Here is a 55474-nt window from a genome sequence, read left to right as displayed (position 1 = left end):
GGGCCGCCGAGCCCTGGGGCACGTCCGGCGACGGCTACGTCAACTACCTGTCGGACCCGGAGGGTTCGGACACCGCGCGGGCCGTCCGGACGTACGGGGAGCGGGGGCACCAGCGGCTCGCGGCGCTCAAGCGGCGGCTGGACCCGGACAACGTCTTCCGCCCGGCGTTCGCCATCGCCCCGGCGACGGGGGCGTGAGGGCCGTGACCGGGGCGCGGATCGACTACAACAACCGCTTCTTCTCGGCGGACCCGGGCGGCTCGCCGGAGACCGCGGCCGCCGGGGAGTCCCCCGTCGGCCACTACCACCAGCTCGGCGACCTCGTCTGGGCCGAGTTCCGCGGCGGGAAGGTGCTCACCGGCCGCCTCGTCGGCACCTGCGGCCCCGACGGCGCGCTGCGGCTCGCCTACTGCCAGGTGCTCGCGGACGGCGGCGTGGTCGCCGGGGAGTGCACGAGCAAGCCGGAACGGCTGCCGGACGGGCGGCTGCGCCTCCGCGAGGAGTGGCGGCGGTCCGACGGCAGCAGCGGGGTCTCCCACATCGAGGAGGTCCGCGGCCGGACGGGGGGCTGACCCCGTCCGACTCGGACTCGGGCCCGGACGCGCTCCCCTGCCGCGTCCGGGCCCGTCCGCGTCACCCCTCCGACGGCCTCGCGCTCACTCCGCCTCGGGCAGGCCCGCGAACTTGGTCAGCAGCCGGGCGAAGTCGGAACGTTCCTGCACCGTCCAACCGTCCGTGATGGTGCCGAAGTACTCCTGGCGCACCCGGTGCGAGAGGGCGGCCAGCTCCCGGCCCTCCTCCGTCAGCTCCAGGCAGATGCGCCGGCTGTCGGCCTGGGAGGCGACCCGGCGGACGTAGCCGGCCTCCACGCTCGCCGCCACCAGGCGGCTCGCCCGCGAGGGGTCGACGGCCAGGCGCTCGGCGACGAGGCCGACCGTGACCTCCTGGCCGGGGTGGTCGGGCTCCTCCTCGACCGCGTCCACCACGACGCTGTGCGACAGGTCGACGTCCCGGCCCAGCTGCGCGGTCACCAGCTTGCCCAGGGACCGCCTGGTCTGGTTGCGGCGGATCCGGACCATGGCCCGCTCGATGGCGGTCAGGGCCGGGTCCGGCGCGGCGGTGTCCGGGCGACGGGTGCTGGCGGGGGTCTCGGCGGCTCTGGTCATGGCACAAATATACGCGTTGACACGTGCAGAAGGCAGATCTATGCTCAACGCACATACTTTCTTCTGGCATCTATGTTCATGAGTCACATAGTTGCTAAAAGCATAGGGGTTGCCATGTCAACCGAGCCCGACACCACCAGCACCTCCTCCCCCGCGCCCGGCGAGGGCGCCATGCCCCACCGGCACGTGATGATCGTCTACTTCGGCCTGCTCCTCGCGATGCTGATGGCCACCCTGGACTCCTCGATCGTGGCCACCGCGCTGCCCACGATCGTCGGCGACCTCGGCGGCCTGAGCTCCATCGCCTGGGTCGGCGCGGCCTACATCCTGGCCTCCAGCGCCGTGATGCCGCTGGCCGGCAAGCTCGGCGACCTGCTGGGCCGCAAGCAGGTCTTCGTCGTCTCCACCGTCGTCTTCCTCGCCGGCTCCGCCGCCTGCGGGGCCGCCCAGACGATGGGCCAGCTGATCGCCTTCCGCGTCCTGCAGGGCATCGGCGCGGGCGGCGTGATGGCCGCCATGTTCGCCCTCACCGGGGACCTCTTCGGCCCGCGCGAGCGGGCGAAGTACCAGGGGTACTCGGCCGGCGTCTTCGCGCTGTCCGCGGTCGGCGGGCCGATCGCCGGCGGCTTCTTCGCCGAACACGTCACCTGGCGCTGGGTGTTCTACGTCAACCTGCCGATCGGCGCGGCCGCCCTCGTCCTGGTCGCCCTCTACCTGCGCGGCGCCCGCCGCCAAGAGCGGCCGCGGATCGACTACCTCGGGATGCTGCTGCTCTCCGGCGCGCTGGTGTGCCTCGTCCTGCTCACCAACTGGGCCGGCAGCACCTACGCCTGGGGCTCCCCCACCACCGTCGGCCTCGCGGTGGGCGGCGTGGCGCTGCTGGTCGGCTGGGTCGTCGTGGAGCGCTCGGCCGCCGAACCGGTCATCCCGCTCGGCCTGTTCCGCGACTCCACCTTCGACATCTGCAACGCCGTGGCCTTCGTCGGCGGGCTGACCGGCTTCGGCCTGGTCTTCTTCCTCCCGCTCTACCTGCAGATCTCCGCGGGCGCCGGCGCCACCAACTCCGGCCTCCTGCTGCTCCCGATGATGTTCGGGCTGATGCTCGCGTCCTTCGGCGTCGGCGGCGCGGTCGCCAAGTCCGGCCGCTACAAGTGGTACCCGGCCGCCAGCATGCTGGTCTCCGCCGTCGCGGCCTTCCTGATGTCCACCATGACGGCCGACACCAGCCGCTTCCTGTCCGGGCTCTACATGTTCCTGCTCGGCGTCGGGGCGGGCCTGTCCCAGCAGGTCGTCGTGGTCGCGGTGCAGAACGCCGCGCCCCGCGCGGACCTGGGCGCCGCCACCTCCACCGTCACCTTCAGCCGGATGCTCGGCACCTCCTTCGGCGTCTCGATCTTCGCGACCGTCCTCACGAGCCGCCTCACCCACGAGATCCCGACGTACGTCCCGGACGGCGCCGCGAACGGCATCGCCGCCAACGGCGGCATCTCGCCCGAGGCGCTGCGCCGGCTGCCCGACACCGTCCGGCACGGCCTGGCGCAGGCCTACGCCCACGCGCTCAGCCCGGTCTTCCTGATCGCCGGGTTCATCCTCCTCGCCGGGCTCGCCGCGGCGGTCTTCCTCAAGGACATCACGCTCGAACAGCGCGGCTGGGGCGTCGAGGAGCCGCCCGAGGCCCCCAGCGCCCCCGCCCACGCCGCCCCGCAGAGCAGCTGAGGAGCCCCGCCATGCCCCTGCTCAAAAGCTCAGCCCCGGTCAAAGGCTCAGCCCTGCTCAAGAGCTCAGCCCCGCTCAAGAAGCTCGCCCTCCTGCCGGCCGGCGCCCGCTCCAAGTGGCTGGTCCTGGTCCTGTGGCTGCTGCTCGCCGGCGTGGCCGCACCCCTCGGCGCCCAGCTGATCGGCGCCCAGAGCAACGACATCACCCAGTGGCTCCCCAGGGGCGCGGAGTCGACCAAGGCCCTGGAGACGGGGCGGGACCACTTCGGCATCGGCGACGTGCTGCCGGCCAGCATCGTCTACTCCCGCCCCGGCGGCATCACCGCCGACGACACCGGCAAGGCCGAACGCGACCGCGCCGCCTTCGCCCGCTACGGCGGCACGCCGCCCCCGCTCTCCCCGTCCGGGGACGGCCGGGCCCTGCTGCTCACCGTCCCGCTCACCATGCAGGGCGCGGACGGGTTCACCCGGCTCGTCGACGACGTCAAGGCCATCCGGCACGACGCCCACGCCGATGCCCCGGCCGGGCTCGACGTCCAGGTGACCGGCCCGGCCGGCGCCGCCGCCGACCAGTCCGCCGTGTTCGGCGGCGTCGACGGCCCGCTGCTGCTCACCACGGTCGCGGTGGTGGCGATCCTGCTGATCGTCACCTACCGCAGCCCGGTGCTCTGGCTGGTGCCGCTGCTGACCGTGGGCATCAGCTCGTCGCTGGCCAACGCCGTGGTGTACCTGCTGGTCAAGCACGCCGGCCTGGTGGTCACCGGGCAGAGCACCAGCGTCCTGACCGTCCTGGTCTTCGGCGCGGGCACCGACTACGCCCTGCTGCTGATCGCCCGCTACCGCGAGGAGCTGCGCCGCCACGAGGACCGGCACGAGGCCATGCGCAGCGCGCTGCGGCGGACGCTCCCGGCCGTCGTCGCCTCCGCGACCACCGTGACACTGGGTCTGCTCTGCCTACTGGCCGCGCGGATGAACTCGACCCGCGGGCTCGGCCCGGTGGCGGCGATCGGCATCGTGGTGGCCCTCGTGTCGATCACCGTGCTGCTGCCCGCGCTGCTGGTGATCCTCGGCCGCGGGCTCTTCTGGCCATTCGTCCCGCGCCGGGTGTGGACGGGCCCGGGCGAGCCGGAGTCCGGCCCGTGGGGCCGGGTCGGCGCCGCCGTCGCCCGCCGGCCCCGCCCGGTCTGGCTGGCCAGCGCGGTGGCCCTCGCCGCGTGCGCGATCGGTGCGCTCGGCCTGCACTCCGGGCTCTCCCCGAGCGAGGCCTTCACCGGCAAGCCCGAGTCGGTGACCGGCCAGACCGTCCTCGCCGCGCACTACCCGGCCGGCTCCTCCGCGCCGCTGGACATCTACGCCGACGCGGCCAGGGCCGAGCAGGTGACGGCCGCCGTCCACGGCCTGCCCGGGGTGGCCGCGGTCTCGCCCGCCCAGACCTCCGGCGACCGGCTGCGCATCCAGGCCCTGCTCAGCGATCCGCCCGGCAGCAAGGCCGCCGAGGCCACCGTCGGGCACATCCGCACCGCCGTGCACGACACGGCGGACCCCGGGGCGCTGATCGGCGGCAGCACGGCCCAGAGCCTGGACGTCGCCGACACCACCACGCACGACGAGCGGCTGGTGATGCCGCTGGTGCTCGCCGTCGTCCTGCTCGTCCTGATGGTGCTCCTGCGCTCCCTGGTGGCGCCGGTGCTGCTCCTGGCGAGCGTGGTGCTGTCCTTCGGCGCGGCGCTCGGCGCCTCCGTCCTGCTCTTCCGCGCCCTCGGGCACCCGCACTCGGACGAGTCGCTGCCGCTGATGGGCTTCCTCTTCCTCGTCGCGCTGGGGGTCGACTACACGATCTTCATGATGACCAGGGCCCGCGAGGAGACCGCCCGGATCGGCCACTCCCGCGGCGTGGTGCGCGCGCTCGCCGTGACGGGCGGGGTCATCACCAGCGCCGGCCTCGTCCTGGCCGCGACGTTCGCGGCACTCGGGGTCCTTCCGTCGGTCGGCATGCTGCAACTGGGCGTCCTGGTCGCGGTGGGCGTGCTGCTGGACACCCTCGTGGTGCGCACCCTCCTGGTGCCGGCCCTCGCGCTGGACATCGGCCCGCGGCTGTGGTGGCCGGGCCGCCCGGGCCCGGCCCGGATCCCCGGCCCCCGCAACACCGCCGCGGCGAGCACACCCGAGCCCGACGGCGTCCGCTGACGACACGGACCCGACGGAACGGCGCCGACAGCACGTCCACGCAACACCCGCCCACGCAGAACCCGTCCACTGAACGAGCGGAGAGCGAGGGAACATGACGACCGGATCCCGCCGCGACTGGATCTCCGAGGCCGAACGCGAGGCGGTGGCAGCCCAGTTGTGCGAGCAGTTCAGCCGGAGCCTGCTGACCAAGGCCGAGTTGGAGACGCGCCTGGACGACACCTTCGCGGCCGAGACCCACGAGGCGCTGCGCCACGTCACGGCCGACCTCCCGGCGGTGCGGCGCTCCGCGCCGGCCGGGGCCGCCCCACCGGCCCGGATGCGGGCGGCCCGGGGCACCCGGCGCCCGCTGCGGCTCCGCGAGCGCCACGGCACGCGGGCGCTGGTGTACTCGATCGGCCTCTGGGCCGCCGGCGGACTCCTGTTCGGCGCCGGCTGGCTGGGCTCCGGGCCGGCGCGGCTGCTGATCCTGCTGGGGCTGGCGGCGATCCTGGTCGGCGGCCGGCCGCGCAGGTCACGCCGGTGGCGGCTGGCCGACGATCCCGGGCGACGCCTCGGGGCGTTCGGCCCGAGGGAGTGGCGCACGCGCTGGTGACCGCGCTGGTGACCGCGATGGCGACCACGGTCGTGGCCGCGCTGGTGACCGCGCTGGTGACCGCGATGGCGACCACGGTCGTGGCCGCGCTGGTGACCACGGTGGTGGCTGCGGCGTGACCGGGCGATGAGCGGAGTGGTGGTGGACGGGCCGAGCCGGCCGGTCCACCACCACCGTCGTTCCGGGGCCACGGGCGCCACGGGCCCCAGGTGTCCCGGGCCCAGGGCGTCCTGGCCCCAAGGCCTCCCGCGGCGGCTCAGCCCGCGGGTGGCACGTCCGCCGAGAGCATCTGCAGTCGCCGCATGGTTGCGGCGCCGAAGAGCCCCTGACCCGCGTCCCGCGCACCCGCCAGGAACGGGCGCAGCGCGCCCTCCGTCCGCGGGGCGAGCCCGTCCGCGTGCAGCCGACGGACCACGGCGTCGAACTCCCCGTCGTACTGCACCGCCCACACGAGGTGCTCGTCCTTGACGAAGGCCGCCGAGGCGATCAAGGGATCCCCGTCCTCGGCCGGCTTGCGCAGCACCTCGCCCTGCACCCGCTCGAAGACGGCGCCGATCTCGTCCTCGTCGGCGCCCGGCGCGATCCGCTGGGTCCACGCCGCCAGCTGCGCCGAGCGCTCCTCGCGGAACTCCTGGAACACGCAGGTCATCAGCGCGTTCTGGAAGTACTGCTGGAAGCCCTCCACGGTCTCGGTGTCGCGCGGCACCTGGAGGTACGGGCCGAGCTTGCGCTCCGCCTCCTTGACCCCCTGCTGGCCGCCCATGTGCCGGCCGATCTGCCGCAGGTCCCCCTCGAACTGGACCACGCGGGTCATGAGTTCGCCCTCGATGAAGAGCCCGGTCGAGACGTTGCGACCGGCCGACCGCCCCTCCTCGTCCCGGTACTCCGCCGAGTCGGCCCGGCGGAAGCTCCCCTCGGCGAAGATCTCCGCGATCTCCTCCTCGTGTCCGAGCCGAACCTTGTAACCGATCGCGATGAATGCCATGGCCGCGCCTCCGGGTTGCTGGGATGGTCCGGGCCGCATGATGCCCGCGCGCGGTCCACGCCGGATCGAGGACCGCTGGGAGGGCCCGGCGGCGGCACGCATCGGCCGGTCACGAACTCCGCCGAGCTGACTTACCGTCAAGAATCTTCAGTGATCCTCCAGTTGTCCCGGAGGTCCGATCGCCACGATGGGGCGTCGATCCACCTCGAAGGCCCACGGATGGAGAAGGCATGCCCAACCCGGACCGCACGCTGATCGTCGCGCGGATGGACCCCGCCGACGCGCCGGAGGTCGCCCGGATCTTCGCCGAGTCGGACGCCACCGAGCTGCCGCACCTGATCGGCGCCACCCGGCGCACCCTGTTCCGCTTCCACGACCTGTACTTCCACCTCGTCGAGTCGCAGGCGGACATCACCCCCGACCTCTACAAGGCCCGCAGCCACCCGCTGTACCAGGAGATCCACGACCGGCTGGCGGAGTACATGCGGCCGTACGACCCGGCGTGGGCCGAGCCCAAGGACGCGATGGCCCAGCCGTTCTACACCTGGCAGCGCGGCTGAGATGGAGGCCCTGCGCATCCTGCTGCCGGTCGCCCTGCTGGGCAACGGGCTCGCCGCGGGCGGGCTGATGATCGCCGTGCTGGGCGGCGCCCCGCTGCTGCTGTCGCTCCCGACCGAGCGGTACGTCGTCACCCACCAGTTCATGGTCACCCGGTTCGATCCGTTCATGCCGGCCTGCATGGTGGCCGCGCTGATCTGCGACGTCGGACTCGCCCTCGTGACCGGCACCGCCCTGACCGCGGCGCTCTTCGGGCTCTGCGCGCTGCTGCTGGTGGGCGCCATGGTGGTCTCGCTCGCCAAGAACGTCCCGATCAACCGGTGGATCGCCACCGTGGACCCGCAGGCGCTGCCGGACAACTGGACGGAGATCGACCCGAGGGTCCGGTGGAGCAACTGGAACCGGGTCCGTACCGCGCTGGTCCTGGCCGCGCTCGCGGTGCTCGTCCTGAACACCGGCCTGCTCCTGCACGCCAACTGACGCATGATCGATTCGAAGAGGATCCCCATGAGCGTTGACACGGTGACCGGCGGCCCGCCCGACGCGCGGTCGCTGCCCGCCCCGGTCCGGCTGATCCTGCTCACCAACGGCCGGCGGATCAGCGAAGTCCTGCACGTGGTCGCCGAGTTGCGGATCGCCGACCTGCTGGCCGACCACCCGCGGACGGTGGCCGAGCTGGCCGGGCTCACCGACAGCCACGAGGAGTCGCTCTACCGCGTACTGCGCTGCGCCGCCGCCTTCGGGCTGGTGACGGAGGAGGAGGACCGCCGCTTCGCGGAGAACGAGCTCACCGTCGGCCTGCGCAGCGACATCCCGTTCGGGGTGCGCGACCTGGTGCTCTACAACGGCTCCGAGTCGGTGCGCCGCCCGTACGGCGAGATCCTGCACACCGTGCGCACGGGCCGCCCGGCGTTCGAGCACGTCTTCGGGCGCCCGTTCTTCGCCGGGGACGGCGCCGCGGACACCGGCACCACGGACACCGGCGCTACCCAGGACACCGGCGCCGCCCAGGACGACGTTGCCTCCCAGGACGACGTTGCCTCCCAGGACGACGTTGCCGCCGGGGAAGACACCGAACCCGTCGGCACCGGCGCCCTGTTCGACCGTGCGATGACGCAGATGAGCCGGTCCACCACGCACCTGTTCACCTCCCAGTACGACTTCACCCGCTTCTCGCGGATCGCCGACATCGGCGGCGGCCAGGGCTTCTTCCTGAGCGCCGTCCTGAACGCCGCGCCCGGCGCCACCGGGGTCCTCCTGGACCGGCCGCACGTCGTCAAGGACGCCGCACACCACCTGGCCGAGGCGGGGGTCGCGGAGCGCGTCTCGATCGTCCCCGGCAGCTTCTTCCACCCGCTGCCCGCCGACTGCGACGCCTACCTCCTCAAGCAGGTGCTGCACGACTGGGACGACGAGCACGCCGTGCGCATCCTGCGGGGCGTCCGCGACGCGCTCGGCGACCGCGCCGAGGGCCGGCTGCTGGTCCTCGACCACGTGGTGGCCGGTCCCAACGAGTGGGACCAGGGCAAGTTCCTGGACGTCGACATGATGCTCCGCTTCGGCGGCCGCGAGCGCACCCTCCGCGAGTGGCAGGACCTGCTGACCGCCGCGGACTTCGCCCTCGCCAACCGTCCCGCCACCGGCCGCTGGGCGGTCCTCGAAGCCCGGCCCCTCCCCCGGGCCCGGTCCGGCCGGGCGGCCTGAGCGGCCCCGGCACCCCGTACCGACGACACACCCGACACCAAGAGATGAGGCACCCGAGCGTCATGAGCATCGATCTGACCGGCAAGCGGATCCTGGTCACCGGCGGCAGCCGCGGCATCGGCCGCGGCATCGTCCTCGCGCTGGCCCGGGCCGGCGCCCGGACCGTCGCCTGCTACCGCACCGAGAGCCCGGCCGTGGAGAGCCTGCGCGGGGAGCTGGCCGCCACCGGCGGCGAGCACCACCTCGTCCAGGCCGACGTGAGTGTGCCGGAAGACGTCGAGCGGCTGGTCTCCGCCGCGAAGGAGCGCTTCGGCGCACTGGACGTCGTGGTCAACAACGCCGGCGTGATCAGCCACGTCCCCTTCCCCGAGCTGCCGCTGGAGGAGTGGCGGCGGGTGCTGGACACCAACCTCACCGCCCCGTTCCTGGTGATCCAGAAGTCGCTGCCGCTGCTGTCGGCCGGCTCCTCGGTGATCACCGTGGGCTCGCGGGCCGCGGTGATCGGCATCCCGCTGCGCGCCCACTACACCGCGTCCAAGGCCGGCCTCATCGGCCTGACCCGCTCGCTGATGAAGGAGCTCGGCCCGAAGGGCATCCGGGTCAACCTGGTCGCCCCGGGCGTCATCGAGACCGAGGAGTTCGAGACCGCGCCGCCGGAGGAGGTGGCCCGGGTCAAGTCCCGCTACCAGGGCCTGACCGGCCTCGGCCGGCTCGGCACCCCGGACGAGATCGCCGGCGCGGTGCTCTTCCTGTCCAGTGACCTCTCCGCGTACGTGACCGGCGAGACCATCCACGTGGACGGGGGGATCTGAGCCGTGGCCGAGCGATCCAAGGTCTTCCGGGTGCTGCTGCGCGCCGAGATCAAGCCCGAGCTGGAGCAGGACTTCGAGCGCACCTGGCTGGAGATCGGGTCCACCGTGACCGACCACCCCGCCAACCTCGGCCAGTGGCTGATGCGCAGCGAGGAGGAGGACGGCCTCTACTTCATCGTCAGCGACTGGGTGGACGAGCCGAGGTTCCGGGAGTTCGAGTCGAGCGACCAGCACCTGGACCACCGCAAGCGGCTGCACCCGTTCCGGTCCGGCGGCGCCATGTGGACCACCACGGTCCTGCACGCCCTGGAGAAGCGGTGACCACCGGCCGGACACCGACCACGGGACGGGTGAGGATCATGCTCTTCTGCCAAGTCCCCTCCGGTGAGCAGGAGTCGGCGATCGAGGAGGCCTACCACCGGATCAGCGGCGACCTGGCCGGCACCCCCGGCCTGCTCGGCAACGAGCTCCTCCGCTCGCTGATCGACGACGGCGCGTTCGCCGTGATGAGCGAGTGGGAGAGCGCCGAGGCCTTCAAGCGCTGGGACGAGGGGCCCGACCACAAGGGCCAGACCTCGCCGCTGCGCCCGTACCAGGACGCCGCCCGCTCCCGCCCCTGGGAGATGTACACCGTCCGGGCCGCCTACTGAGGGCCCGTCACCGGGCGCCCACCGGCACCGCGGACCCTCCCCGTCCGCGGTGCCGTACGCCGTTGCGCGTCGGACACCGCTGCGCGCCGGACACCGTTGCGCGCCGGACACCGTTGCGCGCCGGACACTGTTGCACGCCGGCCGCCTGGACACCCGTTCCCCTCCACCGCGCCGCCGTCGAAGGGAAGTGCCATGTCTCCACCGGCCGACGGGTGCCGGGCCCGGCGCCTCGCCTCGGCGGCGGTCCGCACGCTCGCCCTGGCCCTGCGCATCACGGGCGGCCTCTACGGCCCGTTCGACCCGGGCGGGCACCTCTCCCCGCCGCCGGACGGCAGCGCGCGGCGGCCGCCGGACAACGGCCGGCTCAGCCGGGCCGAAAAACGGTTGTGGGAAGAGCTCGTGGAACGGCTCCGCTGACCGCGCACGGACACCCGCGGGCAAAACCGCGGGCGAACCCGCGAGTAGGAATTCCGGCGGCCCGCGGCCGTGGAAAACGAATCCGGAAAAATCCGCCGAACATTTGGATTCGGCCAGCACAGCACTGGACATGCACGAGCAGGCGGTGGAATTGTCTGCTGCCGAGCCCAGCGGCCGCCGAAGGAGCACCGATGTCCGACCTCGCAGAGCCTCGAATCATCGCCTGGGCCGGAGCCGACGAACGGGCGGAGGAAACGGCGCGGACCGAACTCGCCGACCGGCTGGCAGCCGCCGCCCCGGACCGCCCGGACGCCCCCGACGGCCCCGACGGCCCCGACGGCCCGGGCAGGATCGACGGGATCGCCGACGAAGCGGCCCGGCGCCTCGCCGACATCCCGCCCGCCCACCGAGCGGTGCGCGGAGCACTCGTGGCCTCCTCCGTCCGGGAGGCCGCCGAGCTCCTGCGGACGGACCGCGCGCTGCGCCGGGACACCCGCCGGCAGCCGCCCCGGCCGGTCGGCCTGCTCTTCCCCGGCCACGGCTCGCAGCACCCCCGGATGGGTGCCGGGCTCTACGGCCACGACGCCGCGTTCAGCGCCGCGATGGACGACTTCTTCGCCGCCGTCGGCCCCACCGGCCCGATGCTGCGCGAGGCCTGGCTGGCCGAGGACCCCGAACGCCGGATCGACGAGGGGGAGCTCGGCCAGCCGCTGCTGTACGCGGTGGGGCACGCGCTCGCCCGGATGCTGGCCGGCTGGGGCCTGCGGCCCGCGGCCGTGCTCGGCCACAGCGTGGGCGAGCTGGTGGCCGCGACCGTCGCCGGGGTGCTCCGGCCGCGCGACGGCGCCCGGCTGATGGCCGCCCGCTCCCACACGTACGCGCCGGTGGTCCCCGGCGGGCTGGTCACGGTCGCCGCCTCGGCGCGCGAGCTCGCCCCGTTCGCCGTGGGCGACGTGAGCGTCGCGGTCGTCAACGGCCCCCGCCAGACCGCCCTCGGCGCCCCGGCGGCGGCACTGGCGGCACTGGAGCACGACCTGCGGCTGGCCGGCTTCGTGGCCCGCCGGACGAGGATCCGCCAGCCCTTCCACACCCCGCACGCCGTGCCCGCCGCCGAGCTGTTCGAACCGGCCTTCGCCGCGGTCGCCCTGCGGCCGCCCGAGCTGCCGGTGTACTCCTCCGCGACCGCCGCCCCGGTCCGCCCCCACGAGGCGCTCCGTCCGCGCTTCTGGGCCCGGCAGATGTCGGATCCGGTGCTCTTCGGCCCGGCCCTGGACCGCCTGCTCGCCGACCACCGCCTGCTGCTGGTCGAGGCCGGCCCCGGCCAGGCCCTGACCGCCCTCGCGCTGCGCCACCCCGCCGTGACCGCCGGCCGCAGCGCGGCCGTCGGCCTGCTTCCCGCCCGCCCCGGCGGCGACGGCTCCGGGAACGGGCGGGCCGACCGCGAGGCCGCCCTCCGGGCCGCGGCCCGGATCTGGGTGGAAGGCCACCAGCTGGACCGGACCGCGCTGAACTGAAACGCGTCCTGGTCCCGGCTCCGAGGGGATTCCCCCGAATTCCCCCGGAGTCCCCGGATTTCCCGGGAAAACCAAAACCCTCACCACATGAAAACAGGGGGAGCAATGGATTATTCGGTACTCGGGACCCTCGCCGCCCGGGACGGTGAAATCGACCGGACGCCCAGTGCCCCGAAACTCCGAAGGGTGTTGGCCACCCTGCTGCTGAGAGCCAACAAGCTGGTGCTGGCCGAAACGCTGGCCGAGGAACTCTGGCAGGACAATCCGCCGACCAGTGCGACCGCCACCCTGCAGACCTACATCTACCAGCTCCGCAAGTCGTTCGGGAGCGACGGCCGCGACCGCGAGAGCATCATCCGGACGCGGACCGAGCCCTCCGGCTACGTCCTGTCCGCCGATCCCGACCACCTCGACCTGGTGCGCTTCCAGGCCCTGGTGCGCGAGGGCCGGCACGCGCTGGAGACGAACCGGCCGGAGCGGGCGTCCGAGGTGCTCCACCAGGCGCTCGACCTGTGGCAGGGGCCGGTCTTCGGCGGCGTCGTGTGCGGGCCGGTCCTGCAGTGCCACGCGACCTTCCTGGAGGAGGAACGGATGAACGCCCTGGAGATGCGGATAGACGCGGACCTGCGGCTCGGCCTGCACCGCGAGCTGGTCTCCGAGCTCAAGACGCTCGTGGTGGCCCACCCGCTGCACGAGTGGTTCCACAGCCGCCTCATGATGGCGCTCCACTCCTCGTCCCGGCAGGGCGAGGCGCTCGACGTGTACCAGTCCTACCGCCGGCGGCTGCGCGACGAGCTGGGCCTCGAACCCGGCCTGGCGATGCAGCGCGCCCAGCAGGACATTCTCAACAGCACTTTGCAGCCGACCTTCTGACGTAACGTCATTCCGATGCGCTGATCGGCCGACGGCGGTCGGCGACCGGCCAGGGCACTCCGCCGGAGCCCCGGCCGGCCGGTTCCCGTCCACGGGTCGGTCCGGGCCGCTACGGCCTCCGCCCCACGGCGAGCGCAGCGTCACGGCCCGCGACGGAGGCAGCGTCACGGCCCGCGACGTGCTCGCGGATCACCCGCACGATCGAGGCCAGGTCGGTGCCGGGCCCGAACACATCGCCCACCCCCTGGGCCCGCAGCTCGTCGGCGTCCTCGGCCGGGACGATCCCGCCCAGGAGCACCAGCACGTCCTCCAGGCCCAGCGCGGACAGCCCCTCCAGCACCGGTGGCACCAGCGCGAGGTGGTTCCCGGAGAGGCTGGACAGCCCGAGCACGTCGGCGTCCTCGGCCAGCACGGCCTGCACGATCTGCTCCGGCAGCTGGTTGCCGAGGTACACCACTTCCATCCCGTGCTGCACCAGGTGGCGGCTGACCACCATGACGCCGCGGTAGTGCGAGTCGAGGCCGGGTTTGGCCATCACCACGCGGATGCGCTCCATCCGTGCTTCCTCCTCTTGGGTCGAGCCGACGTCCGGTCAGATGAGCGGCTGGTGCCAGCCGCCGTGCAGGCTGCGGAAGACGTCGCAGCACTCGCCGAGCGTCGCCCCGGCCCGTGCCGCGTCGAGCAGTCCCGGCATGGTGTTGCGGCCCGCGACGGCCGCCGCGCGCACCCGCTCCAGCGCCGTGCGCACCCGCCCGGCGTCCCGGGCCGCCCGCACGCGGGCCAGGCGGCGGCGCTGCGCCTCGATGGTGGCCGGCACCCGGAACGGTTCGATCCGCAGCGGCTCGTCCTCGTCCCGGAAGCGGTTGACGCCGACGACGGTCCGGCTGCCGTCGTCGAGCTCCAGCTGCCGGTCGTACGCGCGGCCGGTCAGCTGCTTGTGCACCCAGCCCTGGTCGACGGCCGCGACCAGGCCGCCCATCGCGTCGATCCGGTCCAGGAGGACGCCGACCCGGCGCTCGATCTCGTCGGTCAGGTGCTCGACGTAGTAGCTGCCCGCCAGTGGATCGGCGGTCCGGTCGACGCCCGTCTCGTGGCGCAGGATCAGCTGCGTGTGCAGCGCGGTGAGCGCCGCTTGTTCCGAGGGGATGGACAGCGCCTCGTCGTAGGCGCTGACGTGCAGCGACTGCGCGCCGCCCAGCACCGCCGCGAGGGCCTGGTACGCGGCCCGGGTGATGTTGTTGAGCGGCTGACGCGCCGTCAGTGCGGAGCCGGCGGTCTGGACGTGGTAGCGGAGCATCAGGCTGCGGGGGTCCGCCGCCTTCAGCCGCTCCTCGAAGACCCGGGCGTAGACCCGGCGGGCGGCACGGTACTTGGCGACCTCCTCGAAGAAGTCGCTGTCCGCGCTGAAGAAGGCGGTGAGCCGGCCGGCGAAGGAGTCCACGGGGTGGCCCCGGCGGACCATCTCCTCGGCCGTCGCGACGGCGTGGGCCACGACCAGCGCGACCTCGTGCACCGCGTCGGCGCCCGCCTCGCGGTAGTTGTAGCCGGTGTAGCTGATCGCGTTCCAGCGCGGCACCTGCTGGAGGCAGAACTCCACGACGTCCGTCGACAGTCGGAAGGAGAACGCGGGCTCGAGCACGCTCGGCGCGGTGAGCACCACCGTCTCCATCATGAAGTCGTTCTGCAGCGTGCCGCGCAGGTCGGCGAAGGCGTACCCGCGCCGCTCGGCGGCGGCCAGGTAGAAGGCGAGCACCGCCCCGGCCGCGACCGGGTGGGAGAGCACCAGCGAGACGCTCACCCGGTCGAGCGGGATCCCGTCGTACAGGGCGAGCATGTCCTCGACGCCGTCGATCGCGACCCCACCCTGGCCGGCGTCCGCGCGGGCGATCGGCTCGTCGCTGTCGTAGCCGCGGTTGGTCGGGAAGTCGAAGACGGTGTTGACCGCGGTGGCCCCGGAGTCCAGCAGCATGCGCAGCCGCCGGTTGGTGTGGTCCGCGGTGCTGTACCCGGCCAACTGGCGTACTGCCCATGGTCGTTCACGGTACATCCCGGCCCGGGTGCCACGGGTGAACGGAGCCCGGCCCGGCAGCTCGGCGGCGCGCTCGCCGGGCAGGTCCCCGGGGCCGTAGCAGGGCTTGACCGGCAGCCCGGACTCGGTGAAGACCGGTTCGGCGACGTCGGGTCCGGTGGAAGCGGGTCCGGTGGACGCAGGTCCGGTGGACGCAGGTCCGGTGGACGCAGGTCCGGTGGACGCAGGTCCGGTGGACGCAGGTCCGGTGGACGCAGGTCCGGTGGACGCGGGTCCGGTGGAAGCGGGCTCGGTGGAAGCGGGCTCCGTCACGGCAGTCTCACCACCTGCGCGGCGAAGGTGAGTCCGGCCCCGAAGCCGATCAGCAGCGCGAGCGAGCCGGACTCGACCCGGCCGGTGGTGAGCAGCCGCTCGATCGCCAGCGGGATGGAGGCCGAGCTGGTGTTGCCGGCCGTCTCGATGTCGTCGGCCACCACCACGTGGCCGGGCAGCCCGAGTTCGCCGACCAGCACGTCGGTGATCCGCATGTTCGCCTGGTGCGGGACGAAGGCGGCCAGGTCCGCGAAGGTGATCCCGGCCTCGGCCACCGCCCTGCGGGCGACGGCCACCATCTCGTCCACCACCCAGCGGAAGACCCGGCGGCCGTCCATCCGCATGACCGGCACCGGCGCGGCCGGGTCGCGCAGGCGGTCGCCCCAGGAGCCGCTCATCACGACGGCGTCCAGCTGCCGCCCGTCGGCGCCCCAGACCACCGGGCCGACGCCCGGTTCGGCGGACGGGCCGAGCACGACCGCGCCGGCCCCGTCGGCCAGCAGGAAGGCGATCTGCCGGTCCGCCGGGTCGACCAGGTCGGTCAGCCGCTCCACGCCGACCACCAGGGCGTGGTCGGCGGTGCCGGTCCTGATCATCGCCGCGGCGGTCTCGATCGCGTAGCAGAAGCCGGCGCAGGCCGCGTTGAGGTCGAAGGCGGCCGCGCCGACCGCGCCGGCCCGGGTCGCGACGTCCACCGCGAGCGGCGGCAGCGAGACCAGGTTGGTGGTGCTCGCCGCGATGACCAGGCCGATGTCGCGCGGGTCCACGCCGGCCGCGGCGATCGCCTTCGCGGCCGCCGCCGCGCCCATCACCGCGAGCGTCTCCTCCGGTTCGGCGAAGCGGCGCAGCCGGATGCCGGAGCGCGACTCGATCCACTCCTCGGTCGAGTCGATCGCCTCGCACACCTCCCGGTTGTCCACCACCCGGCGCGGCCGGTAGTCGCCGACCCCGATGATCCGGCCGTACCTCGGCCCGGCCCGGCCTCCCGCCCTCAACACACCACTCAGCTCCTCTCGGCACAGCCATCCGTGGAGGGATCGTCGCCGGTGGCCCTCCACGGTGCATCGAGCACGTCTGAAGCGGCCGGGGCCGTTCAGGGTCCTTCTAGGACGGTCCGAGCGCACCTTGCCAAGGTGAGCGGCAAGAGCCCGCGAGCCGCGAGGAGGCACGAACGTGAACGACCTGGTCAACCACGGTCTGGGGCTGGTGGCCCTGCTGGGCAGCGGCATCGTCTCCGGGGTCTTCTTCGCCGTGGCCATCAGTGTCATCCCCACGGCCATGGCGCTCTCCGTCGACCGGTACGTGGAGATCCACAAGCTGCTGGGGCGCCACTACGACCCCACCATGCCGATCATCGTGATCTCCGCGGGGCTGGCCGACTTCGCGCTCGGCGGCACGGCCGACCGGGCCTGGATCCGGGTGCTCACCGTGCTCGCCGGCGTCGCGCTGGCCGGCGTGGCGGTGGTCTCCCGGGCCTGCAACGTGCCGATCAACCGCCAGGTCAAGCTGGTCGAGTCGGGTGCCGTGCCGGAGGGCTGGCGAGATCCGCGGCCGCTGTGGCGGGACTGGCACCACCTGCGGACGGCGCTGGCCATGGTCGCCTTCGTGGGCAACGCGGTCGCGGTCACCTGGGGGGCCTGAACCGATGGAATCCCGCTACCGCCGCTCCCTCGCGCTCGGCCGCTACCGGCCCGCCGTCCCGCTGGACCTGCCCGACCGCACCTGGCCCTCGCGCCGGATCACCCGGGCGCCGCGCTGGCTCTCCACCGATCTGCGCGACGGCAACCAGGCGCTGATCGACCCGATGTCACCGGCCCGCAAGCGCCGGATGTTCGACCTGCTGGTCGCGCTGGGCTACCGGGAGATCGAGGTCGGCTTCCCGGCCTCCGGGCAGGCCGACTTCGACTTCGTCCGCTCGATCATCGAGCAGGACGCCATCCCCGACCACGTGACCGTCTCGGTGCTCACCCAGGCGCGGGACGACCTCATCGGGCGGACCGTCGAGTCGCTGGCCGGCGCCCGGCGCGCGACCGTGCACCTCTACAACGCGACCGCGCCGCTCTTCCGCCGGGTGGTCTTCGGCGTCGACCGCGACCAGTGCCGGGCGATCGCCGAGCAGGGCACCCGTCTGGTCCTCGACCACGCCGGAAAGCTGCTCGGCGACGCGACCGAACTCGGCTACGAGTACAGCCCGGAGATCTTCACCGACACCGAGCCGGAGTTCGCACTGGAGGTCTGCGAGGCGGTGGCGGACGTCTGGCAGCCCGACGAGGGCCGCGAGCTGATCCTCAACCTCCCGGCGACGGTGGAGCGTTCGACGCCCAACGACTACGCCGACCGGATCGAGTGGATGTCCCGGAACCTGACGAGGCGTCAGCACATCTGCCTGTCCGTCCACCCGCACAACGACCGCGGCACCGCCGTCGCCGCCGCCGAGCTCGCCGTCATGGCCGGCGCCGACCGCGTCGAGGGCTGCCTGTTCGGCCAGGGCGAGCGCACCGGCAACGTCGACCTCGTCACCCTGGCCATGAACCTCTACACCCAGGGCGTCGACCCCGGCGTCGACCTCTCCGACATCGACGCGGTCCGCCGCACCGCCGAGCACTGCACCCGGCTGGAGGTGCACCCGCGCCACCCGTACGCCGGCGACCTCGTCTACACCTCCTTCTCCGGCTCCCACCAGGACGCCATCAAGAAGGGTTTCGAGGCGATGGCCGCCGAGGCCGAGGCGCTCGGCCGGCCGGTGGACGAGGTCCCGTGGGCCGTGCCCTACCTGCCCGTCGACCCCCGGGACGTCGGGCGCGGCTACGACGCCGTGATCCGCGTCAACTCCCAGTCCGGCAAGGGCGGGGTCGCCTACGTGCTGCGGACCGGGCACGGGCTCGACCTGCCGCGCCGCCTGCAGATCGAGTTCGCCAAGGCCGTCCAGGCCCGCACCGACGACCTCGGCGGCGAGGTCGCGCCCGAGGAGATCTGGCGGCTCTTCCGCGCCGAGTACCTCACCGAGCGCGCACCGCTGGCCCTGCTCAGCCACGACACCGCCACCGGCGACGACGGCCGCGACACGCTCACCGCGGCCGTCCGCCTCGACGGCGCGATCCACCGGCTGCACGGCACCGGCAACGGGCCGATCGACGCCTTCGCCGACGCGCTCGCCGGGATCGGCGTGGACCTCCACGTGCTCGACTTCCGCGAACACGCGCTCGCCGCCGGCAGCAACGCCCGCGCCGTCGCGTACGTGGAGTGCGCCCTGCACGGCCGGACGGTGTGGGGCGTGGGCATCGCCACCGGGATCGTCCGCGCCTCGCTCGCCGCCGCCGTCAGCGCCGTCAACCGCGCCGGCGCCGCCACCCCCGCCGCCACCACCCCCGGCCAGGAGGCCTGACGTGCTCACCAGCCGCTTCCCCGCCCACGACCCCGATCCGGTGCAGCTCCTCGACCCGGCCGGCCGCCGGGTCGCCCACCCCGACCACGAGCTCGACCTCACCCCCGAGGAGTACCGGGCGCTCTACCGCGACATGCTGCTGGTGCGCCGGATCGACACCGAGGCCACCGTCCTCCAGCGCCAGGGCGAACTCGGCCTGTGGGCCTCGCTCCTCGGCCAGGAGGCCGCCCAGATCGGCGCCGGACGGGCGCTGCGCCCGCAGGACTTCGTATTCTCCAGCTACCGCGAGCACGGCGTCGCCTGGTGCCGGGGCATCCCCCCGATCGACCTCCTCGGGTTCTGGCGCGGCACCGCCCACGGCAGTTGGGACCCGTACCGGGCCGGCATGGCCAACTACCAGGTGGTGGTGGGCGGCCACGCCCTGCACGGCGTCGGCTACGGCATGGGCCTGCGGCTCGACGGCGCCGACGGCGCGGTGCTGGTCTGCTTCGGCGACGGCGCGACCAGCCAGGGCGACGTCCACGAGGCCTTCACCTACGCGGCCGTGTTCGACGCCCCGGTGGTCTTCTACTGCCAGAACAACCACTGGGCGATCTCCGAGCCGCTCTCCCGGCAGACCCGCGTCCCGCTGTACCGGCGCGCCCACGGCTACGGCTTCCCCGGCGTCCGGGTGGACGGCAACGACGTGCTCGCCACGCTCGCGGTGACCGACGCGGCCCTGGAGCACGCCAGGTCCGGCCCGGGACCGGTGCTGATCGAGGCCGTCACCTACCGGATGGCCCCGCACACCACCTCCGACGACGCCACCCGCTACCGCTCCCCCGACGAGGTCGCCGAGTGGGCCGCACGGGATCCGATCACCCGCCTGCGGGCCTACCTGGAGCACGAGCGGTTCGCCGACCCCGCGTTCTTCACCGCCCTCGACGAGGAGGCCGACCGGCTGGCCGTCCGGCTGCGCACCGAGTGCCGCGCCCTGCCCGACCCCGGGCCGACGGCCGTGTTCGACCACGTCTACGCCGGACCGCACCCGCTCATCGACGCCGGGCGCGCCCGCCTCACCGAGTTCCTCGACCAGTTCACGGACGGACCGGAAGGGACCCGCACATGGAGCTGACCCTCGCCAAGGCCCTCAACGCCGGCCTCCGCAAGGCCATGGAGGCCGACCGCAGGGTGGTCCTGCTCGGCGAGGACGTCGGCCGCCTCGGCGGCGTCTTCCGGATCACCGACGGGCTGCACAAGGACTTCGGCGGCGACCGCGTGATCGACACCCCGCTCGCCGAGTCGGGGATCGTCGGCACCGCCATCGGCCTCGCCTTCCGCGGCTACCGGCCGGTCTGCGAGATCCAGTTCGACGGCTTCGTCTACCCCGCGTACGACCAGATCGTGGCCCAGCTCGCCAAGCTCCGCGCCCGCACCGGCGGCCGGGTGGCCATGCCGGTCGTCGTGCGGATCCCGTTCGGCGGCGGGATCGGCGCGGTGGAGCACCACAGCGAGTCGCCGGAGGCGTACTTCGCCCACACCGCGGGGCTGCGGGTGGTCACCTGCGCCCGGCCCGCCGACGCGTACTGGATGATCCAGCAGGCGGTGGCCTGCGACGACCCGGTGATCTTCTTCGAGCCCAAGCGCCGCTACTGGGACAAGGGCGAGGTCGACCCGGCGGCCGGCGCGCCGCTGCCGCTCCACTCGGCCGAGGTGGTCCGCCCGGGCACCGACCTCACCCTCGTGGGGTACGGGCCGACGGTCCGGCTCTGCCTGGAGGCCGCCGGGGCCGCCGCCGCGGAGGGCCGCAGCCTGGAGGTGGTCGACCTGCGCTCGCTCTCGCCGCTGGACGTGCCCACCGTCCGGGACTCGGTCGTGCGGACCGGGCGGCTGGTCACCGTCCACGAGGCGCCCGGCCAGCTGGGCGTGGCCGCCGAGCTCGCCTGCCGGATCACCGAGGCGTGCTTCTACTCCCTCCAGGCGCCCGCGCTGCGGGTGACCGGCTTCGACACCCCGTACCCGCCGTCCCGCCTGGAGGACGTCTACCTGCCGGACCTGGAGCGGGTGATGGACTGCGTAGAGCAGTCGCTGTCGCACTGAACGGGCGCGCGTGCGCCGAGGTGCCGCCGGATCCGCGATCCGGCGGCACCTCGGTGTGGGCTCACGTCAGATCTGCGCCCAGACCCGGGCGTTGAGGTCGCGGTACTGCTCCCGCCAGCCGGGCAGCGCCCCGGCCATCTGCTCCGCGAACGCCGGCGGCAGCGCGGCGATCAGCGCGTCCACCACCACCGGGTCCACGTCCTCCTCGGTCCAGGTCGAGACGAGCCACCGCGGCGGTTCACCCGCCCCGGGGCCGCCCTGGCCGGCCCGGCCCGGGCCACCACCGGGGCCGCCCTTGCCCGGACCGGCGCCAGGACCGGCGCCAGGACCGCCCTTGCCCTGGCCGCCGGCCAGTTCCTCGGGGCGGATCCGGTCCACCAGCACCGGCACGATGTGCTTCTCCTCCCGGTCCAAGTGCCGGCCCAGCAGCCCGGCGAGCCGCTCGGTGGCGGCCCGCGCCGTGGCGACGGCCTCGGGCGTCGTCAGGTCGGCCATCAGCCGGCCGATCTCCTTGAGCCGCGCGTCCAGTTCCTCGTGCTCCTGCTCGATGCCGTCGAGCGGCTCGGCCAGCTCCGGGGCGCGCGAGAGGGCGAGCGGGAAGAGGCTGGCGTCCTCGTTCTCGCTGTGGTCGGCCAGCACCCACTCGAACAGCCGCCAGCGGTCGTTCAGCAGGGCGGCCTGCGCGGTGTCCCGCGGGTCGAGCGCGGCGAGCGCCCGCGGGAGGCGTTCGGCGTCCCGCCGCAGGGCGTGGTGGACCAGCAGGAAGGACGTGGCGGCGGTGATCCGGCCCTGGTCGTCGAGCTGGAATTCGGTACTCATACCGGTGAACTCCCTTATCGGGTACCGCAGATGGGGACGAGCGAGGGCGACACTAGCGGAGCGCGCCCGGCCTCCGCGGCAACCCGCGGCGACCGGGCGCGCCCGGTGGTGCACTTCGGTGCAGAGGCACTGCGGTGTCAGAGGGTGGTGAGGTAGCGGTCGACCTCCCAGCCGCCGACCGCCCGGTGGTACTCGGCGAACTCCTCGTGCTTCGACCGCGCGTAGAAGTCCACGAATTCCCCCTCCCCCGCCTTGCCGAAGGCCGCGCGCAGCACCGCGTCCCGGCGGACGGCCTCGGCCGCCTCGGCGAGCGTGGCGGGCAGCGGCGCACCGCTCGACGGCTGCGCCGCGGCCGCCTCCAGGTCGGCCTCGTTCGGCGGGCCCGGGTCCGCCGACCGGTCGACGCCGTCCAGGCCGGCCGCCAGCAGCGCGGCCGTCGCCAGGTAGGGGTTCGCCGAGGAGTCGACGCAGCGCGCCTCGACCCGGCCCGGCGCCGGTACCCGCAGCAGCTGGGTGCGGTTGTTGCCGCCGTACGTGGCGTAGGTCGGCGCCCAGCTGGAGCCGGAAGCCGTGTCACCCCTGGCCCCGAGCCGCTTGTAGGAGTTGACGGTCGGGCAGGTGAAACCGACCACCCCCGGGGCGTGCGCCAGGACGCCGCCGATGAACGCGTAGCCGAGCGCCGAGACGCCCAGGCCGCGGGCGTCGCCCTCGTCCAGGAACAGCTCCTCGCCGCCGGTGCCCCACAGGCTCAGGTGCAGGTGCAGGCCGCTGCCGGTCAGGTGGCCGAAGGGCTTCGGCATGAAGCTGGCGATCAGCCCGGCGTCCCGCGCCAGCATCTGCACCAGGTACCGGAAGAGCACCACGCGGTCGGCGGTGACCAGGGCGTCGGCGTAGTCGAAGTTGTGCTCGAACTGGCCGTGGGCGTCCTCGTGGTCGTTGGAGTAGTTGCCCCAGCCGAGGCGGCCCAGGGCGCGGCTCACCTCCGCCACGTGGTCCAGCGAGCGGCCCAGGCCGCGGGCGTCGTAGCAGGGCCGGGGGCCGGTGTCCTCCGAGTCGGCGACCGCGATGCCGCCGTCGGCCGTGCGCCGCAGCAGGAAGTACTCCGGTTCGGCGCCGACCTTGAGCACCATGCCCCGCCCGGCGAGCTCGGCGAGCGCCCGGCGCAGGATCACCCGGGGGGCGTAGGGCCAGGGCGCGCCGTTGACGTGCGGGTCGCACTGGACGACCGCGAGCCCGGTCCGCCACGGCAGCACGCTGTAACTGGTGACGTCCGGGACGGCGACCACGTCCGGGTCGGCCGGCGACTGCCCGATCGACCCGACCGCGTGGCCCGCGAACCCGACCCCGTCGGCGAGCAGCCGGGGCACCGCCGCGGCCGGCACCAGCTTGCAGCACGGCCGGCCGTCCACGTTGACGAACATGGCGAGCACGAACTCGATGCCGTCCCGTTCGACGGCCCGTACGAACTCCTCCGCGGAGCGCGGCGGCCGCGCCTGGGCGTGCGTCGGAGCTTCTACACGAGTGGACACGAGATCACCCCTCCGTCAGACGTCCAGCGTGACGCGGTACTCGGCGAGCCACGTGTTGAGGCTGAGCACCATCTCCACGTCCAGCCGGCAGATCCACGCCCACACGCCCGGCTGGTCGGACACCCGCGCCGGATTCTCGGCGACCGCCAGCGCGGCGGGGACGTCGATCAGCGGCAGCACCGGCGCGGCCGGATCGGCGAGCACCTCGCGCAGCTGGCGGCAGAGCTCGCCGAGGTAGGCACCGTCCTGGGTGACCGGGTAGGGGCTCTTCTGCCGGTCCAGGACCTTGCGCGGCAGCAGGTCCCCGGCGGCGGCGCGCAGCAGGCTCTTCTCCCGGCCGTCGTGGTTCTTCATCGCCCAGGGGGTGTTGAAGACGTACTGGACGAACTCGTGGTCGCAGTACGGCACCCGCATCTCCAGGGCCGGCCCCATGCCGAGCCGGTCGCTGCGGTCCAGCAGCACCCCGAGCCAGCGGGTCAGGTGCAGGTGGATGACCTCGCGCATCCGGCGCTCGTGCTTCGACTCGCCGGCCAGCACCGGCACTTCGGCGAGCGCCTCGCGGTAGCGCTGGGCGACGTAGCCGCGCAGGTCCAGCTTCTGCAGCAGGCCCTTGTCGAGCAGGCCGAGCCCGAGGCCGGGGTGGGCGGCGTCGTAGACGTGCATGATGCCCATCCACGGGAAGGTGTCGCTGTAGACGACGTCCTCGTTGTGCACCCACGGGAATCCACCGAACACCTCGTCGGCGGTCTCCCCGGACAGCACCATCGTGGCCCGCTCGCGCACCGCCTTGGAGAGCAGGTACGCCGAGGCGTCCATGTCGCCGAACATCGACGGCATGTCCTGTGCCACGACGCACGCCCGCCGCACGTCCGGGTCGGCGAGCTCCTTGGTGGTCAGCGTGATCTGCTGGTGCACCGTCCCGGCGTACTTGGCCATCGCGTGCGCGAACGGCGCGTCCGAGGTGCCGCGCATCTCGTCGGACCGGAAGCCCTCCGCGCTGGTGAGCAGGAGGGAGAAGCTCTGCAGCGGCGGTTCGCCGTTCTCCTTGGCCCAGCGGGCGGCGAGCGCGGTCAGCACGCTGGAGTCGAGACCGCCGGAGAGCAGCATGCCGCGCGGCACGTCCGCGACCAGCTGCCGGGCCACCACCTCCTCCAGCTGCTCCCGCACCCGGGTGACCGTGGTCGGCAGGTCGTCGGTGTGCGGGCGGGCCTCCAGGGCCCAGTACGTGCTCTGCGCTGAGCCCTTGCGGCTGAAGCGCAGCACGCTGCCGGGCAGGACCTCCTGGACGCCGGCGTAGATCGACACGCCGGGGGACTTCGTCTGCGCCAGCAGTTCGGCCAGCCCGCCGGCGTCCACCCGGGCGTCCACCGCCGGGTGGGCGAGCAGCGCCTTGGCCTCGGAGCCGAAGACGATGCCGTTCGGCAGCCGCTTGTACAGCAGGGGCTTGATGCCCATCTGGTCGCGGATCAGGAAGAGTTCCTCCCGGCCGCTGTCCCAGATGCCGAACGCGAACATCCCGTTGAAGTGCGTGCCGCAGTCCGGGCCCCACTCCAGGTAGCCGCGGAGCACCACCTCGGTGTCGCACCGGGTCGTGAACCGGTGCCCCTTGGCCTCCAGTTCCGCGCGCAGCTCGCGGAAGTTGTAGATCTCGCCGTTGTACGTCACGGCGACGACGGCCCGGCCGTTCTCCTCGGCGGCCATCGGCTGCCCGCCGCCCGGGATGTCGATGACGGCGTTGCGGGTGTGCCCGAAGCCCGCGTGCGGCGCGAACCACACCCCGTCACCGTCGGGCCCGCGGCAGGCCAGGCTGTCCGTCATCGCCCGCACCACCGTGCGCAGCGTGTCCGCGTCCTGCTCGAAGTCGACCCATCCGGCGATCCCGCACATCCGCTCGCTCCTTCCGGCGACGCCTCCCGGCCGTCCGGCCGGTCTCCGTCTCGCCACCACGACGGGCATGGTGGCCGAGCGCGGTCGAGGCGCTCTGAAGACGCATGCCGGGCGCGGTCCGGCTTCGGGCGGACACCCCGGAGGGCCGCCCCGGGCGCCGTACGGCCCGACGGGCCGCGGGCGCTCACGCCGACCCCGCGTCAGCAACGCATCAGGGCGGCGCCAGCAAGGCGTCAAACCCGGATCGCGGGCCGCTGCGCCGGTGCAGGCTGTCGGGTACCTGCAGGTCCGCAGGTCGTTCCGGAGGTGATCCGCATGTCCGTCATCGCTGCGTTCCACTCCGCGGTCCCCGCCGTCGGCCGACGGGGGCGCGGGCTGCGCGCCGCGCTCGCCGCGGCGGTCGAGCGCCTGGCCGCGAGCCCGCTCGACAGCACCGTCCTCCAGGCCATGGGCAAGGAGTCCGCGTCGGCGCGGCGGGCCGGATTGCGCGCCCAGTGGCACCCCGTCACCACCGACGAGGGGACGACCCGTCTCGAAGCCACCTGGCGCACCGCGCGCTGACCGGGGCCGCCGGTACCCCGATCACGGGGAATCCGGCCATGGGGAATCCGGTCGCCAACTGTTCACGAGCCGGTCAGAAAACTTGTAGAGACAAGTGTGCCGAGCCACCGGGATCGTATGGACGCCCGGCCGCGCCGCCGGGACCTCGAACCCCACACGGAGACATCCGCATGATTCCTGTGTCCGGCTCACGACCGTCCCGCCTCCCCGCCGCCCTCACGGCAGCGGCCCTCGCCCTCGCCCTCGCCGTCCCGGCTGCGCTCGCCACCCCGAGCGCGAGCGCGGCCACCACGACGGCCACCACGAGCGCCACCACCAGCGCCAACCTGCTGCTCAACGGCAACGCCGAGACCGGCCAGTGCAGCCCCGGCGGCTGGGAGGAGACCACCCTCCCCGGCTGGCGGATCACCGCCGGCGACCCGGTCATCGACTGTTACGGCATGCCGTCCGGCGCCACCGCCGGCTCCCCCGGCTCGCCGACCCGCGGCACGTCCTACTTCCAGGGCGGCTCCCGCGGCAGCTCCCGGATGACGCAGACGGTCGACGTGTCCCCGGCCGCCACCGCCGTCGACGGCGGTTCGGTGTCCGCCACGCTCAGCGGCTGGCTCGGCGGCGTCGGCTCGTACGACGACAACGCCAAGGCCACCGCGACCTACCTGAACGCCGCCGGCGCCTCCCTCGGCAGCTCGGCGATCGGCCCGGTGCTGGCCGCCGACCGCGGCAGCGCCACCGGCATGGTCCGGCGCAGCACCACCGGCGCCCTCCCCGCCGGCACCCGTTCGATCAAGGTCACCATCGACTTCTCGATGACGGGCACCCAGAACGACGGCATGGCCGACGACCTGTCGCTGACCCTCGACACCGCCGTCACCCCCGGCACGCTGAGCGTCCCCGCCTCGGCCGTGCCCGGCTACGACCACGTGTTCCTGATCATGATGGAGAACACGAACTACTCGGCCGCGTCCAACACCGCCACCGGCAGCCCGGGCATCGTCGGCAACACCACCGACGCGCCGTACATCAACAACACGCTGATCCCCATGGGCTCGCTGCTCACCGACTACCACGCGGGCACCCACAACTCGGACCCGAACTACGAGCAGGTCGCGTTCGGCAACAGCTACGGGCGCAGCGCCAAGGCGCCCGGCGGCAACAACAGCAACTGCATCACCAGCGCGGCCTGCGCGGCCACCAACGACGGCCTCGGCGACAAGCTCGACCAGGCCGGCAAGACCTGGGCGGAGAGCGTCTACGGGCAGACCAGCGCCTGCCAGACCACCTCCAGCGGCAACTACGAGAACGACGACGTGCCGTTCTACTACGCCCCGCGGATGAAGAACGACAACGCCTACTGCCGGGCGCACTGGCCCGCGTGGAGCGACTACACGAACGCGCTGAAGTCCGCGTCGACGACCCCGAACTTCACCTGGTTCGCGGCCGGGGCGTGCAGCGACTTCGAGTTCTGCTCGATCTCCTCCGGCGACACCTGGCTGAAGAACAACCTGCCGATCATCTTCGACTCGCCGGCCTGGAAGAACGACCGCTCGCTGCTGATCGTCACCGTCGACGAGGACGGCAAGTCGTCGCCCGGCGGCTTCGGCCCCGGCCAGACGAACCAGGTGATGACGGTCGCCGTCGGCTCGCAGAACACCGTCAAGGCGGGCTACCGGGCGACGAACCGCTACGACCACTACAGCACCGCCCGGGTGGTCCGGGACGCGCTCGGCCTGCCGGCGATGACGAACAACGACGCCTGGGCCACCCCGTACGACGAGGTGTTCACCGGCACCGGGAGCCCCGCGCCCGCCCCCGCCCTCACCAACGGCGGCTTCGAGACCGGGGACCTCTCGGGCTGGACGACGGCCGGCTCCGCCGCCGTCACCCCGGCCGCCGCCCGCACCGGCGGCTACGGCGCGGTGCTCGGCTCCACGAGCCCGAGCGCCGCGTCCACCGCCGCCCAGACCTTCACCGCACCGGCCGGCAGCTCCACGCTCTCCTTCTGGTACGACGTGACCTGCCCGGACACCGTCGACTACGACTGGGCGAACGCCACGCTGCAGGACGTCACCACCGGCACGAGCACCACCGTGCTGGCCAACACCTGCACCAGCGGCCTGGGTTGGCAGAACGCCACGACCCCGGTCGCGGCCGGCCACAGCTACACCCTGACGCTCACCAACCAGGACGACGGCGCCGCCGGCGACCCGACGTACACCTACGTCGACGACGTCACGGTCTCCTGACGCCACCGTGCGGGGCCCGCACCGCCGGGCCCCGCACCCGCGCGCGTCACGGCCAGCCGGGCGGCCGCGACGTCTCGGTGGCCCTGGCCGCGACGATCGACTCGCAGGCCCGCCGGACCTCCGTCGCCACCCAGCCGGACGGCAGCGGCCCCTGCGCCCGCAGCGCGGCCGCCTGCCGCTGGAGCTCCCGGAGCGCGCTGCCCTGGGCGTTGGACAGCCCCATCTCCTGGTAGTCGCCCAGGTCCTTGCCCCCGTCGACGGCCATCTGGAGCCAGGGCGTGATGCTCAGGACACAGTCCTGAAAGACGCCGCCGGGCGGCGTCGTCGGCAGTTCGGCCGGGGGCGGCGCCGGTGCCGCACCCGGCCCGCCGCACGCCACCACCGCGGCCAGCCCCGCCAGTTCGGCCATCACGACCGCGAACCATCTCCGCATGCCCGCATTGTGACGCCGGTCCCCGGGCCGCACCAGGGATCGGACGGCACCATGACCGGGCAGCACCAAAAAAGCGCCGCAGGACCTGTCCTGACAAGTCCTGCGGCGCGGGCCCCACGTCAGCCCGTGGCGGCGAGCGTGCCGTCGAAGGTCGCGGCGGCGAGGCCGAAGGAGAGCGTCATGCCGATGCCCGAGGTGACGGACAGCACCCGTACGCCCGACGCGAGGTCGCGCACCAGCAGCGGGCCGCGGTCGCTGCTGGCGTAGACGCCCTGCCAGCGCTCCAGGACCCGCAGCCGCTCGACCCCGAGGACGCCGGCGACCGCGCCGGTCAGCAGCTCGAAGGTGTGCTCGTCGATGAACGGCGGCGTGGTGGCGTCGTAGTGGTGCGAGTCGCCGACGAGCACCGAGCCGTCGGGCAGCCGCGTGAACATCACGTTGGCGCCGATCCCCAGCAGCTCCGGGCTGTGGCCGACGACCTCCTCGCGCAGCCGGGCCGCGGACGGCTGGGCGGTGAACGCGTCGTAGCGCAGCATCGAGGTGGCGGTCAGCACCGCCGAGTCGGTGCGGAACCCCTCCGGGGCGACGGCCCGCGCCATCGTCAGCCGGCAGCGCCGGACCTCGTGCTCCTCGGCGAGGTCCGGGAACAGGTAGTCCACGTCGTGGCCGACGCACACCAGGATCCGCTCGCCGTGGACGGGGCCGCGCGTGGTGTGCACCGTGCCGGACTCGACGCCGGTGACGGCGGTGCCCCACAGGATGCGGGCGCCGGGCTGCCGCTCGATCCAGCGGGCGAGCGCGGGCGTCGCCTCGCGCGGGTTGACCCGCAGGTCGTCGGGCAGGAACGCGCCGCCCACGAGGTCCCCGGCCGCGCCGGACGCCCGCCCGAGCGCCTGCGCCGTCTCGGCGGCGGTGCGCAGCACGACGCCCCGGCCGCCGCGCTCGGCGTGCAGTTCCTCCAGCACGGCCGCCTCGGTGGCCGAGCGGGCGACCACGAGGGCGCCGGCCTCGGCGGCCCAGAACCCGGCGGCCTGCGCGGCGCGCAGCCAGCCGGCCCGGGAGCGCCGGGCGAGGCCGAGCAGGTCGCCCTCCTGGGCGCTGATGCAGCAGTGGCCGAAGTTGCGGACCGAAGCGCCGACGGGCTGCCGGTCGCGCTCGACGACGGTGACGGAGAGCCCGTTGGCGAGCGCCTCGAAGGCGTGGGCGAGGCCGACGATGCCGGCGCCGACGATCACGAGGTCGCTGCGCCCGGGCGCGGGCGAGCGGGTGACGGCGGGGGCGGTGGCGGGTGCAGTGCTGCTCATGGCCCCAGGTTCCGGGTTCGCCGGCGCCTACGTCAAGAGATGTCTGTACAAGTTACCCTCTGTTCACCTGCTCGACGATCACCGGGAACACCGGGCCACCCAGGGAAACCGCCAGGTGGAACGGCCTTGAGAAGCCACGCCCGGAAGTGTCATAGTCGTCTTGTGAAGACAAGTGACCGTCCGCTGGACCGGGCTCCCGAGGACGTCCCACTGCACCAGCGGCTCGGCGTCGAGTTCCAGCGCCGCATCGACTCCGGCGAGTGGCCCGAGGGCCGCCCGGTGCCCAGCGAGTCGCAGCTGTGCGCCGAGTTCGGCACCTCCCGGGGCCCGGTGCGCCAGGCCCTGGCCCTGCTGCGCCGCGAGGGCAGCCTGGTCGGCGGCCGGGGCAAGCCGCCGGTCGCCCGACGCGCGGCCCCCTCCCAGCCCTTCGCCACCTTCCTGTCGTTCACCCAGTGGGCCCGCGGCATCGGCCGCGAGCCCGGGCAGACGACGATCGAGGTGGCCCGCCGCCGGGCCTCCCCCGACTCGGCGGCCCGGCTCGGCATCGCCGAGGGCGCGCCGGTCGTCGAGCTCGTCCGGCTGCGGCTGCTGGACGGCGTCCCGGCCATGCTGGAACGCTCGACCTTCGTCCACGAGGTCGGCCGCGCCCTGTTCGACTTCGACCCGGACACCGGCTCCATCTACGAGGAGCTGCTGCGCCGCGAGGTCGACCTGCACCACGCCCGGCACACCATCGACGCCGTCGCGGCCTCCCCCGAGGACGCCGAGCACCTGGACATCGGCATCGGCGACCCGCTGCTGCGCGTGCGCCGGCTGACCACGTCGAGCCGGGGCGAGCCGCTGGAGGACGCCGACGACCGCTACCTCCCCGCCATGGCCACCTTCACCATCGAGAACACCGTCGAAGGCCGCACCACCATCGGCCGCTACCGCACCGAAGAGGACTGATTCACCGTGATCGAGCTCGCCGCTCTGGACATGGCCGGCACCACCGTCAACGAGTCGGGCGCCGTGTACCGGGCGCTGCGCACCGCCGTCGAGCGCACCGGCGTGCCGGTCTCCGACGAGGACCTGCAGACGTGGATGGGCACCGACAAGCGCGAGGCCATCGCCGCCCTGGTCCGCCTCGGCGGCGGCACCCCCACGCCGGAACTCGTCGAGGAGGGCTACGAGGCCTTCGCCGCGTTCCTGCGCGAGGCCTACCGGGCCACGCCGCCGCAGGCCATCGAGGGCGTCGAGGAGGCGCTGGCCGAGCTGCGCCGCCGCGGCATCAAGGTCGCCCTGACCACCGGCTTCAGCGCCGACGTGGCCTACCCGCTGCTGGAGTCGCTCGGCTGGTCCGCCGGCGAGGGCGGCAACCTGGACGCCGTCGTCACCTCGGACGAGGTCCCGCGCGGCCGCCCGGCCCCGCACATGATCCACCGGGCGATGGAGAAGACCGGCGTCATCGACACCCGCCGCGTCCTGGCCGCCGGCGACACCATCGTCGACGTCGAGGCGGGCACCAACGCCGGGGCCGGGGTCGTCGTCGGGGTCCTCACCGGCGAGCTCCCGCGCGCCGCCTTCGCCGGCCACCCGCACGCCCGCGTCCTCGCCAGCGCCGCCGAGCTGCCGACCCTCCCGGAAACCCTTCCGCAGGCCCGTCCCGCGGACCTCCCCGCCGTCTGACGCCGCACCAAGGGCCGTTCGCACACACCCCCTCCGACCAGGGATTTCTCCTCCGCCACAGCCGTTCGCACGTTCTGTGCGGATTGTGCAACAGAGGCCCGGAAAGCTGTCCCGCGCCCGTTTCCCGTCCCTAGGATCGTGCCCGCCAACGCACCATCAGATGGGGACGAAACACACATGAGCAACGAGTTCGGCGGCCTGCTCGGCATCGCGCAGGAGCTGTTCGGTGACGAGCAGCGCCAGGGCCAGGGCGAGCACCACGACAACTTCCTGATGGACCTCGGGCAGAAGCTCATGAACGGCCACCAGCCGGTGCCCGAGGGCGTCGTCTACGACATCGACGAGAAGTTCTTCTCGCCCACCCACGACTTCTGGATCAAGCGCGGCGGCGAGCGCGCCTTCCAGGTCGACGAGAAGATGTTCAGCTTCAGCGGCGCGATCGCGATGCAGGACTCCGAGGGCAACGAGCTCTACCGGATCTCCGAGAAGATCATGACGCTGCGCGACATCCGCTACATCAAGCGCGGCGAGCAGACCATCGCGACGGTGAAGAAGGCGCTCTTCTCGCCGCTGGTCTACAAGTTCACGGTGACCTTCGAGAACGGCGCGGAGATCCACGTCACCGGCAACATCACCGACCACCAGTACGCCATCACCTACGGCGAGCAGGAGATCGCGCACATCTCCCGCGAGTGGTCGCTGCTGAGCGAGCACTACTCGGTCAAGATCGTCCCCGGCCAGGACGACGCCCTCATCCTCACCATCGCCGCCTGCGCCGAGGCGATGGTCCTGGACGACTGAGTCCCCACCGCCCGGGCCGTGAGCGCCCGGGCGACGCACCCCCGCAGGGGCCGTCCCGACCGCCGTCGGGACGGCCCCTGCGGCGTTCGCACCCGCCGGGCCGAGGGCCTGAGCCCCCATTACTGCTTGACAGGATGCGTAATACTGTAACGCGCGCGCACCAGAACGACACCGGAGGCCGAGTTGCACCCCTTCCTCGACCAGCGAGGACCCCTCGCCTTCGCCCACCGCGGCGGCGACCTCGGCCGCCCGGAGAACTCGCTCGCCGCGTTCGAGGCCGCCGTCGCGCTCGGCTACCGCTACCTGGAGACGGACGTCCACGCGACCTCCGACGGCGTCCTGGTCGCCTTCCACGACAGCCGGCTCGACCGCGTCACCGACGGCACCGGCGCCGTCGCCGACCAGCCCTGGAGCGCCGTGCGACAGGCCAGGATCGGCGGCACCGAGCCGATCCCGCTGCTGGAGGAGCTGCTCGACGCGTTCCCCGACGCCCGCTTCAACATCGACGTCAAGGCCGCCCCGGCCATCGCGCCGCTGGTCGAGGCGGTCCGCCGCACCGACGCGTGGGACCGCGTCTGCGTCGGCGGCTTCTCCGACTCCCGCCTCGCCGCCGTCCGCGCCGCCGCCGGCCCGCGACTGGCCACCTCGCTCGGCCCGCGCGAGGTCGCCCGGCTGCGGCTGCGCTCGCTGGCCGAATCACTGCTGCCCGGCCCGCTGCTGCCCGGCCGCGGGGCACCGTACGCCGGGATCTGCGCCCAGGTGCCCGAGTGGCACCGCGGCGTCCGGGTCGTCGACCGGGCCTTCGTCCGGGCCGCGCACCGCCTCGGCCTGCACGTTCACGTCTGGACTGTGGACGATCCCACACGGATCAGGGCTCTACTCGACCTGGGTGTGGATGGCATCATGGCGGATCGCATAGACGTCCTGCGGGACGTCCTCAGCGAACGCGGCTGCTGGATGGACGGCGGCGCGGCCCGAGCACGGTGATTGGAACCCATGAACACCGCGACCGACCTGCCGGACCACCCGGCGCCGGACACCCCGGCCACGGCCACCGACAGCCGTGCGCTGAACCGCACGCGCTTCGGCTGGTACATCAACGACTGGGCCAACGCCGCCTTCTCGGCCACCGTCCTGACGGTCTTCCTGGGTCCGTACCTGACGACGATCGCCAACAAGGCCGCCGACGCCAACGGTGACGTCCACCCGCTGGGACTCGCCATCCGCGCGGGCTCCTTCTTCCCGTACACGGTCTCCTTCTCGGTGCTGATATCGGTCGCGGCGATGCTGCTGGCCGGCACCGTCGCCGACCGCACCGGGCGGCACAAGGAGCTCATGTGCGGCTTCGCCTACGTGGGCGCGCTCGCCACCATGGGCATGTTCTTCCTCGACGGCGACCGCTACCTCCTCGGCGGCGGACTCCTGGTGGTCGCCAACATCGCGTACGCGGTGTCGGTCGCCCTCTCCTACGCCTACCTGCCGGGCCTCGCCAAGCCCGACGAGCGCGACGCCGTCTCGTCCAAGGGCTGGGCGTACGGCTACGCGGGCGGCGGCCTCCTGCTGGTCGCCAACCTGGCGCTGTTCGAGAACGCCGACGCGCTCGGCCTCTCCTCCGGCACGGCCGTGCGGATCTGCCTGGCCTCGGCCGGGCTCTGGTGGGCGCTGTTCACCCTCGTCCCGCTGTTCCGGCTGCCCTCCCGGGCCGGTGTCGCCCCCGCCCGCACCGGCGCCGCGGCCGACGGCAAGCCCACCGCCGGCAGCCTGCGTGAGCTCGCCAACACCCTGCGCGGCATGCGCCGCTACCCGAAGACCCTGCTCTTCCTGGGCGCGTTCCTCTGCTACAACGACGGCATCCAGACCGTCGTCTCGCAGGCCTCGCTCTACGGCAGCGAGGAGCTGGGCATGGACCAGACCTCGCTGGTCGCCGCCGTCCTGATGGTCCAGATCGTCGCGATCGGCGGCGCGCTCCTGCTCGGCCGGATCGCCCGCCGGTACGGCGCCAAGAAGACCGTGCTCGGCTCGCTGGTCGGCTGGGTGATCACCCTCGCCCTCGGCTACTTCATGCCGGCCCACCAGCCCGCGTGGTTCTACGCCCTCGCGTGCATGATCGGCCTCGTGCTCGGCGGCAGCCAGGCACTGTCCCGCTCGCTGTTCTCGCACATGATCCCGGCCGGACGCGAGGCCGAGTACTTCAGCGTCTACAAGGTCAGCGACCGCGGCACCAGCTGGATGGGCCCGCTGGTCTTCGGCCTCGCCTACCAGGTCACCGGCAGCTACCGGCTGGCCATCATCTCGCTGCTGGTCTTCTTCGTGATCGGCTTCGCCGTACTGGCGAAGGTCCCGGTGCGCCGCGCCATCGAAGAGGTCGGCAACCCCGTCCCCGAGCGCCTCTGACACACCGACGGTGCCCCGGGGTGTGGGACGGGTCCCACACCCCGGGGCACCGTCGCATTCCCGCCCCTTCCCGCACCGCGCCCCGCTACCGGAACGGCTGCCACCAGAACGGCCCAGGGCCGGACAGCACCGGATCAATCCGGATAGATCGGCCCAAGAGGCCCGGCCGGCCCGGCACTTGTGGCCGAGTTCACATCAACTCACCGACCGGTATACCGATTGACGGATGATCAGCAGTGGCAGACTGTTGATAACCGAACAGTCGGACGTCCTAGGAGTTGGATGTGAACGTCACAATCTCGCCGCGTTTCTCCGAGGTCGACGTCCTCGGCCACGTGACCAACTCCGCCGTCCCGGTCTGGTTCGAGCACGGCCGTCTGCCGATCTTCCGGCTGTTCAGCAAGGAGGAGAACATGCGCGACCTCGCGCTCATCCTCCGCCGCTACGAGATCGACTTCACCAAGCAGATCCTCGCGTCCGTCGACGTCGTCATCGAGACGAAGGTGGCGAAGATCGGCAACACGTCGATCACCATCGAACAGGTCGCCCGGCAGAACGACGCCGAGGTGGCCCGCGGGACGACCGTAATGATCCACTTCGATTACCAGGCCAATGCCACCGCGCGCATTCCGGACCACATCCGCGAGGAACTCGCGGCGCTCTGACGAGCCGCATCAGCAGGGCTACCGAAGAAACGGGGATATCACCATGAGCATTCCACGGAACCGGTTAATCGACCTCGACTCCACCGCTTTCCTCGACAATTTCCAGCGCGGCATCGGCGCGTTCGACAGCGCCGTCCTGCCGCAGGAGCCGCTGTCCAAGGACAGCCTCCGCGAACTGATCGACCTCGGCATCTACCTGCCGGCCATCCCCCGCGCGTACGGCGGCCGGGAGAGCCACCGGGAGATGTGCGAAATCATCGAGATCATGTCCGAGCGCAACCTGCCCATGGGCATGTACACGATGATCGTCACGGTCCTCTTCCTCCGCAACGTCGCCTCCAGCGGCGACGAGGCGCTCAAGAAGGAGGTCTTCGAGGACTTCGCCAACAACCCCGTCATCGGCGGCCTCGCCTTCACCGAGCCGAGCAGCGGGTCGAACCTGGCGCGCATGCGGACCACGTACGAGCCGGACGGCGACGGCTACCGCATCGCCGGGGTCAAGCACTGGCAGGCCTTCAGCGAGCAGGCCGACTGGTGGATCGTCTGCGCCAAGCACCCCGAGCGCAAGGAGTTCGCCTACTTCGCCCACAAGCGCTCCGACGGCGGCTTCGAGACCACCGAGGTCTACGACAGCCTCGGCCTGAAGAACCTGGGCTACGGGCTGAACACCCTCGACATCCGGGTGCCCGGACACTACCGCCTCACCAAGAGCCGGCCGAGCCTGGGCGACGCCGCCGAGATCCTCTGCGCGTCGCGGTTCAGCAAGGCCGCCATGTCCAGCGGCTTCCTGCGCCGGCTGACCGCCGAGACGCTGCACCACGTCGAGAGCCGGCAGATCGGCGACGGCACGCTGCACGACATCGACTACGTGAAGTACAAGGTCAGCCGGATCAAGCAGAACTCCGTCGTGTGCAACGCGCTGTACCGGCACCTGATGCTCGACGAGGACTACCGCACGGACATGGAAGGCAGCATGTTCGCCTCCCTGGCCACCAAGGTGCTCTCCTCCGAGCTCATGCTGGAGTCGGCCCTCGACTACCAGCAGCTGTGCGGCGGCGAGGGCTACCGCATGGGCGCGCCGGACAACATCGCCGCCTACGCCCTGCTCGACGCGCGGGTCTACACCATCTTCGACGGCACCAACGACCTGCTCTGCCAGCACCTGGCCAACCTGTTCCTGCGCGAGTTCCAGGACTCGGGGCTGCGCTCGCCGCTGGAGTTCGTCGGCCGGTTCGGGTACCTGGAGGACGCGTTCTTCCACCTGACCGACATCAACTTCAGCCACCTCACCGACGCCTCGTCCCAGGCCAAGGTCGTGATCCTGGGCCGCATCCTGTCCCGGATGTACGGGATCGGCGCGCTGGAGAAGGCCTCGCGCTCGACCGCGCCCAGCGAGCGGCTCGCGGTGGCCGACGCCGACTACCCGAGGGCGATCGCGGTGCTGAAGAACGAGATCCTCGCCCTGGTCAACGAGTACGAGCTGACCGACCGGCTCACCGGCACCGACAAGGCGTCGGACGTGATCCATCCGCAGACCGCCGCGCTCGCGGCCGGCTCCAAGGCAGGCATGCGCTAGTGTCCGGGAAGAACAAGAGCCTCAAGGTCTCGCTGATCGCGCTGGTGTTCGTCACCATCTACGGATCGGGCTTCGTGGGCGGCCGGTTCGGCCTGCCCTACGCGGAGCCGTTCGCCTACCTGGCCATCCGGTTCGGCGGGACCGCGGTCGTCTTGTTCGCCTGCATCCTGTGCCTGAGAATCCCGTGGCCGCGCACGCGCTCGGCCTACGTCCACCTCGCCCTCAGCGGCATCCTGCTGCAAGGGGTGTTCTCCACCGGGGTCTTCTACGCGCTGTACTACGGCATGACCCCCGCGGTGTCCGCGCTGATCATCGCGCTCCAGCCGATCCTGGTCTGGCTGATGGTCTCCGTCGCGACCGCCCGGAAGGTCAGGCCGCTGTCGGTGCTGGCGCTCGCCGGAGGACTGGCCGGGGTGGCCCTGACGGTCTACCAGGGGCTGGCGTCGTCGTCCGGGCTCACCCTGACCAACGTCGCCTTCGACTTCCTCGGGCTGGCGGGGCTGTCCACCGGGCAGTTCTACTACCAGATGAAGAACCCCGGCACGCATCCGCTGGTCAACGGCTTCCTCCAGTCCGGCTCGTCGGCCGTCGTCATGCTCGTCGGCGCGCTGGTCTTCGAGACCGGTGTCGTCCACTGGACCAGGGACCTGGTCCTGTCGGAACTGTGGATGTCGGTCGGCGTCTCGATCGGCGCGCTCAGCCTGCTGTTCGTGCTGATGCGCTCGGAGAGCGCGGACCGGGTGGCCTCGTACTTCTACGGGGTGCCGATCGCCGCGGGGCTGATCGCCTGGCCGATGCTCGGCCAGCGGCCGACCCTCTCGGAGGTCGTCGGGTTCGCGGTCATCGTGGCCTCGATCGTCCTGTTCAACCGGAGCAGCCGGGCCCCCGCCCCGGCCCCCGCTCCGGCGGCACCGGTCGGCGCCGAGGTACCGGCGGCGGACCGCTCCTGAGCACGGGCCGGGAGCGTCCGACGGTCGTCCGGCCGTCGGACGCTCCCGGCCCGTCGCGCTTCCTGGCCCACGTCCGAGCAGCTCGTTCGCTTCACCGAACGAGCTGCTCGGATCAGTGCTCCAGCGCCTCCGCCACGTGCAGCCGCTGGTCCGCCCGGAAGTGCAGGAGCAGCACCGAGCGCACCGCCTCCCCGTCCAGCGCGGTGTACGCGTGCGGCAGCGAGGCGTCGAAGCCGACGTAGTCCCCCGGCCCCAGCTCGACCTCGCACCCGTCGACCCGCACCCCGAGCCGTCCGGTCTGGACGACGGTGTGCTCGCTGCCGGCGTGCCCGGCCGAGTCCTGCATGCCGCCCGGCCTGACCCGCTGGTCGTACACCTCGAACACCGAGTCCCCGGCCTCGATCCGGCGCAGCGGCCGCAGATCGACGCCGGCCCCGCTGAGCGGCTCCACGTCGGCCGCGCGGACCACCGTGACGCCGCCGCCCGGCGCGCCGTCGACGAGGTCGGAGATCGGCACGCCCAGCACCCGGGCCAGGCCGAACACCGTCTCCAGGGTCGGGTTGCCGGTGCCGGACTCCAGCTGGGAGAGCGTCGCCTTGCCGATCCCGGCCCGCCGCGACAGTTCGGACAGGGACAGGCCTCGCGCGGCCCGCACGCGCTTCAGGTTGGCGGCGAGCACGCCCCGGACGGATCCCTCGGAGTCGGCCACTCGAATCCCCTTCTCTCCGCACTTCGTTCGGTATACCGTACGGGACGCGCCCGCACCCGCATCCCTCCCCAGCCCTGGAGACGGCACATGACCGAGCCCGCCCAGCCCACCGAGTCCCGGCCGGCCGACACCATCAAGTACCGCAAGAACGGCCTGACCCGCGGCGTCACCGACGAACTCGCCGAGAACATGCGCCACGGCTGGGCCGACTCCGAGCGCGGCGACCTCGCGCCGATCGCGCAGGCCGCGCACACCGCCCGCCGCCGCGCCGAACTGGCCGCCGCCTTCCCCGGCGAGACGCTGGTCGTCCCGGCCGGCAACCCCAAGGTCCGCGCCAACGACACGGACTACCCGTTCCGCCCGTCCTCCGACTACGTCTACCTCACCGGCGACCAGTCCCAGGACGGCGTGCTCGTCCTCTCCCCCGCCGGCGACGCCACGCTCTACGTCCGCGACCGCTCCGACCGCGGCAACGGCGAGTTCTGGCTCGACAACCACGGCGAGCTGTGGGACGGCCGCCGCAACAGCCTCACCGAGAACGAGCGCCTGCTGGGCCTGCCCTGCCGCGACGTCCGCGCCGTCCGGGCCGACCTGCGCGCCGTCACCGGCCCGGTCCGCGTCCTGCGCGGCCACGACGCCGGGGTGGAGGAGGCGCTGCGCCATGGTGCCACCGCCGAGCGCGACGAGGAGTTCCGGGTCTTCCTGTCCGGACTGCGCCTGGTGAAGGACGAGTTCGAGATCGCCGAGCTGCGCTTCGCGTGCGCGGCCACCGCCCGCGGCTTCGAGGACGTCGTCCGGGTGCTCGGCAGCGACACCGAGACCGCCGAGCGCCTGATCGAGGGCACCTTCTTCGTCCGCGCCCGGGTCGAGGGCAACGACGTCGGCTACGGCACGATCGCCGCGGCCGGCCCGCACGCCACCACCATGCACTGGGTGCGCAACGACGGCCGCGCGAAGCCGGGCCAACTCCTGCTCCTCGACGCGGGCGTGGAGACCAACGAGCTCTACACCGCCGACATCACCCGCACCCTCCCCGTCAACGGCCGCTTCGACGCGCTCCAGCGCAAGGTCTACGACGCCGTGTACGCGGCGCAGGAGGCCGGCATCGCCGCGGTGCGGCCCGGCGGCGTGTTCCGCGACTTCCACCACGCCGCCCAGCGGGTGCTCGCCGAACACCTCACCTCCTGGGGCCTGTTCGGCGACCTCACCGCCGACAAGGTCTACGAGCTCGGCCTGCACCGCCGCTTCACCCTGGCCGGCACCGGCCACATGCTCGGCATCGACGTCCACGACTGCGCCCACTCCCGCACCGAGGACCACGTCGACGGCCCGCTGAAGCCGGGCATGGTGCTCACCGTCGAGCCCGGCATCTACTTCCAGGAGGACGACCTGACCGTCCCCGCCGAGTACCGCGGCATCGGCGTGCGCATCGAGGACGACATCCTCGTCACCGAGGACGGCAACGAGAACCTCTCCGCCGGCCTCCCCCGCGAGGCCGCCGCCGTCGAGGCGTGGCTCGCCGCCCTGCGCGCCTGACCCGCCCTCAGAGCACCGGCAACGGCCGGCCGAGGAGCGGCTCCCGCCCCTCGGCCAGCCAGTACACGTACCCGCGCAGGTACGCCTCCAGCCCGCCGCCGTCCAGGTGTTCGGCGTACGCGCGCAGCGCCGCCTCCTCGTTCTGCCCGGCGTCCCCCAGCGCGAGTTCGGCGGCGATCCACTCCCGGACGGCGCCGCGCTCGCGCCACCAGGCGCGGACGGACTCCGGCGTCCAGTGGTGGTCGCCGTCGCTCGCGTAGCCGCCCTGCGGCTCGCAGGCGGCGACCTCCGCCAGGGCGGCCACCTCGCGCAGGTTCACGGGCTGCCGGTGGACGAACTCGCAGCCGTCCTCGCCGGAGAGGACGGCTGCGGGCAGGTAGTACGGCCCGTTCAGCCCGGTGTCCGTCTCCCCCGCGTAGACCGGTCCGGGCACGGCCAGCCGGCTCCGGTCCTCCCAACGGCCGTCCCCGAGTCCGCCGAACACCCGCACGGCCGGTACCGGGTCCCAGTAGGCGACCTCGTCCCAGGGCCCGTCCACCGGGAAGCGCAGCAGGTCCGTGTCGAAGCGCCGCTTGGCCTCCGCGAGCTCCCGCTCGAACGAACGCCAGCTCATCGGCTCACCTGCTCCCGCCAGTCGTCGAACCAGCGGAACCAGATCGGGGTGTCCTCGCCCCGGTGCCAACGGCTGTGGGCGGCGCTGCGTTCCTCGTCCGTGGCGTACGGCTCCTCGTGCTCCAGGTAGTCGAGGTACCACTCGCCGAAGGTCGCCGGCCGGCCCTCGTCCGTGAGCAGCGGGTTGAGCCGGTCGCAGGTGGCGCGGCCGTCGAACCACATGGTGCCGCGGTCCGGGCCGGTGACGACGAGCCAGGTCGCGAAGCCGCAGCCGTTCTCGGTCAGGCAGACGGCTCCGGCGGTGCGGGCGTCCTCGATCGCCTCGGCCTCGTCGTTCCACGCCGCGAGTGCGGCCCGGAACGCGGCCGGATCCTCGAAGTCCTCCTCGCGCAGCGGGTTGTCCCAGAAGTCGTCGGAGGCCGCCAGCGCGGTGTCGTGGTCCGGGAAGGGCTCGGCCAGCAGGGCCGGCCTGGTCTGCCGGTCCCCCGCCCAGTACCACCCGGTCTCGCCCCGGCACAGCTGCCGCGGCCAGTCCGTCCCGGCGCTGACGGTCGTCAGGAACGCGCGGTAGTCCGCCGGGAACGTGATGCCGAACTGCCGCTCGGCCTCCGCCACCTGTTCCTCGCTCAGTGGGGCCGCCAGCGGCGCCCGGCCGCGCCGCGCGCGCAGCGCGAGGGTGCGCTCGCGGATCCCGTCCCAGTCCCAGCGGGCCGTGTCGTCCATGAGCGCACCCTAACCGAGCCGCCGAACGGCGACGTCAGCCGGCCAGGGGCTTGACCCAGCGGCTCCACTGCGGTTCGGGGGTGTAGCCGGCGGCCTTCCAGGTGCGGTGGCCGAGCTCGTTCTCGTCCAGGACCATCGCGTCGATCCGGCGGGCGCCGAGCGCGGCCAGGCGCTCCTCGGCGGCGGTCAGCAGGGCGGCGCCGATGCCCCGGCGGCGGTGGGCGGGGTCGACGGCGAGGCGGTACAGGTGGGCGCGCCAGCCGTCCCAGCCGGCGATGACGGTGCCGAGCAGGGTGCCCGGGTCGTCGGCCGGGGTGGCGACGACGAGGCAGTGCGGGTCGCGCGCGAGCAGGGCGGCCACGCCGGCCTCGTCGTCCGAGATGCTGGTGCCCTTGGCGGCGGCGGCCCAGAGCGCGAGCAGCGCGGGTATCTCGGCGGGGGTGGCGGTGCGCAGGGCGATGTCGTCGGTCATGCGCCCGTGTCTAGCAGGACCGATCGCCCCGCCACCGGGAATTTCGCCAGGTGAGCGTGCCCGTGCCCGCTACCGGTCGAGCCGCCACACCGTCGTCGTCTTGACCGACGTGTCCTCCAGGTCGGCGACGACCGGCACCTCGTACGCGGCCAGCGCGGTGAACCGCTCGCGGGGCAGGTAGGCGCGGCCCGGGTCGCCGACGATGACGGTGGCGCCGCGCGCGGCGGCCCGTTCGAGGAAGGGGAGGAACCGGGCGGCCATGGCCCGTTCGTAGAAGACGTCCCCGGCGAGGACGACCTCCGCCGGGGCGCCGTCGCCGTCGACCAGGTCCACCAGGGCGCCCTCCACCCGGACGCCGTTGGCCTCGGCGTTGAGCCCGATCGCGGCGACCGCGTAGGCGTCGATCTCGGCGGCCCGCACCGACGCGGCCCCGCTCAGCGCGGCGGCGACGCCCACCACGCCCGACCCGGCGGCGACGTCGAGCACGCCGCGCCCGGCGACGAGCTCGGGGTGGTCGAGCACGTACCGGGTGACGGCGACGCCGCCCGCCCACGCGAACGCCCAGAACGGCGGCGGCAGCCCGGCCTTGCCTCGCGCCTCCTCGGTGGTCTCCCAGAGCGCGATCGCGTCGTCCGCCATGTGCAGGCGGATCTCGGGGACGAACGGGACGGGCGTCAGCTCGGTCTCGCGGAGGATGAACGCGAGGTCGGTGTTTGCTTGGTGGAGGCGCAGCTCACTCGGCATGTCCGCAGCATAGGGCCCACGAGGGACCCGTCATGCCCGCCCGGCGGCCTTCTGGGTGCGCCGCGCGAGCGAGTCGACCACGACGGCGGCGAGCAGCACCGCGCCGGTGATCATGAACTGGATGGCGTTGCTGAGGCCCTCGATGTTCATCCCGGACTGGATCGAGGCGATCACCAGCGCGCCCAGCAGCGCCGACCAGGTCTTGCCGCGGCCGCCGAAGAGGCTGGTGCCGCCGATGACGGCCGCCGCGATCGCGTTCATCAGCAGGTTGCCGCCGCCGGAGGTCTGGCTGGCCGACTGGATCTGCGCGGCCAGGAAGAGGCCGCCGACGGCCGCCATGGTGGAGCAGACGGTGAAGACGCTGATCCGGATCCAGGTCACGTTGATGCCGGCCCGCCGGGCGCCCTCGATGTTGCCGCCGAGCGCGAACACCTGGCGGCCGTAGGAGGTGCGGCGCAGCACGAAGTCCAGCACGACGATGAAAATCAGGAAGATCAGCAGCGCGAGCGGCAGTCCCTTGTACTGGTTGAGCGTGTAGGCGGCGAGGAAGGCGACGATCGCCAGCAGGATGGTGCGCAGCACGATGTCGGTGACCGGGCGGGACGGTACGCCCGCGGCCGAGCGCCGGCGGGAGTCGACCAGTGAGGCGCCCAGGAAGAGCACCACGCCGGCCAGCGCGGCGCCGTAGGCGACGACCTGCTGGCCGTAGATGGTGGTGTAGAGCCTGGAAACGATGTCCTTGCCGGACAGGTTGACGGTGCCGGTGGCGCCGAGCACCTGGAGCATCAGGCCGTTCCAGCCGAGGTTACCGGCGAGGGTGACGACGAAGGCCGGGACGCCGACCTTGGCGAAGAAGATGCCCTGGATCGCGCCGACCGCCGCGCCGCCGGCGATCGCGGTGATCAGCGCGACCCACTGGTTGACGCCGTGGTTGACGTTCAGGACCGCGAAGATCGCCGCGCACAGACCGCTGACCGAGCCGACCGACAGGTCGATCTCGCCGAGCAGCAGCACGAACACGACGCCGATGGCGATCATGCCGGTGCCGACGATCTGCTGGGAGAGGTTGGACAGGTTCTGGGCGGACAGGAAGCTGCTGTTGAGGCTGCCGAACACCGCCCAGATCACGATCAGCGCCAGCACCACGGGCAGCGAGCCGAGTTCACCGCTGCTCATCCGGCGGCGGAACTCGCCGAGGTAGCCCTTGATGCCCTCCTGGCGCACGATCAGCCGCGGGTCCACCGCCGGGATCGCCTCGGAGGCCACCGGGACGGGCGCGTTGACGCCGCCCGTGGGCATGCTGTCCTCGGGCAGCGGGGCGTGGCGACGTTCGGGCTCGCCGCCCTGCGGGCTCCCGGGAATGTTCTCGCTCACTGGGAACCCTCCTCGCCGCGGGCCCGCCGGCGGGTCACGGCGTTGTCCGTGGCGCCGGTGATGGCCGAGATGATCTCTTCCTGGTTGGTGTAGCGCTTGTCGAAGACGCCGTTGTTGCGGCCCAGGCGCAGCACCGCGACGGTGTCCGCCACCGCCATCACGTCCGCCATGTTGTGGCTGATGAGGATCACGCCGTGGCCCTGCTCGCGCAGCCGCTCGACGAGGTCGAGGACCTGGGCAGTCTGTTCGACGCCGAGGGCGGCGGTCGGTTCGTCGAGCATGACGACCTTGGGGGAGCCGATCAGCGCGCGGGCGATCGCGACGACCTGGCGCTGGCCTCCGGAGAGGGAGGCGACCGGGATCCGCACGCTCGGGATGCGGATGGAAAGGGTGTCGAGCAGCACGCGCGAGCGCTTCTCCATCGCGACCTCGTCGAGGATGCCGAAGCGCCGGATCTCGCGGCCGAGGAAGAGGTTGCCGACCACGTCGAGGTTGTCGCACAGCGCGAGGTCCTGGTAGACCGTGGCGATGCCCAGCTGCTGGGCGTCCTGCGGGCGGTGGATGCTCACCGGCCTGCCCTGCCACTCGATCGCGCCCTCGTCCGGCTGGTGGACCCCGGAGATCGACTTGACCAGGGTGGACTTGCCGGCGCCGTTGTCGCCGACCAGCGCGAGCACCTCGCCGGCGTGCACCTCCAGTTCGATGTCGGTGAGCGCCTGGACGGCGCCGAACCGCTTGGAGACCCCGCGCAGGGCCAGTACGGTCTCACCTGCCACAGTGACCAACTCTCTTGCCCCGCCCCCGAGGTGAGGGGGCGGGGCGTATTCGTGTGCTCGGGTGGCGGACTACTGGAGGCCGACGGACTTGCAGGCGGCGGCGTAGTCCGGCGTGCAGATCTGGGCGACGGTGTAGAAGCCGTCGGCGACCACCGTGTCCTTGATCTTGTCCTTGGTGACGACGATCGGCGTGAGCAGGTCGGCGGGCACCTTGTTGCCACTGCCGTTGGTCACCGTGGTCGGGACGAGCGTCGAGTCCAGGGCCGTACCCGCGGCGAGGGCGACCGCGATCTGGCCGGCCGCGTCGGTCTCGGGCTTGAGCGGCTTGTAGATCGTCATGGTCTGGGTGCCCGCCACGATCCGCTGGATGCCGTCGAGCTGGGCGTCCTGCCCGGTGAGCGGGACGCTGAGGTCGGCCGCCTTCAGCGCGGTCCCGACACCGGCGGCCATGCTGTCGTTGGCCGAGTAGGCGCCGACCACGTTCTTGGCGCCGATCGCGGTGATCGCGGCGGCGGCCTCCTGGTTGGCCACGTTCGCGTCCCACTGCGGGGTGTCGTACTCCTTGCCGATCTTCAGCTTGCCGTCGATCGCGCTGTGCGCGCCGGCCTTGAAGTCGGCGGCGTTGGGGTCGGTGGGCGAGCCGTTGATCATGAAGATCTCGCCCGAGCCCGCCTTGTCGCCCACCGCGGCGACCAGCGCCTGGCCCTGCAGCTCGCCGACCTTGCGGTTGTCGAACGACACGTACGCGTCGGCGGGCCCCTGGGCGAGGCGGTCGTACGCGAGCACCTTGACGCCGGCGTCGTGGGCCTTCTGCACGGAGGACTGGATCGACTTGGAGTCCACCGCGTCCAGGATCAGCACCTTGTCGCCCTTGGTGAGGGCGGTGTCCACCTGGGTCTGCTGGAGCGTCGCGTCCTGGTTGGCGTTGTAGTAGTCGATCTGCGCCTGCGGCGCCAGCTGCTTGATCTTCGCCTCGATCAGCGGGCGGTCGAACTGCTCGTAGCGGGTGGTCTTGGTCTCCGGCAGAAGCAGGCCGATCCGCACCGCTCCGACCGCGGCGGTGCCGCTCGCACTGGCACCGCCGGAGGAACCGCCGCCGGACGACGACTGCTTGGCGCTGCCGCAGGACGCGGCGCCGAGGCCGAGGGATACCACTGCGGTCACCGCGAGGACGCGGCGAAGCCTGATGCTCATGGGGTTGCCTCTCCGGTTTGAGTCCACCCCCTGTCCTCCGAGTCTGGGAAGCCCGGGCCGTGCCCACGACCGCAGGTGCGCCGAACGGGTGCCCGGGGTGTGGCTTTCGGGTCAGGCCGGAGGGCTGCGGCGTCAGGGTGCGTGCATCGCACGGCGGAGGACGGGGGCGCCTGCCGGCCGCCGGGCTGAGGGAGCGTCGCGGACCCCGGCCCGCCGAAGGACACGCCCTACTGTTCCCCGGTCAGCGGCAGCTCGGCGGTCAGGCGGGTGCCCGCGGCGCTCGGGGCGACGGCCAGCGTGCCGCCGTGGTGGCGGGCGATGTCGCGGGCGATCGGCAGGCCGAGGCCGCTGCCGCCCTCGTCGCGGCTGCGGGCGTCGTCGAGGCGGGTGAAGCGCTCGAAGACCCGCTCGCGGTCGGCGGCCGGGATGCCCGGGCCGTCGTCCTCGACGTCCAGGACGGCCACCCCGCGGGCGCGGTCCGCGCCCAGCCGCACGTGGACGACGCCGCCCGCGTGCCGCTCGGCGTTGTCGAGCAGGTTGGTGAGCAGCCGTCCGAGCCACAGCGGGATGCCGTCCACGGCGATGCCCGGGGCGAGGTCGGTGGTGCGCCGGTGCGGGCCGGGCGGGCGGCCGAGCACGGTGTCGGCGACCAGCGCGGTGAGGTCGACGCGCTGGCGGGGCCGGTCGTCGGCGCCGCCGGCGTCGAGGCGGGCGAGGAGCAACAGATCGGTGGCGAGGCTCTGCAGCCGGTCGGTGTCCTGGAGCGCGCCGTGCACCAGTTCGGCCCGCACCGCCGGATCGGGGTGGGTGTCGGCGACCTCCAGCTGGGTGCGCAGCACGGCGAGCGGGCTGCGCAGCTCGTGCGAGGCGTCGGCGATGAACTGGCGCTGGCGCCGTCCGGAGGCCTCCAGCCGGTCGAGCATCGCGTTCATGGTGGCGGCGAGCCGGGCGATCTCGTCGGCGGTGCCGGGCTCGGGCACCCGGCGGTGCAGGTCCTGCCCGGTGATGGCGTCGACCTCGGCGCGGATCGCCTCGACCGGGCGCAGCGCGTTCCCGGTGACCTTCCAGGTGACGACGACGCCGGTGAGCAGCAGCAGCGGGCCGGCGACGGCGAGCCCGGCCTGGGTGATGTCGAGGGCCTCGTCGGCGGCGCGCAGCGAGGCGCCCGCGTAGACGGTGACGGGCCCGGCGGGGGTGTCGCCGGTGACGGCGGTGACGCGCTGGCGGTGGTGGTCCAGGAGCGGGTCGACGTCGTCGGTGGTGTGCGAGCCGGTGCGTCCGGCGGGGGTGATCGCGGGGCGTCCGGCCAGGTTGGGGCTGGCGGCGAGGACGGTGCCGCGGGCGTCGACGACCTGGAGGAAGTCGGTGCCGTGGCCGGTGTGCAGGACGGGGGTGAGCCGGCCCTGCGCGGCGAGCTGGGCGACGGTCTCGGCCTGCTGGCGGGTGGCCGAGGCGGCGGAGGCGACGAGGTCGGCGTGCAGGACGGCGAGCAGTCCGGCGCTGGCGAGGGCGAGGGCCGCGCCGAGGACCGTGCCGGCCGCGGCGGTGGCCCGGGCGCGGACGGTGCGCGGAACGAGGCGGCGGGCGGAGCGCGGGACGAACTGCGGCTTGCGGTAGGGCACTTCAGCCGCCGGCCGGGTCGAGGCGGTAGCCGGCGCCGCGCATGGTCTGCAGGGCGGCACGGCCGAAGGGGGCGTCGATCTTGCGGCGCAGCGCGTGGATGTGGACCTCGACGACGCTGGGGTCGGCGTCGTGGTCGGCGTCCCAGACGTGGTCGAGGATCTCACGCTTGGAGACGACCGTCCCGGCGCGGGCGGCGAGGTGCTCCAGGATGGCGAACTCGCGCGCGGTGAGGTGGGTGGGGGTGCCGGCCCGGGTACAGGTGCGGGCGTTGGCGTCGACGACGAGGTCGCCGAGGGTGTGCAGGCGGGGCCGCTGCTGGTCGATGCGCCGGTGCAGGGCGCGCAGGCGGGCGAGCAGCACGACGAAGGAGAACGGCTTGGACAGGTAGTCGTCGGCGCCGGTGTCGAGGGCCTCGGCCTCGTCCCACTCGCCGTCCTTGGCGGTGAGCATGAGGATCCCGGCGCGGCAGCCGTTCGCGCGGAGGCGGGCGCAGACCCGGTAGCCGTTGAGGCCGGGCAGCATGATGTCGAGCAGGATCACGTCGTAGGGGTGGCGGTCGGCGAGGGCGAGGCCTTCGGGCCCGTTGTGGGCGGTGTCGACGGTGTGGCCGTCCGCCTCCAGGCCGCGGCGCAGCGCGGTGGCCATCCGGTGTTCGTCCTCGACGACGAGAATGTGCATCCGTTCAGGGTGCCAGGTGGTCCGTGGCGATCTTCGGCGGGCTTAAGCGCAGGTTCAGGAACGGTCCGCCATGATCGCCCCGCGCGGCCCGGGCGGTTCCGGGCGCGCGGAGCACGCCACGCAAGGAGAGCGCCCGATGACCGACTCCCCGTCGTCCAGCACCCCGTTCCCGCAGGGCCCGGACTCCGGCCCGGACTCCGGCCCCGAGCTCGGCCCCGAGGGCTCGAAGTTCGGTCCCGAGCCGGGGCCGCACACCGGCGCCGAAGAGGTTCCGCCGCTGCCGGCCAGGCGGCGCCGGGTGGCGCGGGTGCGCGCCTGGGCGGCCGGGCAGGAGCGCCGGATAGCCGCCGGGGTGGCCGCGGTCGCGCTGGTCGGCGCCGCGGGCGGGGTGGCGCTGACCGTCGTGCACGACGGGCACGGCCGGGACCAGGAGCGGGCGATGAGCTGGTCCGAGGACGGCTCCGGTGACCAGGGCGACCAGGGCGAGCACGGCGGCGAGGCCCGCAAGGGCGGCCACGGCGAGCACGGCGCCCAGGGCCACCGCCACCACGGCGGCGAGCAGGGCTCCGACGACCGGAACGGCCGGGACGGCGAGGGCCGGGACGGCAACGGCCAGAGCGCCGAGGGCCAGGACGGCCGCGCCGGTGGCGCCCCCGCCCCGCTCCCGTCGGTCGCCGCCTCCGCCGCACTGGAGAAGGCGCAGGGCGCCGTCCCCGGCGGCCGGGCCGAGTCGCTGCAGCGCGTCACCGCGCAGGGCGGCACCGCCGCGTGGTCCGTCGTCGTCATCGGCCAGGACGGCGTCCGGCACCGGGTGACGGTGGACGGCGCGAGCGGCGAGCTGACCGGCAACACCGTCGTCGCCGCCCCGGGACGCTGACGTGGCCCAGCACTCGACGCTGACCCGGCCGGACGAACGGACCGGCCGGGCCGCCGGGGCGAACAAGGTCCCGCCGGTGGACGGCTGGTTCTGGCTGGTGAAGATCCTCACCACCGGCCTGGGCGAGGTGCTGTCCGACTTCCTCGCCCGCACCGCGGGGCCGGTCCCCGCGGTGGGCGGCGCCGGCCTGCTGTTCGCGGTGGCCATCGTGGTCCAGCTGCGGCTGCGCCGCTGCGTGCCCGGCGTGTACTGGGCCGTGGTGGTCATGGTGAGCGTCTTCGGCACGATGGTCGCCGACGTGGCGCACGTCGCGCTCGGCGTGCCGTACGCGCTGTCGGCGGGCTCGCTGGCGGTGGCGCTGGCGGCGCTGTTCGTGCTGTGGCACCGGGTGGAGGGCTCGCTGGCGATCGACCGGGTCACCGGGCTGCGCCGGGAGCTCTTCTACTGGGCGGCCGTGCTGCTGACCTTCGCCCTGGGCACCGCCGTGGGCGACCTGACGGCGGCGACGCTGAAGCTCGGCTACCTGGTCGCCGGCATCGGCTTCGCCGTGCTGATCGCCGTCCCCGCGCTGGCCTCGAAGGCCCGCTGGGTGGGCCCGGTGGCGGGCTTCTGGTGGGCGTACGTGCTCACCCGCCCGCTCGGCGCCTCGTTCGCGGACTGGGCGGGCGTGAGCCACGAGCGGGGCGGCCTGAACCTGGGCACCGGCCAGGTGAGCGTGGCGCTGGCCGTCGCGATGGCGCTGGCCCTCGCCCTGTCCGCCCGCGCGGCGCGGGCCAGGACGCGCCGGGCGCGGGCTGGACGCTCCGCCACCTGACGTCTACATTGCTGTAGACGCCGCGGAGGCGTACGGCACACCCCCCGGACTGCCGTCCGCCTCCGCCGCGTCCTGCCCGGTGGCCGCGGGTCTCACCCGCGCTCGTCGATCACCCGCTTGATCTTCCCGACCGAGCGCTCCAGCGTGTACGGCTCGACCACCTCGGCCGTGACCGTCACGCCCACCCCGTCCTTCACCGCCCGGACGATCGCCGCCTCCGCCGCCGTCCGCACCTCCGCGGGCGCGTCCGGCCGCGCCTCGACGCGCACCGCCATCACGTCCAGCCGCCCCTGTCGGCCCAGCCGCAGCTGGAAGTGCGGCGCGACGCCCGGGGTGCGCAGCAGGATCTCCTCGATCTGGGTCGGGAAGACGTTCACCCCACGCAGGATGATCATGTCGTCGCTGCGCCCGGTGACCTTCTCCATCCGCCGGAACGCCGGCCGCGCGGTGCCCGGCAGCAGCCGGCTCAGGTCGCGGGTGCGGTAGCGGATGACGGGCAGCGCCTCCTTGGTGAGCGAGGTGAACACCAGCTCGCCGCCCTCCCCCTCCGCCAGCACCTCGTCAGTGAGCGGGTCGACGATCTCCGGGTAGAAGTGGTCCTCCCAGACGTGCAGGCCGTCCTTGGTCTCCACGCACTCCTGCGCGATGCCGGGCCCGATCACCTCGGACAGCCCGTAGAGGTCGACGGCGTGCAGGTCGAGCCGGTCCTCGATCTCGCGCCGCATCTCCTCCGTCCACGGCTCCGCCCCGAAGATCCCGATCCGCAGCGACGTGCCGCGCGGGTCGATCCCCTGCTTCTCGAACTCGTCCAGCAGCGTGAGCATGTAGGACGGGGTGACCATGATGATCTCGGGCCGGAAGTCCTGGATGATCTGCACCTGCCGCGCCGTCATGCCGCCGGACGCCGGGATCACCGTGCAGCCCGCCCGCTCGGCGCCGTAGTGGGCGCCGAGCCCGCCGGTGAACAGCCCGTAGCCGTACGCGATGTGCACCTTGTGGCCGGCCCGGCCGCCGGCCGCGCGGATCGAGCGGGCGACGACGTCCGCCCACATCGACAGGTCGTTCTCGGTGTAGCCGACGACGGTCGGGCGCCCGGTGGTGCCGCTGGAGGCGTGGATCCGGCGGACCCGGTCCATCGGGACGGCGAACAGGCCGAACGGGTATCCCTCGCGCAGGTCGGCCTTGGTGGTGAACGGGAAGCGCGCGAGGTCCGCCAGGCTGCGGCAGTCCCCCGGCCCGACCCCGGCGGCGTCGAACTTGCGGCGGTACAGCTCGACGTTGTCGTACGCGTGCCGCAGGGTGGCCCGGAGGCGGTCGAGCTGGTGGGCGCGCAGTTCGCCGACCGTCATCCGCTCGCCGGCGTCCAGCAGCCCCGGCGGGACGGGCTCGCCGAGGCGCCTCGGCACGGCGCTCCCGGCTCCCTCGGGGACCCCGGCTTCTTCGGGCGCGCTGCTGGTCATCCTCGCTCCTTCGCAGGTCGGCCGGGCCCCCGCGGCCGCCCCGACCGATCGTTCGGCCGGGCGGCCCCAGGGCCAGTAATCCAGGACGCGCCACGGGTGTCAAGACATCGGGCCGACTCCGCGGAGCCCATCCGGATTGCGCAGTTCCGGCCCGTTCACGGCGAGATTTCCGGCGCCGAGTTGACGATCCGATATGAAAATCATTACGAATTTTTACCCGGATACGGCTACCACCGGCTCCCCCGCATGGTTCAGTGGTCCGGCTTCCCCTGCCACCCGGAGTGATCACCTTGCCCACGTCCCCCGCCCTGGTCAGCGCGCTGCGCGAACTCGGCGACCGACCCGCCGTCGTCGCCGGCGGCCGCTCGATCAGCGGCATCGGCCTGCTGCTCGGCGTCTCCCCGCCCGGCGGACTGCCCGGAGCCGTCGCCGCCAAGGTCGCCGCACACTCCGCGCTGCCCGCGAGCACCGCCCGCGCCGCCGAGCAGCGGCTGCGGCACTGGGCGGGCGTCCTCGGCCCGGAGCCCATCCGGCACACCCTGCTCCACCCCGCGACCGACCTCGCCGTCGAGCTCGCCCTCGCCACCCTGCTGGCCGGCGGCACCGTCCACTGCGCCGACCCCGACCAGCGCCCCGAGGAGCAGCTCGCCGCCCTCGCCACCACCGGCACCACCCACCTCACGCTGCCCTCCGACCTGCTCTGGCGCCTCGCCCGCGTGCCCGGCCTCGCCGCCCACGACCTGTCCGCGCTGCGCCTCGTCCTGCACGTCGGGCCCGAGCCCCGGCAGGACGACGTCTACGCCGCCGTCGACGCGCTCGGCGCCGTCGTCGCCCACCTGCGCGAGCCGCACAGCGACGCCGAGGCCGCCGAGCACCGGCTGCGCGCCGCCGCCGCCACCGCCGCGACCGCCGCCTGGAAGCACGCCATCGGCATCACCGCCGAGCAGATCCGCGACTTCGGCGCACACCTCGACCACGCCGTCCTCGGCTCGCTCCTGCTGACCCTCCAGCAGTACGGCGTCCTCACCGACCCCGCCACCGGGCACACCGAGACCGAGATCCTCGACTCCGTCGTCGTCACCCCCGTCTACCGCCCCCAGGTCGTGCGCTGGCTCGACGCCCTCGCCCGGCACGGCCTGATAGCCCGGCACGACGACCGCTACGTCGGCGCGCCGCCGCTCGCCGCCGCCGAGGTCCGCGAGACCTGGCGCCCGGCCGCCGACGCCTGGGCCGACGGGCTCGGCCAGGCCGCCGCCCTCGACCGGGTCCGGCGCGCCGCCCTGCGCCTGCCCCGCCGGATCACCGGCCAGGAGCCGCCCCGCCCGGCCGTCCCCCCGCTGCGCTGGACCGCCGCCCGCGGGTACTTCGGCGCGGCGCTCGGCTCGCTCGTCCGCGGCATGGCCGAGGCGCACGACGGGCCCGCGCCGCTGCGGGTGCTGGAGCTCAGCGACGGCGACGGCACCGACACCGCGATCGCCCGCGCCCTGTCCGCCCGCCCCCGCCAGGTCGTCGAGCACCACCCGCTGCCCGACGGCGGCCGCTTCGACGTCGTCGTCGCCACCGGCGCCGGCGACCCGGACACCACCGTCGCGGAGCTCGTCCGCCTGCTGGCGCCCGGCGGCCGGCTGCTGCTCGTCGCGGCGACGGACGAGCAGCTCGACGTCCTCGTCACCACCGAACCCGACGCCCTCGAAGCGCCGGCGCCCGCGCCCGCTCCCGCCGAGGAGTGGCGCGCGGCGCTGACGGCGGCCGGCTGCGCGACCGTCCTCGCCCTGCCCGAGGACGGGCACCCGATGGGCCTGCTCGGCCAGCACCTGTTCGTCGCCCGCGTGCCCTGAGCCGCCGCACTAGGATCGAGGACATGGCCCGGTCCTCCCGGCACGCGGTCCCGCTCGCGTCGATCGCCTCGATCGCCTCGATCGCCTCGATCGCGTCGCTCGGCTCGCTCGGCTCGCTGCTCTCGATCGGCTCGGTCGGGTCGATCCTGTCGATCGGCTCGGTGGGCTCCTTCCTGTCCATCGGCTCGATCGGCTCGTTCGGATCCGTGGGTTCCATCGGCTCGTTCGCCTCCGCCGGCTCGATCGGCTCCGCGCTCTCCGCCCTGTCCATCGGCGCCTGGCGCAGCGTCGGCTCGCTCGGCGGCGCCCACGACCGGGCCGCGTGGTCCCACCCGCCCCGGCGGCAGCACGGTGAGCGTTTCGTGGTCGAGCGGTGAAGCCCGGGTCACGCACCGCCACCCGATGCGTACCATTTCGATACCGAAGCGGGGATGAGCTGCGAGGATCCTCGCCCGTCGGCCCCGGGCCCGGGTAGCATCCGCCTGGGCTCGTCACCGCCCGGCACGCGGGAGTTCGGGGACGGGCCCAGGCCTCCCGGCCGTGATGCAGGCGGCTCCTCCCGCCGTCGGCGGCCTCGGATCCGGGCGGCGGAACCCCGCGGGGCGTTGGCGGTCCCCGCGGACTCGACTCCGCGCGCCAGGGCAGTCGCGCGAACGGCGAAGGGCATCGTGTTGGCGGATCGGCTCACCGGCGGGGACTCCTCACTGCTGCGGCGGATCAACGCGGCGGTCACGCTCCGGGCGTTGCGGGCCGGCCACGCCGTGACCCTCACTCAGCTCGTCGGCGAGACCGGGCTCTCCCGGCCCACCGTCGAGGGCGTCATCGAGGGACTCGTCGACACCGGGCTCGTCGCCGAGGTCGACCAGCCCAAGGAGGACGGCCAGCCGGGCACCGGCCGCCGCGGCCGGCCCGCCCGCTGGTTCCGCTTCCGCGCCGAGGCCGGGCACATCCTCGGCATCGAGATCGGCGTGCACGACGTCCGCGTCATCCTCGCCGACCTCACCGGCGAGGTGCTGGGCAGTCACTTCAAGCCCGTCGACGAGACCCTGGAGGCCGAGGACCGGCTCGCCGCCGTCCGCACCGCCGTCGCCGAGGTGCTGCGCAAGGCCGGCATCTCGCGCGACAACCTGTGGGCCGTCGGCATCGGCACCCCCGGCATCGTCGACCGCGAGGGCACCATCCGGCTCGGCACGGCCATGCCCGGCTGGACCGGCCTCGACCTCGGCGTGCGGCTGCGCCGCTCCTTCCGCTGCCCCGTGCTGATCGAGAACGACGCCAACCTCGCCGCGATCGCCGAGCACTGGCAGGGCGCGGCGGTCGGCGCCGACGACGTCGTCTTCGTCATGGCCGGCCTCAGCCCCGGGGCCGGCTCGCTCATCAACGGCCGCCTGCACCGCGGGTACGGCGGCGCCGCCGGCGAGATCGGCGCGCTGCACCTGCTGGGCCAGGAGGTCACCCCCGAGCGGCTCCTGTCGACCACCGGCAAGCCCCTCAACCCGCTCGACGAGGCGGCCGTCGCCCGCGTCCTGCGGCTCGCGCGCGAGGGCGACGAGGTGGCCAAGGTCGCCATGGACCGCTTCCTGACCCGCCTCGTGCAGTCCGTCGCCGCCCTCGTCCTCGCGATCGACCCGCGCCTGGTCGTGGTCGGCGGGTGGGCCGCCGGGCTCGACGGCGTCCTGGAGCCGCTGCGCGAGCGGCTCGCCGAGTTCACGCTCCGCGCGCCCGAGGTGGCCCTGGCCGCGCTCGGCTCGGAGGTCGTCGCGATGGGCGCCCTGCGCGTCGCCCTGGACCACGTCGAGGAGCAGCTCTTCGCCGTCGACCCGCCCCGGGTCTGACACCTCCGGATGGGCGAACGACCGAGGCCCGGACGCCTGTGGGGCGTCCGGGCCTCGGTCCGAGGGTGGTGCGATGTGGTTCGCGGGCCGCCGTGGCTCAGGAGGCGGCGGTTCAGGAGCCGACGGTTCAGGAGGCGGTGCGCACCTCGGAAGACGAGGCGGCGGCGGAGGCCGCGACCGGGGTGACCTCGACGAGACCGGCCTCGCCGAAGGTGAGCTTGCAGGTGTCGGCGCGGTAGGTCGCGACGGCCAGCGCCACCAGGCGGCCGGCCGAGGCGTACTGGGTCGTCATCACCAGCACCGGCGAACCCGGCGGGCGCTCCAGCAGGACGGCCTCGTCGGCCTCGGCGACGCCCAGCTCGACCGCCCGGGACTCGCCGTCGACCTCCAGGCGCTCCA

General features: G+C 73.3%; 57 protein-coding genes (2 of these 57 only partly in view). 35 read left to right on the top strand and 22 right to left on the bottom strand.

Features of this window, described 5'->3' with window-relative positions; genetic code table 11:
* Positions 1–197 carry the final stretch of an FAD-binding oxidoreductase gene (locus ACFVSN_RS12235; protein ID WP_380448981.1) on the top strand. 1183 nt of this gene lie to the left of the window's left edge, so the window shows 197 of its 1380 coding nt (coding positions 1184–1380); its start codon lies off the left edge, out of view; the stop codon is at positions 195–197.
* Entirely contained in the window at positions 194–571 is a 378-nt protein-coding gene (locus ACFVSN_RS12230; RefSeq protein ID WP_387954805.1) for a hypothetical protein, read from the top strand. Before ACFVSN_RS12235 ends, ACFVSN_RS12230 begins: the two co-directional genes overlap by 4 nt.
* 84 nt (positions 572–655) lie before the next feature.
* On the opposite strand, the gene ACFVSN_RS12225 is transcribed toward ACFVSN_RS12230, so the two are convergent.
* Positions 656–1165: a MarR family winged helix-turn-helix transcriptional regulator gene (locus tag ACFVSN_RS12225; RefSeq protein WP_380497045.1), complete on the bottom strand. Its 510-nt coding sequence runs from the start codon at positions 1163–1165 to the stop codon at positions 656–658.
* A 114-nt stretch (positions 1166–1279) separates the two neighbouring features.
* Between ACFVSN_RS12225 and ACFVSN_RS12220 the strand changes: the two genes are divergently transcribed.
* From ACFVSN_RS12220 to ACFVSN_RS12205, 4 genes are all read left to right on the top strand, one after another.
* The gene (locus ACFVSN_RS12220; protein WP_387954803.1) at positions 1280–2881 is read left to right on the top strand and encodes an MDR family MFS transporter; all 1602 of its coding nucleotides are present in this window, start codon (positions 1280–1282) and stop codon (positions 2879–2881) included.
* Between the two features lie 11 nt (positions 2882–2892).
* Positions 2893–5067, top strand: coding sequence for an MMPL family transporter (locus ACFVSN_RS12215; RefSeq protein ID WP_387954801.1), 2175 nt, complete (start codon positions 2893–2895; stop codon positions 5065–5067).
* A 94-nt stretch (positions 5068–5161) separates the two neighbouring features.
* Positions 5162–5662 (top strand): DUF1707 domain-containing protein, encoded by a 501-nt coding sequence (locus tag ACFVSN_RS12210; RefSeq protein ID WP_387954799.1) that lies wholly within the window; start codon positions 5162–5164, stop codon positions 5660–5662.
* Positions 5659–5781: a hypothetical protein gene (locus ACFVSN_RS12205; protein ID WP_387954798.1), complete on the top strand. Its 123-nt coding sequence runs from the start codon at positions 5659–5661 to the stop codon at positions 5779–5781. Before ACFVSN_RS12210 ends, ACFVSN_RS12205 begins: the two co-directional genes overlap by 4 nt.
* Before the next feature lie 137 nt (positions 5782–5918).
* Here ACFVSN_RS12205 and ACFVSN_RS12200 read toward each other — a convergent pair whose 3' ends face one another.
* Complete coding sequence (locus tag ACFVSN_RS12200; protein WP_387954796.1) at positions 5919–6647, bottom strand: SchA/CurD-like domain-containing protein; 729 nt, start codon at positions 6645–6647, stop codon at positions 5919–5921.
* Between the two features lie 230 nt (positions 6648–6877).
* Between ACFVSN_RS12200 and ACFVSN_RS12195 the strand changes: the two genes are divergently transcribed.
* From ACFVSN_RS12195 to ACFVSN_RS12155, 9 genes are all read left to right on the top strand, one after another.
* Positions 6878–7207 (top strand): TcmI family type II polyketide cyclase, encoded by a 330-nt coding sequence (locus ACFVSN_RS12195; RefSeq protein ID WP_387954794.1) that lies wholly within the window; start codon positions 6878–6880, stop codon positions 7205–7207.
* 1 nt (position 7208) lies between these two features.
* Complete coding sequence (locus tag ACFVSN_RS12190; RefSeq protein ID WP_380497050.1) at positions 7209–7685, top strand: anthrone oxygenase family protein; 477 nt, start codon at positions 7209–7211, stop codon at positions 7683–7685.
* 27 nt (positions 7686–7712) lie between these two features.
* Complete coding sequence (locus tag ACFVSN_RS12185) at positions 7713–8909, top strand: methyltransferase (protein ID WP_387954792.1); 1197 nt, start codon at positions 7713–7715, stop codon at positions 8907–8909.
* A gap of 62 nt (positions 8910–8971) precedes the next feature.
* Entirely contained in the window at positions 8972–9721 is a 750-nt protein-coding gene (locus tag ACFVSN_RS12180) for an SDR family NAD(P)-dependent oxidoreductase (RefSeq protein WP_380445942.1), read from the top strand.
* Between the two features lie 3 nt (positions 9722–9724).
* On the top strand, positions 9725–10042 hold the full coding sequence (locus ACFVSN_RS12175) for an antibiotic biosynthesis monooxygenase family protein (protein ID WP_380445941.1): 318 nt from the start codon (positions 9725–9727) through the stop codon (positions 10040–10042).
* 38 nt (positions 10043–10080) lie between these two features.
* Positions 10081–10371, top strand: coding sequence for an antibiotic biosynthesis monooxygenase family protein (locus ACFVSN_RS12170; RefSeq protein ID WP_380500974.1), 291 nt, complete (start codon positions 10081–10083; stop codon positions 10369–10371).
* A gap of 192 nt (positions 10372–10563) precedes the next feature.
* Entirely contained in the window at positions 10564–10788 is a 225-nt protein-coding gene (locus ACFVSN_RS12165) for a hypothetical protein (RefSeq protein ID WP_387954789.1), read from the top strand.
* A 191-nt stretch (positions 10789–10979) separates the two neighbouring features.
* Positions 10980–12302 (top strand): acyltransferase domain-containing protein, encoded by a 1323-nt coding sequence (locus ACFVSN_RS12160; protein WP_387954787.1) that lies wholly within the window; start codon positions 10980–10982, stop codon positions 12300–12302.
* 87 nt (positions 12303–12389) lie between these two features.
* Entirely contained in the window at positions 12390–13175 is a 786-nt protein-coding gene (locus ACFVSN_RS12155; RefSeq protein ID WP_380445937.1) for a BTAD domain-containing putative transcriptional regulator, read from the top strand.
* Positions 13176–13284: 109 nt separating this feature from the next.
* Here the strand turns inward: ACFVSN_RS12155 and ACFVSN_RS12150 are convergent, their stop codons facing one another.
* The 3 genes from ACFVSN_RS12150 to ACFVSN_RS12140 are packed head-to-tail and all read right to left on the bottom strand — an operon-like array spanning position 13285 to position 16514.
* Positions 13285–13731 (bottom strand): cobalamin B12-binding domain-containing protein, encoded by a 447-nt coding sequence (locus ACFVSN_RS12150; RefSeq protein WP_387598820.1) that lies wholly within the window; start codon positions 13729–13731, stop codon positions 13285–13287.
* 36 nt (positions 13732–13767) lie between these two features.
* Positions 13768–15516 (bottom strand): methylmalonyl-CoA mutase family protein, encoded by a 1749-nt coding sequence (locus tag ACFVSN_RS12145; protein WP_387954785.1) that lies wholly within the window; start codon positions 15514–15516, stop codon positions 13768–13770.
* Complete coding sequence (locus tag ACFVSN_RS12140; protein WP_380445934.1) at positions 15513–16514, bottom strand: beta-ketoacyl-ACP synthase 3; 1002 nt, start codon at positions 16512–16514, stop codon at positions 15513–15515. Before ACFVSN_RS12140 ends, ACFVSN_RS12145 begins: the two co-directional genes overlap by 4 nt.
* Before the next feature lie 175 nt (positions 16515–16689).
* Here ACFVSN_RS12140 and ACFVSN_RS12135 point away from each other — a divergent pair, with 175 nt between their 5' ends.
* From ACFVSN_RS12135 to ACFVSN_RS12120, 4 genes are read left to right on the top strand one after another with little or no spacing between them, the layout of a single operon-like run.
* The gene (locus ACFVSN_RS12135) at positions 16690–17157 is read left to right on the top strand and encodes an anthrone oxygenase family protein (protein WP_387598816.1); all 468 of its coding nucleotides are present in this window, start codon (positions 16690–16692) and stop codon (positions 17155–17157) included.
* Between the two features lie 4 nt (positions 17158–17161).
* Positions 17162–18901, top strand: a complete 1740-nt coding sequence (leuA, locus tag ACFVSN_RS12130) for a 2-isopropylmalate synthase (protein ID WP_387598813.1) — start codon at positions 17162–17164, stop codon at positions 18899–18901.
* Position 18902: 1 nt separating this feature from the next.
* Positions 18903–20015, top strand: coding sequence for a pyruvate dehydrogenase (acetyl-transferring) E1 component subunit alpha (pdhA, locus tag ACFVSN_RS12125; RefSeq protein WP_387954783.1), 1113 nt, complete (start codon positions 18903–18905; stop codon positions 20013–20015).
* Positions 20006–20980 carry an alpha-ketoacid dehydrogenase subunit beta gene (locus tag ACFVSN_RS12120; protein WP_380445930.1) on the top strand — a complete coding sequence of 325 codons (975 nt, stop codon included), beginning with the start codon at positions 20006–20008 and terminating at the stop codon, positions 20978–20980. Before pdhA ends, ACFVSN_RS12120 begins: the two co-directional genes overlap by 10 nt.
* 66 nt (positions 20981–21046) lie before the next feature.
* On the opposite strand, the gene ACFVSN_RS12115 is transcribed toward ACFVSN_RS12120, so the two are convergent.
* The 3 genes from ACFVSN_RS12115 to asnB all read right to left on the bottom strand — a co-directional run bounded on the left by ACFVSN_RS12115 (position 21047) and on the right by asnB (position 25215).
* Complete coding sequence (locus tag ACFVSN_RS12115; protein WP_380445929.1) at positions 21047–21799, bottom strand: hemerythrin domain-containing protein; 753 nt, start codon at positions 21797–21799, stop codon at positions 21047–21049.
* A gap of 137 nt (positions 21800–21936) precedes the next feature.
* Entirely contained in the window at positions 21937–23328 is a 1392-nt protein-coding gene (glnT, locus tag ACFVSN_RS12110; RefSeq protein WP_380445928.1) for a type III glutamate--ammonia ligase, read from the bottom strand.
* 15 nt (positions 23329–23343) lie between these two features.
* Positions 23344–25215 carry an asparagine synthase (glutamine-hydrolyzing) gene (gene asnB / locus ACFVSN_RS12105; RefSeq protein ID WP_380445927.1) on the bottom strand — a complete coding sequence of 624 codons (1872 nt, stop codon included), beginning with the start codon at positions 25213–25215 and terminating at the stop codon, positions 23344–23346.
* 315 nt (positions 25216–25530) lie between these two features.
* Between asnB and ACFVSN_RS12100 the strand changes: the two genes are divergently transcribed.
* Both ACFVSN_RS12100 and ACFVSN_RS12095 read left to right on the top strand, forming a co-directional pair.
* Complete coding sequence (locus ACFVSN_RS12100; RefSeq protein ID WP_380445926.1) at positions 25531–25776, top strand: hypothetical protein; 246 nt, start codon at positions 25531–25533, stop codon at positions 25774–25776.
* A 170-nt stretch (positions 25777–25946) separates the two neighbouring features.
* A complete protein-coding gene (locus tag ACFVSN_RS12095; protein ID WP_387954780.1) occupies positions 25947–28019 on the top strand; it encodes an alkaline phosphatase family protein in 2073 nt (690 codons plus the stop codon).
* A 46-nt stretch (positions 28020–28065) separates the two neighbouring features.
* Here the strand turns inward: ACFVSN_RS12095 and ACFVSN_RS12090 are convergent, their stop codons facing one another.
* Positions 28066–28452, bottom strand: a complete 387-nt coding sequence (locus ACFVSN_RS12090; protein WP_380445924.1) for a hypothetical protein — start codon at positions 28450–28452, stop codon at positions 28066–28068.
* A 119-nt stretch (positions 28453–28571) separates the two neighbouring features.
* Entirely contained in the window at positions 28572–29756 is a 1185-nt protein-coding gene (locus ACFVSN_RS12085) for a TIGR03364 family FAD-dependent oxidoreductase (protein WP_380445923.1), read from the bottom strand.
* 162 nt (positions 29757–29918) lie between these two features.
* On the opposite strand from ACFVSN_RS12085, the gene ACFVSN_RS12080 reads away from it, so the two are divergent.
* From ACFVSN_RS12080 to ACFVSN_RS12045, 8 genes are all read left to right on the top strand, one after another.
* Positions 29919–30704 (top strand): GntR family transcriptional regulator, encoded by a 786-nt coding sequence (locus ACFVSN_RS12080; protein ID WP_380445922.1) that lies wholly within the window; start codon positions 29919–29921, stop codon positions 30702–30704.
* Between the two features lie 6 nt (positions 30705–30710).
* Positions 30711–31424 carry a phosphonatase-like hydrolase gene (locus tag ACFVSN_RS12075; RefSeq protein WP_380445921.1) on the top strand — a complete coding sequence of 238 codons (714 nt, stop codon included), beginning with the start codon at positions 30711–30713 and terminating at the stop codon, positions 31422–31424.
* Between the two features lie 177 nt (positions 31425–31601).
* On the top strand, positions 31602–32225 hold the full coding sequence (locus ACFVSN_RS12070; protein ID WP_380445920.1) for an LURP-one-related/scramblase family protein: 624 nt from the start codon (positions 31602–31604) through the stop codon (positions 32223–32225).
* Positions 32226–32408: 183 nt separating this feature from the next.
* A complete protein-coding gene (locus tag ACFVSN_RS12065) occupies positions 32409–33212 on the top strand; it encodes a glycerophosphodiester phosphodiesterase (protein WP_387954778.1) in 804 nt (267 codons plus the stop codon).
* A 9-nt stretch (positions 33213–33221) separates the two neighbouring features.
* Positions 33222–34619: an MFS transporter gene (locus ACFVSN_RS12060; RefSeq protein WP_380445918.1), complete on the top strand. Its 1398-nt coding sequence runs from the start codon at positions 33222–33224 to the stop codon at positions 34617–34619.
* 284 nt (positions 34620–34903) lie between these two features.
* Positions 34904–35284, top strand: coding sequence for an acyl-CoA thioesterase (locus tag ACFVSN_RS12055; RefSeq protein ID WP_380445917.1), 381 nt, complete (start codon positions 34904–34906; stop codon positions 35282–35284).
* 43 nt (positions 35285–35327) lie between these two features.
* Positions 35328–36860, top strand: a complete 1533-nt coding sequence (locus tag ACFVSN_RS12050; protein ID WP_387954775.1) for an acyl-CoA dehydrogenase family protein — start codon at positions 35328–35330, stop codon at positions 36858–36860.
* Complete coding sequence (locus ACFVSN_RS12045) at positions 36860–37810, top strand: DMT family transporter (protein WP_387954773.1); 951 nt, start codon at positions 36860–36862, stop codon at positions 37808–37810. The genes ACFVSN_RS12050 and ACFVSN_RS12045 overlap by 1 nt, the downstream gene beginning before the upstream one ends.
* A 112-nt stretch (positions 37811–37922) precedes the next feature.
* Here ACFVSN_RS12045 and ACFVSN_RS12040 read toward each other — a convergent pair whose 3' ends face one another.
* Entirely contained in the window at positions 37923–38519 is a 597-nt protein-coding gene (locus ACFVSN_RS12040; RefSeq protein ID WP_387954771.1) for a helix-turn-helix domain-containing protein, read from the bottom strand.
* A gap of 87 nt (positions 38520–38606) precedes the next feature.
* Here ACFVSN_RS12040 and ACFVSN_RS12035 point away from each other — a divergent pair, with 87 nt between their 5' ends.
* Positions 38607–40055 carry an aminopeptidase P family protein gene (locus tag ACFVSN_RS12035; protein WP_387954769.1) on the top strand — a complete coding sequence of 483 codons (1449 nt, stop codon included), beginning with the start codon at positions 38607–38609 and terminating at the stop codon, positions 40053–40055.
* A 7-nt stretch (positions 40056–40062) separates the two neighbouring features.
* Here ACFVSN_RS12035 and ACFVSN_RS12030 read toward each other — a convergent pair whose 3' ends face one another.
* From ACFVSN_RS12030 to ACFVSN_RS11990, 9 genes are all read right to left on the bottom strand, one after another.
* On the bottom strand, positions 40063–40668 hold the full coding sequence (locus tag ACFVSN_RS12030; RefSeq protein ID WP_387598778.1) for a ferredoxin: 606 nt from the start codon (positions 40666–40668) through the stop codon (positions 40063–40065).
* On the bottom strand, positions 40665–41390 hold the full coding sequence (locus ACFVSN_RS12025; RefSeq protein ID WP_387954767.1) for an SMI1/KNR4 family protein: 726 nt from the start codon (positions 41388–41390) through the stop codon (positions 40665–40667). Before ACFVSN_RS12025 ends, ACFVSN_RS12030 begins: the two co-directional genes overlap by 4 nt.
* Positions 41391–41424: 34 nt before the next feature.
* Positions 41425–41862: a GNAT family N-acetyltransferase gene (locus ACFVSN_RS12020; protein WP_380442330.1), complete on the bottom strand. Its 438-nt coding sequence runs from the start codon at positions 41860–41862 to the stop codon at positions 41425–41427.
* Between the two features lie 69 nt (positions 41863–41931).
* Entirely contained in the window at positions 41932–42606 is a 675-nt protein-coding gene (locus ACFVSN_RS12015) for a class I SAM-dependent methyltransferase (protein ID WP_387598772.1), read from the bottom strand.
* Between the two features lie 30 nt (positions 42607–42636).
* A complete protein-coding gene (locus ACFVSN_RS12010) occupies positions 42637–43905 on the bottom strand; it encodes a sugar ABC transporter permease (protein ID WP_380442341.1) in 1269 nt (422 codons plus the stop codon).
* 71 nt (positions 43906–43976) lie between these two features.
* The gene (locus ACFVSN_RS12005) at positions 43977–44756 is read right to left on the bottom strand and encodes an ATP-binding cassette domain-containing protein (protein ID WP_380442326.1); all 780 of its coding nucleotides are present in this window, start codon (positions 44754–44756) and stop codon (positions 43977–43979) included.
* 69 nt (positions 44757–44825) lie between these two features.
* Positions 44826–45950, bottom strand: coding sequence for a sugar ABC transporter substrate-binding protein (locus tag ACFVSN_RS12000; protein ID WP_387598769.1), 1125 nt, complete (start codon positions 45948–45950; stop codon positions 44826–44828).
* A 227-nt stretch (positions 45951–46177) separates the two neighbouring features.
* Positions 46178–47572: a sensor histidine kinase gene (locus tag ACFVSN_RS11995; RefSeq protein WP_380442322.1), complete on the bottom strand. Its 1395-nt coding sequence runs from the start codon at positions 47570–47572 to the stop codon at positions 46178–46180.
* A gap of 1 nt (position 47573) precedes the next feature.
* Complete coding sequence (locus ACFVSN_RS11990) at positions 47574–48251, bottom strand: response regulator transcription factor (protein ID WP_359972186.1); 678 nt, start codon at positions 48249–48251, stop codon at positions 47574–47576.
* A 136-nt stretch (positions 48252–48387) separates the two neighbouring features.
* Between ACFVSN_RS11990 and ACFVSN_RS11985 the strand changes: the two genes are divergently transcribed.
* Positions 48388–49128, top strand: coding sequence for a hypothetical protein (locus ACFVSN_RS11985; protein WP_380500939.1), 741 nt, complete (start codon positions 48388–48390; stop codon positions 49126–49128).
* A gap of 1 nt (position 49129) precedes the next feature.
* The gene (locus tag ACFVSN_RS11980) at positions 49130–49942 is read left to right on the top strand and encodes a hypothetical protein (protein ID WP_380442318.1); all 813 of its coding nucleotides are present in this window, start codon (positions 49130–49132) and stop codon (positions 49940–49942) included.
* A 92-nt stretch (positions 49943–50034) separates the two neighbouring features.
* Here ACFVSN_RS11980 and paaK read toward each other — a convergent pair whose 3' ends face one another.
* Positions 50035–51402 carry a phenylacetate--CoA ligase PaaK gene (gene paaK, locus ACFVSN_RS11975; RefSeq protein ID WP_387954764.1) on the bottom strand — a complete coding sequence of 456 codons (1368 nt, stop codon included), beginning with the start codon at positions 51400–51402 and terminating at the stop codon, positions 50035–50037.
* A gap of 290 nt (positions 51403–51692) precedes the next feature.
* Between paaK and ACFVSN_RS11970 the strand changes: the two genes are divergently transcribed.
* The 3 genes from ACFVSN_RS11970 to ACFVSN_RS11960 all read left to right on the top strand — a co-directional run bounded on the left by ACFVSN_RS11970 (position 51693) and on the right by ACFVSN_RS11960 (position 55075).
* Positions 51693–53240: a hypothetical protein gene (locus tag ACFVSN_RS11970; protein ID WP_387954762.1), complete on the top strand. Its 1548-nt coding sequence runs from the start codon at positions 51693–51695 to the stop codon at positions 53238–53240.
* 23 nt (positions 53241–53263) lie between these two features.
* On the top strand, positions 53264–53617 hold the full coding sequence (locus ACFVSN_RS11965) for a hypothetical protein (protein ID WP_387954760.1): 354 nt from the start codon (positions 53264–53266) through the stop codon (positions 53615–53617).
* A gap of 294 nt (positions 53618–53911) precedes the next feature.
* Positions 53912–55075, top strand: a complete 1164-nt coding sequence (locus tag ACFVSN_RS11960) for an ROK family protein (RefSeq protein WP_380442312.1) — start codon at positions 53912–53914, stop codon at positions 55073–55075.
* A gap of 127 nt (positions 55076–55202) precedes the next feature.
* Here the strand turns inward: ACFVSN_RS11960 and ACFVSN_RS11955 are convergent, their stop codons facing one another.
* Positions 55203–55474 carry the 3' end of a GntR family transcriptional regulator gene (locus ACFVSN_RS11955; protein ID WP_387954758.1) on the bottom strand. Its footprint extends 517 nt past the window's final position, so only the last 272 of its 789 coding nucleotides appear in the window; its start codon lies off the right edge, out of view — the gene reads right to left on this strand; the stop codon is at positions 55203–55205.

This window comes from Kitasatospora sp. NPDC057904 (assembly GCF_042887925.1).
Taxonomy (GTDB): Bacteria; Actinomycetota; Actinomycetes; order Streptomycetales; family Streptomycetaceae; genus Kitasatospora.
The sequence above is the reverse complement of the archived record's forward strand: the minus strand, read 5'-3'. Positions and strand labels throughout refer to the sequence as shown.

Excerpts from the sequence above, each read along its gene's own strand:
- ACFVSN_RS12225 (WP_380497045.1), bottom strand. The coding sequence starts at position 1,165 with ATGACCAGAGCCGCCGAGACCCCCGCCAGCACCCGTCGCCCGGACACC.
- ACFVSN_RS12220 (WP_387954803.1), top strand. The coding sequence starts at position 1,280 with ATGTCAACCGAGCCCGACACCACCAGCACCTCCTCCCCCGCGCCCGGC.
- ACFVSN_RS12215 (WP_387954801.1), top strand. The coding sequence starts at position 2,893 with ATGCCCCTGCTCAAAAGCTCAGCCCCGGTCAAAGGCTCAGCCCTGCTC.
- ACFVSN_RS12210 (WP_387954799.1), top strand. The coding sequence starts at position 5,162 with ATGACGACCGGATCCCGCCGCGACTGGATCTCCGAGGCCGAACGCGAG.
- ACFVSN_RS12200 (WP_387954796.1), bottom strand. The coding sequence starts at position 6,647 with ATGGCATTCATCGCGATCGGTTACAAGGTTCGGCTCGGACACGAGGAG.
- ACFVSN_RS12195 (WP_387954794.1), top strand. The coding sequence starts at position 6,878 with ATGCCCAACCCGGACCGCACGCTGATCGTCGCGCGGATGGACCCCGCC.
- ACFVSN_RS12190 (WP_380497050.1), top strand. The coding sequence starts at position 7,209 with ATGGAGGCCCTGCGCATCCTGCTGCCGGTCGCCCTGCTGGGCAACGGG.
- ACFVSN_RS12185 (WP_387954792.1), top strand. The coding sequence starts at position 7,713 with ATGAGCGTTGACACGGTGACCGGCGGCCCGCCCGACGCGCGGTCGCTG.
- ACFVSN_RS12180 (WP_380445942.1), top strand. The coding sequence starts at position 8,972 with ATGAGCATCGATCTGACCGGCAAGCGGATCCTGGTCACCGGCGGCAGC.
- ACFVSN_RS12170 (WP_380500974.1), top strand. The coding sequence starts at position 10,081 with ATGCTCTTCTGCCAAGTCCCCTCCGGTGAGCAGGAGTCGGCGATCGAG.
- ACFVSN_RS12165 (WP_387954789.1), top strand. The coding sequence starts at position 10,564 with ATGTCTCCACCGGCCGACGGGTGCCGGGCCCGGCGCCTCGCCTCGGCG.
- ACFVSN_RS12160 (WP_387954787.1), top strand. The coding sequence starts at position 10,980 with ATGTCCGACCTCGCAGAGCCTCGAATCATCGCCTGGGCCGGAGCCGAC.
- ACFVSN_RS12155 (WP_380445937.1), top strand. The coding sequence starts at position 12,390 with ATGAAAACAGGGGGAGCAATGGATTATTCGGTACTCGGGACCCTCGCC.
- ACFVSN_RS12150 (WP_387598820.1), bottom strand. The coding sequence starts at position 13,731 with ATGGAGCGCATCCGCGTGGTGATGGCCAAACCCGGCCTCGACTCGCAC.
- leuA (WP_387598813.1), top strand. The coding sequence starts at position 17,162 with ATGGAATCCCGCTACCGCCGCTCCCTCGCGCTCGGCCGCTACCGGCCC.
- ACFVSN_RS12120 (WP_380445930.1), top strand. The coding sequence starts at position 20,006 with ATGGAGCTGACCCTCGCCAAGGCCCTCAACGCCGGCCTCCGCAAGGCC.
- ACFVSN_RS12115 (WP_380445929.1), bottom strand. The coding sequence starts at position 21,799 with ATGAGTACCGAATTCCAGCTCGACGACCAGGGCCGGATCACCGCCGCC.
- asnB (WP_380445927.1), bottom strand. The coding sequence starts at position 25,215 with ATGTGCGGGATCGCCGGATGGGTCGACTTCGAGCAGGACGCGGACACG.
- ACFVSN_RS12100 (WP_380445926.1), top strand. The coding sequence starts at position 25,531 with ATGTCCGTCATCGCTGCGTTCCACTCCGCGGTCCCCGCCGTCGGCCGA.
- ACFVSN_RS12095 (WP_387954780.1), top strand. The coding sequence starts at position 25,947 with ATGATTCCTGTGTCCGGCTCACGACCGTCCCGCCTCCCCGCCGCCCTC.
- ACFVSN_RS12090 (WP_380445924.1), bottom strand. The coding sequence starts at position 28,452 with ATGCGGAGATGGTTCGCGGTCGTGATGGCCGAACTGGCGGGGCTGGCC.
- ACFVSN_RS12085 (WP_380445923.1), bottom strand. The coding sequence starts at position 29,756 with ATGAGCAGCACTGCACCCGCCACCGCCCCCGCCGTCACCCGCTCGCCC.
- ACFVSN_RS12070 (WP_380445920.1), top strand. The coding sequence starts at position 31,602 with ATGAGCAACGAGTTCGGCGGCCTGCTCGGCATCGCGCAGGAGCTGTTC.
- ACFVSN_RS12060 (WP_380445918.1), top strand. The coding sequence starts at position 33,222 with ATGAACACCGCGACCGACCTGCCGGACCACCCGGCGCCGGACACCCCG.
- ACFVSN_RS12050 (WP_387954775.1), top strand. The coding sequence starts at position 35,328 with ATGAGCATTCCACGGAACCGGTTAATCGACCTCGACTCCACCGCTTTC.
- ACFVSN_RS12035 (WP_387954769.1), top strand. The coding sequence starts at position 38,607 with ATGACCGAGCCCGCCCAGCCCACCGAGTCCCGGCCGGCCGACACCATC.
- ACFVSN_RS12030 (WP_387598778.1), bottom strand. The coding sequence starts at position 40,668 with ATGAGCTGGCGTTCGTTCGAGCGGGAGCTCGCGGAGGCCAAGCGGCGC.
- ACFVSN_RS12025 (WP_387954767.1), bottom strand. The coding sequence starts at position 41,390 with ATGGACGACACGGCCCGCTGGGACTGGGACGGGATCCGCGAGCGCACC.
- ACFVSN_RS12020 (WP_380442330.1), bottom strand. The coding sequence starts at position 41,862 with ATGACCGACGACATCGCCCTGCGCACCGCCACCCCCGCCGAGATACCC.
- ACFVSN_RS12015 (WP_387598772.1), bottom strand. The coding sequence starts at position 42,606 with ATGCCGAGTGAGCTGCGCCTCCACCAAGCAAACACCGACCTCGCGTTC.
- ACFVSN_RS12010 (WP_380442341.1), bottom strand. The coding sequence starts at position 43,905 with ATGCCCACGGGCGGCGTCAACGCGCCCGTCCCGGTGGCCTCCGAGGCG.
- ACFVSN_RS12000 (WP_387598769.1), bottom strand. The coding sequence starts at position 45,950 with ATGAGCATCAGGCTTCGCCGCGTCCTCGCGGTGACCGCAGTGGTATCC.
- ACFVSN_RS11990 (WP_359972186.1), bottom strand. The coding sequence starts at position 48,251 with ATGCACATTCTCGTCGTCGAGGACGAACACCGGATGGCCACCGCGCTG.
- ACFVSN_RS11985 (WP_380500939.1), top strand. The coding sequence starts at position 48,388 with ATGACCGACTCCCCGTCGTCCAGCACCCCGTTCCCGCAGGGCCCGGAC.
- paaK (WP_387954764.1), bottom strand. The coding sequence starts at position 51,402 with ATGACCAGCAGCGCGCCCGAAGAAGCCGGGGTCCCCGAGGGAGCCGGG.
- ACFVSN_RS11965 (WP_387954760.1), top strand. The coding sequence starts at position 53,264 with ATGGCCCGGTCCTCCCGGCACGCGGTCCCGCTCGCGTCGATCGCCTCG.